Genomic DNA, 57,671 nt, shown 5'->3' with positions numbered 1-57,671 from the left:
CCACTTGGCTGGTTGATGAGCATTGCTGCCGCCCTTATTCTTTCACTTGGTGCGAATGCCTACTTTTTGTCACAGGAAGAAAGTACAGATACACCGGAAACACTGGCGATGGATGAAATTAAAGGAATGGGAAACTTTGAAAGCAACGAGTCGATCAAGGGATCAAGCATGGTATTTACACAAAACGATAAGTCGTATATGCTCGTTCAATTGAAAGATTTGCCTCCATTGAAAAAAGGAGAATTGTATCAATTATGGACCATCAAAGGTGAGACACCGACTGCGAACGGTATTATTGAAAAAGACGGCGAAGCAGCAGCGGTATTTCAACTCAAAGGTAATGGTGACGTCGATGCTGTAGCAATCACTGTCGAACCAGAGCCGAATTTAGCGAAACCTACGGGAGAAATCGTGGCCTCAGTTGCACTTTAACTTAAAAAATACGAACGGATTCGTCTACGACGAATTCGCAGATTGTAGACAAACCCTCATTTCATGATCGGAATGAGGGTTTGTTGTATGTACTCCCTATTAAAACGTAGTGAAGACATGGATTCCCGGGGGAATCCCAGGACCAATTCGCAAGCTTTTTGAGGTTCAAGGCAATGAAAGTAAGCATCGCTTGAAGCGTCGTTTTTTTCAGCCCTCGATAGCGGCTCCAACGCATGCCATGCTTCTCTTTGGTGTCTGCGAAGACACGCTCAATTGTTTCCTGACGCTTTCGATACAACGCACGATTCACAACTGTATGTCTGAGATGCTCCACCTCATCCATCGCATCTTGCCAAAGATGTCGATGGATGACTTTTCTATGGTCGCGACTCTGCGTACATTGAGAGAGAAGAGGACATGTCTCGCACACAAAAGGATTCGAGACATATTCACGGTATCCGTCTCGCGTCGTCGTTCGATAACGGAGAACTTGATTGTTTTCACATAAATAACAGTCATAATGTTCGTCATAGTAAAAGTCTTTTGTTTTTAACATTCCTTTCACCCCTCTGGGGCGTGTATAAGGAAAGACGGGTAAAATGCCTTGTTTGAGAAGATGATGGGCGATCGGAACAGTCTTATAGGCAGAGTCGGCGACGACTGCGAATGGTTGTCCAAAATGTTGCGTAACCGTTTGAAGAAGTGCAGGAAAGACGATACTATCGTGGACATTTCCGGGCGTTACAATCATCCCGAGGACAAAGCCATGCCGATCACAGGCGGTATGGCACGAATAGGCGAATTGCTTTTCACGCTCCCCCTTCACGTAATAGCCACTCTCCGGATCTGTCGTACTCTCCTTCGTCTCGTGTTCTTCAGCTTTCTTCATCTTGGGGGTGAAAGGCTTTTTTCCATGCAAAATCCGATCCTCGTTGACTTCTTGGTCTAGTTCTTCTTTGTACTGTTGTGCGGCGCGTCGAACGAACTTCTTCTTATACTTCCGCTTGTTCGCGTTTGCTTTGATGTGGGTGGAGTCAATGAAGAGGACCGATGGGTCCACGAATCCGGCTTCGACTCCTTGCGTGAGGACCCGATAAAAAATACTCTCAAAGACGTCTGTATCCTGAAAACGCCGGACGTAGTTTTTGCCGAACGTAGAGAAGTGCGGCACCTTCTCATCCAGACCAAGACCTAAAAACCAACGATATGCCACGTTGGTTTCAATCTCTTTGATGGTACGCCGCATAGAGGGAATACCAAATACATATTGAAGAAGCGCCATCTTGATTAACAGAACGGGATCGACACTTGGTCTTCCTGTGTTTTCGCTATACAAGTCTCTACGGCACTATAGATGAAGTCGACATCGATGACTGCATCTATTTTTCGGACGAGATGGTCCTGCGGGACCAATTGTTCCAATGTGATGGTGACATTCTCTGAGCGATGATGGTGATCTCTCTTACCCATCATAGGAAGTCCTCCTTCTTCTTTTCTACTTTTTTATACCCGGAAGAAGGATCAGAGAAGCGTTTTGTTCACTCGAAATCGCTTCTTAGGGAAAAACAAGCAAGAGCGACCCTGCAGCGAAGCGAAGCGGCGCGATGCTTGTCCCAGGAAAACGATTCGAGACGAACAAAAAAGCGCAATCCTTCTCGTTAGAGAAAAATTGCACTTTGTCTTCAGTCTGCGGATTCGTCTACGACGAATTCGTTTTTCTTGTGCGTTTTACATTAAGAAAAAAAGACTAAAAAATAGAAAATATCAATTAAATCGCATGAAATGCAAGTTTCGACTGAAAATATACTTCATAACCGTCGATACTAAGAAGAAAGTCAGTTCTATAAGGAGAGGCCACATACAATGAATGAATGGATTATTTTAACAAAGCACTATGGAGTGGGCTTAGTTGTACTGTCGGTACTCGTCGCGATCATTGGATCGTATGGATCGCTTGAATTAAATCGACGTTTGGCTAAGGCGACTTCTTTGAAAAAACGAGCGTTATTCTTATCTTCTTTGACGATGGGACTATCGATTTGGGGGATGCATTTCGTTGGTATGGGTGCTTTCGCTTTACCCGTCACGGTTCGTTATGACTGGATTTTAATGTTCTTATCCGTCATTCCAGCTATTTTAGCTGCCTTCATCGCCTTTTATCTACTCTACTCATCAGCGATTACACGAAACAAAGTCATTTTAGCAGGTTCTTTGATGGGCGTAGGTATTGCGATGATGCATTATCTTGGGATGATGGCAATGGATTTTGGTGGCGCGATTCGTTATGAAACAGGGTTGTTCGCTCTATCCATCCTAATTGCGATCACTGTAGCATATGGTGCCTTGTTACTCTTACATCGTCTACGACATGTTGATAAGAAAAGAATTCTTATTCCCATTGCGATTGTAATGGGCTTTGCTATCTCTTCCATGCATTATGTAGGTATGTTAGGAACATCTTTTTGTATCCCGATTGATCAAGCAGGACGTATTGGTGATGGTCCTATTACATCGAATATTTTAAACGATGTAGCCATTCCGGTATTTTTGATTTTGATCTTAATCGCTGGACTCTATATTCATTTAGAACGACGTGCCTTACAGATGATGGCATATACTGATCATTTGACCGGTTTGCATAACCGTAGATGGTTAGATCACCATATGATAAAAGTAGATGCGCATTACGGAAAGTCTAAAGACGAGATGGCGATGGCTATACTTGACCTGGACGGGTACAAATGGGTCAATGATACGTTTGGTTTTGATAAAGGAGATGCCGTCATTCGTGAGTTTGCAGATCGGATGCGTGCGTCCTTATCGGAAGATGAAGCATGTATTCGTTATAATGGAACGCAGTTTTTTCTTATCAAAAAAGTACCTACTGATGCATTACTTCGTACTTTCGAACAAATTTTAGAAGATATTCGACAACCGATTCACTTAGATGATCAACCAATCCATTTGACAGCAACGATGGGTGTCATCTTACCGGATATGGGAGAAACGTTAGAAATGCGAATTGGTCAAATGGAAAGTGCTCTCCGGGTCGGCAAAAACGAAGGAAGAGATCGATTCATCGTGTACGATGATTCCCTGCATTCCGACAAAAGAGAGCAATTGATCGTCGGTTCCTTACGCCGGGCGATGACGGATTTCAAGGAGTTCGCTCTCGTCTACCAACCGAAGATCGCACTCGCGACAGGCAAGGTGGATCAGGCGGAAGTTCTAATTCGCTGGAATCATCCGAAGTTCGGTTTCATCTCACCGGCGGAATTCATTCCACTTGCTGAAAAGTATAGTTTAATTCATCGTTTGACCGAGTGGGTGTTGAAGGAGACCGTTGCACAGATGGAGATTTGGAAGAAAGAAGATTATTTCATTCGCCAAGTCTCGGTGAACTTATCCGCGATGCATTTCCGATCGGAGTCGCATAATATGATGATTAAAGAAATCGTTCATCATTCCTTGAAGAACGGAAGTGAATTGCAACTACAACTCGAAATAACGGAAACGTCCGTTATGGAGAATCTGGACCGGGCGATGACGATGCTTGGTGAATTGAAACAGCTTAGTCTGACAATCGCTCTCGATGATTTTGGAACGGGTCTATCGTCGCTAACGCACTTGAAGCATTTGCCGATCGATATCTTAAAGATCGACAAGTCGTTCATCGATGAAGTCCCACATGACGAACGGGGAACAGCGATTACGGAAATGATCATCCAGCTTGCGAAGAGTCTTGGGATCGAAGTCGTCGCAGAAGGTGTCGAAACACTCGAACAGCATCTCTTCTTGAAACGCCTCGGTTGTGATTATGGACAAGGCTATTACTATAGTAGACCGATGCATGTGAAGGATTTAAATCAGCAAGCGATCGAAGAGACCGTTCTAAATGTCGGATAAGGCAATCCAAACATGACTTTCGTTCGTATACTAGATAAGCATGCGAGGATGATGCATGCGACGTCTGGGGGGACGCAAAGCGCTGGGATATTACCAGCTCGTGCACGACGCAGACAGACATCTAGTACATTCAATCATACTCAGACCATCTAGCTTTCGACGCAGCACCTGTCTGTTCGAACACAAACAAAGGCAACTTCCACGACGGAAGTTGCCTTTTTCATTTGCGCTTATGAGCGAACCGTCAGGACGCAGCCTGTTTGATCCGTCACGAGCACATTCGTATTGAAGTATTGGCCATCACTTTTTAAGATGAGCGCTTTTTTCTCCTCGTTGTAATCGAGTGTCATTTCTTGATCGAGGAAATGACTCGACCACCGCTTGACGAGAACAGGACCGACGTTTGAATCAATCGTCATGTCTTCCGGTGTCGCTTCATCGACGATGCGAATACTGAAAATACCAGAGTTTCCGCAACCACAACCCTCTGTATCGTAATAGAGATGCAGTTGACCGGATACTTCACCGCGTAATTGGCGGATTCGCTCCTGAGCAGACGGTGTAAATGTGATGTTCATGGTCATTCACTCCTTTCTTTTAGTATACGCCGTTTGAACGAGAAAGGAACGTCACTTGCTCACGCTGACTTGGCGGCGCATCCGAACGAGAAGGAAGATATAACCGGCTAATAATAAGACGACGCTACCGAGAACCGTCGTATCGACGAGACCATTATCGGACTCGAAGTTGATCGCGATATACGCCCAGACGAAGACAAGCGGATAAATCGGATCACGGTTCGCAAACATGAAGAGAAGAGCGATGATGACTCCGACGACGAGTATGATCATCGTCCAGCCCGCATCTCCAATTCCAAGCCAAGATGTTACACCTTCTGCATTGATCGTCAGGAAGATGTCGGCAATCGTCGCGACCGATACCCAGCCGAGGTAAAGCGAGAACGGTAGCTTAAAGCGTAATCCTTTCGTCTCACGGTCAATTTTTGAGTAGATGACGATCAAGGACAACAAGAGACCAACGATGACGACAACGGAGACAACGAACAGTTCAAACGTGAAGGAAACGATCCAGCCAGCATTAAACAGACAGCTGATCAAGAACCACGGTCCGATTTTCTTCGCCAGTTCGTGTTCCTTGAACTTCGGAATCGATTGTAAAATCAACCAGATGAGTAGAATCGTATAAATTAATCCCCAAATCGAGAACGCATACCCAGCCGGTTTGAACAATGTGATGATCGAATCAGAGATTCGTCCTGTCTTTCCACCATCAAGGGCGTTCACGGCAATCGTGAAGATGAAGCCGACCCAGTTGAGCCAAATCCATTTATTATTTTTCAAACAAAAAACCTCCTTTATTCTCTAAAGAAGGTTTACCCAAAAATCAAATTCATTAGTCATCACGGTCGGCGCGTCGGGTTCAAAAAGGACATCCCGATCGCTGGATTTCCTGTATGCGAACCGAGAACCGGTGTCAAGTCATCGATCCGGACACGCACATCGTATTGCGATTCGAGGCGTTGTTTCCACTCGAGTGCCAGGTCATACGCTGTCGCGTGGAATAGTGAAATATCCGTGACCTGTCCCCGTTCAATGATTGCGACAAGGTGATCAAAAATCTTCGAATGCGCTTTTTTGAACGTCCGGACGGTTTGATAAGGAACGATCTTTCCTTCCTCGAAGTGGAACAACGGACGAAGTTGCAACAAGTTACCGACGAATGCCTTCGTCGAAGAGATCCGTCCACCTGCTTGTAATTGATCGAGGTTTGCGACCGTGAATTCAATGTGATGATCGAAACGACGCTCGAGAATGATCTGTTCGACGGATTCGATCGAGTGTCCCGCTTCGACGAGTTCGATCGCTTCTGCTAGGAGTTGACCAGCCGGGTAAATGCCACAACGGGAATCAATCGCAATCAGACGAAAGCCAGCAATCTCTGCCCCTTGAACGGAGGCGTTGTACGTTCCGCTCAGTTCGCTCGATAAGTGAACAGCGAAGCCGACGTCGTAATCCTCTTTCAACCGTTCATAATGCTCGGTGAAGCTTCCGATCGAAGGTTGGCTCGTCGTTACCTTGTGTTTTGAGTCAATCCAGCTATAGACGGTCTCCGCATCAACGTCGACACCATCGACGAAACTTTCTCCATCCTTCATGACAAGTAAAGGGACGACCGAAAGATCATCGCGCTGAGCGATCGTATCCGGTAAAATCGTTGTACTATCAGTGATCCAAGCGATCCGCATAACAAGTTCCTCCTTAAATTAGTACCTGATATTAATTGTAGGTGTAAGCGTTCTCGCTGTCAAATGAACATTAAAAAATATCGAACGTTTTAGTTGATTAAATAATGAAATACGCTATAATCGGTACGTGATTAGTAAACTTTTAGTCATCTTATACTAAACTAAGCCGATGAGAGGAGGACGTCGATTGTACTCAATCGGTCAAAAAATCAAGAACCTCCGTCTTCAAAAGGGATTGACGCAAGAGGAACTAGGGGAAAGAACAGACCTGAGTAAAGGGTACATCTCGCAACTCGAACGGGAAATCAGTTCACCGTCGATCGAGACGCTGTTTCATCTCCTCGAAGTCCTTGGCATCTCACCGAAGGATTTCTTTGATGAGGATACACTCAATCAAAAAGTCGTCTATGGGGAAGAGGATGTCACGACATATGCCGATGAGGAACAGGGGTATCATGTCACGTGGCTCATTCCGGAATCGAATGAAAAAGAGATGGAACCGGTCCTGCTCACACTCGCGCCAGGGGGAGCATTCAAGACGTATGAACCATCAGGTGCCGAGACGTTCGTCTATGTGCTCGCAGGAAACGTCACGCTGACGCTCGGACGTCAGTCTTTTGTAGCGAAACAAGGAGAGACACTTTACTATAAGGCTTCAGAAATCCATCAACTACGCAATGAGTCAACACAAGAGACGAAGGTCCTCGTGACTGCGACTGACTCATACTTATAAAGGAGGAACTAGATTGGCAGATACTACGATCATTCAATTCAAGGACGTTACGAAACGATACGACGATCAGACCGTCCTCGACCAAGTCAGCTTCGAAATCGAACGCGGGAAGTTCTATACGTTACTCGGACCATCGGGTTGTGGGAAAACGACGATCTTACGACTGATTGCTGGCTTTTCGGAAGCAACAGAAGGGGACATCATCTTCAACGGAAAACGGATCAACGATGTACCGGCGAACAAACGTCAAGTCAATACGGTCTTCCAAGACTATGCACTCTTCCCGCACTTGAACGTCTTCGAGAATATCGCCTTCGGTCTTCGCATCAAGAAGGTGAAAGAAGCAGAAATCGCTAAACGTGTGACGGACGCGTTGAAGTTCGTCAACTTGTCCGGTTATGAGAAACGAGAAATCACCGAGATGTCAGGTGGACAGCGGCAACGTGTCGCGATTGCTCGGGCAATCGTCAATGAGCCGGAAGTCATCTTGCTCGATGAGCCACTGTCAGCGCTCGACTTGAAATTACGGACAGAGATGCAGTATGAGCTCCGCGACTTGCAACGTCGTCTTGGCATCACGTTCATCTTCGTCACGCACGACCAAGAAGAGGCACTGGCGATGTCAGATGAAATCTTCGTCCTCAATCACGGTGTCATTCAACAATCGGGCACACCGACGGATATCTATGATGAACCGATCAACCGCTTCGTCGCGGACTTCATCGGTGAGTCGAACATCATTCCAGGGCGCATGGTGGAAGACTATCGGGTCTGGTTCGCAGAAAAGGAATTCGAATGTGTCGACCGTGGTCTTGAATTGAACGAACCGGTCGAGATCGTCATCCGTCCGGAGGATCTCGAAATCACGAACGTGACCCAAGGGAAACTACAAGTCACCGTCGATTCGCAACTTTTCCGTGGCGTGCACTACGAGATCGCTTGTATGGATGAAGTCGGTAACGAATGGCTCGTCCACAGTACGAAAAAAGCGACGGTTGGTGAGCAGATCGGACTGACATTTGATCCGGAAGCGATTCACGTCATGCGACTGAACGAGACGGAAGAAGAATTCGATAAGCGCCTGGAATCCTACGACGGGGTGTTATGATGCAAAAATCACGTAACTGGTATCTCATCCCGTATCTATTCTGGATTGCCTTGTTCGTCATCGCACCGATCGTACTCGTCGTCTACTATTCATTCCTTGATTTGGACGGCAACTTCTCATTTGAGAACTACCAGAACTTCTTTACGTCGACCTATTTGACGATGACACTCAGCTCGTTCTGGTATGCGTTTTTGATTACAGTGTTTTCGCTCTTGATCGGTTATCCGACCGCTTACTTGTTGACGAAAACGAAGCATAAACAGCTGTGGCTACTTTTGATCATCTTACCGACGTGGATCAACTTGTTGTTGAAAGCTTATGCCTTCATCGGGTTGTTCAGTACGTATGGTCTTGCGAACCAAACGCTTGAAGCAATTGGGATTGGACGACAACAGATTCTCTTTACCGATTTCAGTTTCGTCTTCGTCTCGGTCTACATCTTCATTCCGTTCATGATCCTACCGATCTTCAACGCGATTGAAAAACTGAGTCCGTCACTCGTCTTTGCTGCACGTGATCTTGGGGCGTCGAACTTCACGACGTTCCGGCGTGTCGTCTTCCCGTTGACGCTCGACGGTGTGAAGTCAGGCTGTCAGCTCGTCTTCATTCCGGCATTATCGCTGTTCATGATTACGCGTCTGATTGCCGGAAACCGCGTCATCACGCTCGGTACAGCGATTGAACAGCAGTTCCTCGTGACACAAAACTGGGGCATGGGAGCGACGATCGCTGTCTTCCTCATCATCGCAATGGCGATCATCCTTGCCTTGACGAGTACGAAACGGAAGAAAGGAGCGACGACTTGATGAAACGTCTGAAACTAGCAAATCTTTATCTAATCGGAGTCTTCATCATTTTGTATGCTCCGATCTTCTACTTGGCATTCTATTCGTTCAACAGCGCTGACAATATGACGAACTTTGATTCGTTCACGTGGGATTGGTACAAGGAAGTCTTCCAAGATTCACGTTTGTTGATCATCGTCTTGAACACACTCGTCATCGCCTTGTTATCAGCCGCAATCTCGACGATCCTTGGCGTATTCGGAGCGATCGGGATTCAAGCCGTCCGTAAGAAACGGGTCGAGACGTCGTTGTTGACGCTCAACAGCATCTTGATCGTCAGTCCGGATGTCATCATTGGGGCATCGTTCTTGATCTTCTTCACGCTACTTGGCATCCAACTCGGCTTTACGTCAGTCCTACTGTCCCACATCGCGTTTTCGGTACCGATCGTCGTCATTCTCGTCCTGCCGAAGTTGCAGGAGATGAGTCCAACGCTCGTTGATGCAGCGCGCGACTTAGGCGCAAGCCGTTGGGATGTTTTGACGAAAGTCATCTTGCCGTATATCACACCCGGTATCTTCGCTGGCTTCTTTACGGCATTGACGTACTCACTGGATGATTTTGCGGTGACGTTCTTCGTGACAGGAAACGGCTTTACGACGTTGTCCGTTGAGATCTACTCACTTGCCCGTCAAGGGATTTCGATGAAGATCAACGCCTTGTCGACCGTCATCTTCTTGTTTACGTTCTTACTCGTCATCGGCTACTACTTCTTGAACCAACGAGCTGCTACGAAGCTTTCGCGACCGGAGGTGAAATGACCGTTGAAAAAATTGATTCAATTATTTGCCGCGATTTTCCTGATCTCGGGTGTCATTATATTCACCTTGAATCAGTTAAATGAGACACAAGGGTATTCAGGGAAAAATGTCCTGAACATCTACAACTGGGGCGATTACATCGACCCAGCACTGATCAAACAGTTTGAGAAGGAGAGCGGCATCAAAGTCGTCTATCAGACGTTCGATTCAAACGAAGCAATGCTGACGAAGATCGAACAGGGAGGAACGACGTACGATATCGCTGTTCCGTCCGACTATGCGATTGCGAAGATGATCGATGAGAAGCTCGTCGTTCCGATCGATCATCAAAAAATCCCGAATCTCAAAAACATCGATTCGCGCTTTTTAGATTTATCGTTCGATCCGAACAACAAGTACTCGATTCCGTATTTCTGGGGAACTGTCGGTATCGTCTACAATAAAGACTTGATTGATGGGAAGAAACCGACGAGCTGGAAGGATCTCTGGGATCCGAAGCTAAAGAATCAGATTCTACTCGCTGACGGTGCCCGTGAAGTGATGGGGATGAGCTTGAATAGTCTCGGTTATTCGTTAAATGAAACGGATGAGTCGAAACTACAGGAAGCAAAAGCGAACTTGATGCGCCTGACACCAAACGTCAAGGCAATCGTCGGAGACGAGATTAAGTTATTGCTCGCGAATGAAGAAGCGGGGCTCGGTGTCGTCTGGTCAGGTGATGCAAACGAGATCATGAGCGAGAATGAAAATCTTGACTACGTCATTCCAAAAGAAGGATCAAACGTCTGGTTCGATAATGTCGTCATTCCGAAGACCGCGAAAAACGTCGAGGGGGCACATGAGTTCATCAACTTCATGCTGCGTCCAGATGTTTCAGCGAAAAATGCGGATTACGTCGGTTATTCGACACCAAACAAAGAAGGCTTAAAACTGCTCGACAAATCGGTTCGGACCGATGAGCGATTCTATCCTGATAAACAAGTCACCGATACACTTGAAGTTTATGAGAACCTCGGGAAGAAGATGCTCGCACATTACAATGAGTTGTTCCTAGAGTTTAAGATGCATAAGAAATGAGGAAGAACCTAGTGTCCCGCCGACACTAGGTTCTTTTTGTTTGCATGTATAAAAAAATAAAAATAAACTTCCATAAAAAAACTATAAAAACTGAATAATTTTTTGAAATAGGGGAATCAGTTTATTATCAACGCTTTATATAGGCGCCGAGGAGGACATTAGCATGAAACAAGTCTTAGGAATCATCTTAACTGCCGCACTCACTGTCAGCATCGTGTCAGGCACTTCATATAATCAATCGGTCGAAGCAACAAAACAAACTGATGTAAAATGGCTTCAAGAAATTCAGACGCAAGCAAAACAAGCACATTCCCTCGATGGAAAAGTTGTTCTTGAAAAAACGACACTTGCGCAAGTACATAAAGCGTACAAAGGCGAAAAGAGCTCGAACTGGTGTCAAAGTGGAAATGGTCTTGCTTCAGCAGATCGTGCCCTTCACTACTGTTCAACGTATGGTGTGAAGGATGCAAAAGCGAAAGTCAGTGCCATCGTTTATGATCCGAAACAAGTCAAACGGACGGTTACAGTCAAGGAAGTCAAACAAGCCTATCCGACAGCAAAACTCGATAAAACGTTCAATGTCATGACCGTTTCCTCAAAACAGGTCAACATTTATCTAAATTTAAACTCTGACCGTACACAAGTCATGTCAATTCTAGTAAAATATAACTAATGAAAAGGATGACCGATTCGGCCATCCTTTTTATTTAATCGTTTTATAGAGTGGTACGAGATGCGAATAGGTATTTCGAATCACATCTAATAACTCCTCGCGTGTCAATTCGCTCACTTGTTGTGCTGAAATGTGACGACCGACGAGGAATTCTGCTTTTTTGACATCATGGAAGCGTTCTAACCCTGAATGGATGTCGGTCTCGTGTACGGGAACAGCATCTTTTTTCATATGATCATATGAAATGACGAAGTCTTCAGGGAGTGTGGTTAGTAAATCCGTATGATTTAGTAATTTTGAGGCATAGTGTTGTTTGTTCGGCAACTCATAGATATAGGCGAGCCAAATGAACAGATGGTCATCAAACAGTCCGACTTGGAAGTGAGGATGCTTTTTATAGCCGCGTTTATCTGGTGAAAAAGCCATCCATGTATCCTGTGGCGGATTTACTTTGCGTCTAGCATGTTGTGCGATATGGACGTGCATGTCCTCTTCGATCGCGACGGTCAAGTCGGGCGTGATTTCTTGTCCGATATCGCGAAAAATCGGTTGGATGCGCTCGCGAATGGCATGCATTCGTGAATCAAGACCATCAATGTGAAACGTGTCAAAAGCATATTGAGTAAACGTATTTGTCATGAAAGATCACCTCTTTAATGAGTGTATCAAATGAAACGATTCAAGTTCGACATTTTGCTCAAAAAATTGAATAATAGAATTAACAATTTATTACAATTTTAAAAAATAGATTAAACAGGAAGGGGAAGTTCGAGTGCGCCGTTTTCAACAATATCTCCTTCGAAGCTGGGTCGTATTTTTCTTAATCGTGATTGGCATCGATCTTTTTGCGAAGTCTAAGGATTATAGCCTCAGCGTCGACTTGTTCACGTTTTTATTGATTGCCGCATTATCCACTATTTTTGTCGTCGATCCGGTTCGCCGACGACATATGAGCTTCACGTTTCATTTTGGTTTTGTGTTGTTCACATTTTTAACGTATGGCATGCTTTCTGCTATTTGTGTAGGACAGGTCACCATGTTGATTTATCAATTACGTACGATTCATACACCAGTCGGAAGACGACGGATGCTACATAACTATCCGTTTAATGTGGCGCTAGAACTTTTCTTAATCGTACCAGCAGGTCTAGCTTATAATCTCTTAGGTGGGACGCATGGTGATGCCTTTCAATTAACTGACAACATCATCCCGTTGCTTGCGATGGTCGTTATTTTATGGATTGTCTTATTGCTGCAATACCAACTTTCACGATTTCTTTTGGGTGAAAATATTCCAAGTGATGTCATGTTTCAGCTGCTACGCTTCGAAGCAGTCGTCATCACGGCAGAACTACTCTATGGTATTTTCAGTACACTTGTCGTGCAAGGAAACGGGAATAGCGGGCTTGTAATGGCAGCGTTTGCACTTTTCATCATCAAGCGTTCTCTCGGTAGTTCGGTCCAAGCATCGGACCGAATTGAGCATTGGGAACAAATTGAACGTTTAAAAGAAGCGGCGTGGAAAGACGGTGACGCGCAATTTATCATCGAACGATACCTGCGACAGCTCAATCAATTCGTCAAACCGGATATTGCATGGATTAAATTCGATTTCGAAGAGGGACAACAAAGTGTCTATTATTCCTTAAAGGATGGGCGTAAATTAAAGGCGGACCATGTAGAAGGGAAGGTCATAGAGGAAATCATTGAAAAAGAGGAAGTTTTACTCTATGGTATGCAACAGGAGTGGGATATTCGATTGTATGATTGTTTACCAGAGGAAATTCAATCCGTCTTATTCATACAGCCTGAAGCAACGGAGACGATCAATTGCTCACTCTTACTTGCCTCTGAAGCCAGTGGAGAGTTTACGAAAGACTTTGGGTACGAGTTGTATCGCGCGTTGCGTGTCCTGTCATGGGCTGTAGAGCGCGCACATGAACGAGAGCGATTGCTGATTGATAGCCGGACGGATGCGATGACGAAATTACCCAATTATCGTGCGTTACAAGAGTGGGGGGATCGTCGAATCAAACAACGCGATCTGTATCCTTTCTCCGCATTGATGATCGATCTCGATCACTTTAAGCAAATCAATGATACGTACGGTCATGAAATCGGCGATGTCGTCCTATTTGAAGTAGCTAAGTTGCTGATGCAAGCGACGCGAATCACGGATCTCGTGGCTCGGTATGGTGGGGAAGAATTCGTCATCTTGCTTCCGAATACGGATCTAGAGTCCGCCCGCATCGTGGCAGAACGAATTCGTGAGACGTTGCATGCTAATCCGATAATAGTCGAGGGTCATACTCTTGAGATTACAGCGAGCATAGGGATAGATACGCTGAAGGAACTGGGCGATCTAGCCAGTTTGATCCGAAACGCGGACCGTGCGATGTATGTCGGTGCGAAGTTCCAAGGACGCGATCGTGTCGCAGCGTATCATGAATGGAAAGAGAAAGTCATTTGAATCACACCAAAAAAAGATGGCGGAAACGTCATCTTTTTTTTGGTGAAAAAAAGCCTTTCCGTCTCGAAGATCGGAAAGGACTGAAGAATGGATGAGTTCATTGAGCTTGTTGTTTATTGAGACGGATCTCATTTTCAATCGCATGAATCGCAGCCGACCAAGAGCCGTATCGGTGTAATAGAGCTTTCGTCGAGGGTTTATTGTTCCGTTTCGCCCATTCTCGATAGGCTTCAAATGAAAGAGAAAATCCGACTTCTTCGATGGCTTGACGAAGCGATGCAGCGAGCTCTGCTTTAGAATAGGTCACGCTGGCTTCAAGACCTGCTGCCGTACAGGCATCATGCCATGATCCGAACATCTTAACGATGTGATAGTGACTCGGCGCGTGGTGAACGGATTTTCGCCACATTTGATACTTTTTCAAGGTGATTGTCGATCCGACATCCTGCGCATAGCGATGAAACGATTTTAAAATCTCATCTTTTGTATACTTCGGCGCCCGCTCGAGTTCTTCGGGTTGCTGATCTACATTCCATTCGTAACCTGCTGCAGATAAAGCTTCAGGCCAAGACCCGAATTGACGAACTATATTCTCTGGCTGTGGCCAGTCATTGACGAGCGCATAACGACGGTAGACTGTACGCCTTGGACGATCCTGGATGAGTTCACCGACTGCGCGAATCGCTTCGATCATCTCGAGTTGTTCTTCCGTATAACTCTTTTGATTTGTAAGTACGCGTTGCTTCATGAGTGAGTCCTCCTTCCTAGTGAAGTAGAGTATTGAGGCAAAAGTCCTCTGTGGTAAATATATCGGTTCATTTCCATTAATTATGAATAATTTTAATGGATTATTGTAAATATAGTGAATCGGATTCTTTGATAGTATAAAACGAAGATATAAAAATGAAAACAGAATGACACGAAATTTTAATGCTATTCAGAAAAATAGGACAAATGACACAGGTGGAAAAAAAGACCAGACACGCTCGTCAGCGAATCTGGTCTTTTGGTGTAACTTATTTTCCTTCGATTGATGCCCATTTGTATGAAGTATCGGCACCTACTTTATGGTTGACGATTCCTTTGACATACGGCTTACGTAAGAAGGAAGCTCCGCGCTGATACATAACAGAGATCGCTTGATCGTCCTCAAGGAGAGTTTTCTCAGCGTCTTTCAGTGCCTGCCAACGTTTCTCAGCATCTACTTCTTTTTGAGCTGATTTGATGAGTGAATCATATTTATCGCTTGAGTACTTACCACGGTTGTATGGTCCACCTGTTACCCACATATCGAGGAACGTCATCGGATCCTGGTAGTCAGGTCCCCATCCTGCGAATGATAGTTCGAACTCACCTTTTGATTCTAGCTCAAGTTTGTTCTTGAACGGCTGTTGTTTGATCGTGACTTCAAGACCTGGAAGGTTTTTCTCCCACTCGCCTTTTAGGTATTCAGAGATTTTCTTCGAGTTATCATCATCGTATGAAAGAAGCTCGAGTTTGACTGATTTTTTACCGATATCTTTCAAACCTTTTTCGAACGATGCTTTTGCAGAAGAAGCATCGTATGAACCGAAGCCTTCGTTACCATCACGGAAGTCTTTACCGTCTGGACCTTTTGCGAATTCTTTCGGGACGTAGTAATAAGCTGGGATAGAACCGTTGTTTAAGAGAACTTTCGCCATTTGCTCTTTATCGTATCCAGAGTCGATTGCTTTACGGATGTCTTTATTTTTCAAGAGTTCATTCTTGAAGTTCATTTGGATATATAACATCGACGCATCAAGACGCGTATCAAAGTCTTCGTTATCTTTATACTGATCAACAAACTCACTTGTCAGACCAACTGAATCGATATCACCTTTTTCGTAAAGGTTAACTGCAGTCGATGTTTCCTTAACGACTTTGTAGTTGATCTCTTCGAGTTTAACGTTGTCTTTATCCCAGTACTGATCGTTTTTCTTGTAGCTCCAACCGACTTCTGTTTTCCAGTCTGATAGGACGAACGGTCCGTTGTAGAGGAATGTATCTGGTTTCGTCGCGAAGTTTTTCCCTTGTTTTTCGACGAACTCTTGTTTCAGTGGCATGAATGAACCGAAACCAGTTAATGATTTGAAGTATTCAGCCGGTTGCGTCAGCTTAACTTCGAGCGTTTTGTCGTCAACAGCTTTGACTGCAACATCGTCAGCTTTTCCTTTTCCTGTGTTATACGCTTCTGCGCCATCGATGATATACATGATATACGCATATTGCGAACCACTTTTCGGATCAAGAACACGTTTCCATGCATACTCGAAGTCTTTTGCTGTGACATCACTGCCATCCGACCATTTCGAATCACGAAGCTTGAACGTGTATGTAAGTCCATCTTCCGAAACATCAACACTTTCAGCAACACCAGGTGTAGCTTCTTGTTTGTCATCAAGACGGAATAGACCTTCTTGGACGTTGTTTAACACTGTGAAAGAAACAGAGTCTGTTGCGACGGTTGGGCTAAGTGCTGGAATATCTGAAGCACTCGTTAAATTTAAGATTTGTTTGTCTGAAGATTTCTCTCCAGATGTCGAACCGCTTTCTTTTTTACCTTCATCTGTCGTCGAACATGCCGCAAGACTTGATCCAGCGATTGTCAGTGCTCCAACGAGTGCAAGTGCCTTTTTCTTCTTCATAAAGTAAATCCCTCCCAAAAGAAATAGATATATCTGGTGAAACGATAAGAACCGATAGGATAGCGATCCGGTGTCCGACTAAAAATAAGAGGGGTCATCGCCTTTTATTCTTAAGCTGTGGAAAGCACCGGATCAACTTGTTATCAATAATAAATACAATATTCAGAAAAATCAATAGAATATTTTCAGATTATTTCAAAATCATTAAATTTGTGTGTAATACCAATGGTTTTTTTATTAAATTATTTTTGTTGAAGGATAAAATTAGGAGTTTTTAAAAGGGTTTAATACAAAAAGAACCAGTTGTATAAAACAACTGGTTCTTGAACTCATTTCTGCTCTTGGACGTACTGAAGTGCTTCTGCGACGTGATCTTTTACTTTCACACTGCGCCATTCCTTGACGATTTCACCAGACTCATCAATTAGGAAAGTTGAACGAACAATTCCAAAATATTCCTTACCGTAGTTCTTTTTCAGTTGCCAGACGCCATATTGCTCACACACTTCATGCTCGATATCTGATAACAATTGGAACGGTAATTCGTATTTTGCGATAAAGTTTTGATGCCGTTTCTGACTATCAGCAGAAACACCGAGAATGACGGTGTTATTTTCTTCGAACGCTTGCGTCGCATCACGGAAATCACATGCCTCGGTCGTACAACCAGGCGTTGAATCCTTCGGATAGAAATAGAGTACGACTTTTTTTCCACGATAATCCTCGAGGGAAATCGGTTCTCCTTGTGCGTTCGGAAGGGTGAATGTTGGTGCTTGCATGAAAATTCCTCCTTATCCTAATTCCATGTTTAATTGATCCGCATATTTCTCAAGCTTCTTTTGAAGACTCTCTTTTAATGGATCGAGGGCAATCAAGTACTTCTCATAATCCGTACCGGCTTTCGCCGTCTTCAAGAGGAGTGGCTGTTCTTCTTCATACCAGTCTGCGTAGTCTTGATAGTAATCAACGAGCGTTTCAGGATTTCCTTCGTTCTTGAGCGCCTCACCGTAAATCATCAGGATGTTACTGTTCATCTCAAGCGCCATATAATCGGTTTGCGCATTGACACGAGAGAAGACGGCATCCTGCTCTTTTTCATCGGTTTTTCCGATCTCATCAGCCGCCTTCGCATTGACACCATATTCATCAGCGTTAAATCCAGTGAACATATCGCCAAGCGTCGAGAAGACGGACGGATCGAATGTCGTCGGTGTCAGGACGATTTTCCACTCATCGTCTTTCTTCAATAACAGTTTCGATCCCCGGTTTGGGAGAATCGATCCTTTCGCATCCTTGAATTCGTGGATGATATAGGCGACGTCGCCCTTTTGGAACGACTTGACGACCTTACCGGGAACGACATTCAAGTTCTTCGCACCAACGGCAAGCGGTTCAAGTTGTTTTGCGTCAGCCGTATATTCAATTGATGCGAGATCCTTCGCATCTGCTCGTCCGGATTGACCGAGCGTTTTTTCGTATGTTTGATAGACGTCAAGAACGGCCTGTTCAGCCTTCTGTTGTTTCGTTTCCGTCGTCTTCGGGGATTTGGTATCTGTAGAAGACGGGGAATCGTTTCCGCAACCGACGAGTACGAGACTGGTCGCAAGCAGCACTACGAGCGATCGTTTCATTCGAATTCCTCCTAAGATGAATGTTTCATGGTGCTTTCATAGCTAATCTTGTCTCTACCATACAGGAAATTCGCTTTTTTGAGTAGGATATCGGTACACTAAACGAAAGGGGAGTGATAGATATGAAAATTCATATTACAGATGAGGCATTACAATACTTCAAAGATGAGATGGAAGCAAAATCAGGCGATACGATTCGCTTCTTCGCAAAATATGGTGGCTCAACGGATTTAACACAAGGTTTCTCGGTCGGTGTTCATATGGAAGAAGTCGAACGGGCAGCGGTCGAAGAGGTCGTCGACGGCATCCACTTCGTCGTTTCGGATCAAGATGACTGGTTATTCCAAGGGCAAGACGTCAAAGTTTCAATTGAACACGAAGAAATCGTCTTTTCACAAGCAAAGGAATAATCGAGAACTGAGGAGAGACCAAATCGGTCGCTCCTCTATTTTTTTGACTAGAATAATTGTAAGCGGACTCATGCTTCTGTACAATGGAGAATGTAAGCGATTTAAAGTAGAGATTAAAGGGGGAATAGAGATGATTCCGTACAAACACGAACCATTCACGGACTTCTCACAAGAAGCAAACAAGAAAGCGTTCGAAGAGGCACTTGCACTCGTCACGCAAGAACTCGGCAAAGATTATCCGCTCGTCATCGGTGGAAAACATGTGACGACGGAAGATAAAATCGTCTCCGTCAATCCGGCTAACAAAGAAGAGATCGTCGGACGTGTCTCGAAAGCGACACAGGAACATGCAGAAGAAGCGATGCAAGCAGCAGTCACAGCTTTCGAAACATGGAAATTCGTCAATCCGTCTGTACGTGCGGACGTCCTATTCAAAGCAGCGAACATCATCCGCAAGCGGAAGCATGAGTTCTCTGCCTACCTCGTTAAAGAAGCAGGGAAGCCTTGGAATGAAGCGGATGCTGATACAGCAGAAGCGATCGACTTCCTCGAATACTACGCACGTCAGATGCTCGTCTTAAAAGACGGTAAAAAAGTCGAGAGTCGTCCAGGCGAATACAACCGTTACGATTACATCCCACTCGGTGTTGGTGTCATCATCTCACCATGGAACTTCCCACTCGCGATCATGGCTGGAACAGCTGTCGCAGCAATCGTGGCAGGGAACCCGATCCTCTTGAAACCCGCATCGACGACACCGGTCGTCGCAGCGAAATTCGTCGAAGTAATGGAGCAGGCTGGTCTTCCGGCTGGTGTCTTGAACTTCGTACCAGGTTCAGGAGCAGAAGTTGGTGACTACCTCGTCGATCACCCGAAAACACGTTTCATCAGCTTCACGGGATCACGTGATGTTGGTCTTCGCATCAACGAGCGCGCATCGAAACTAAACGAAGGTCAAATCTGGCTCAAACGCGTCATCGCGGAAATGGGCGGAAAAGATACGATGGTCATCGATGAGTCGGCCGACCTCGATTACGCAGCGGACATGATCACGAAAGCGGCATTCGGATTCTCGGGTCAAAAATGTTCAGCTTGTTCACGTGTTGTCGCACTCGACTCTGTCTATGACGAGTTGCTCGAAAAAGTCGTCGCGAACACGAACAAACTTAGCATCGGTAACCCGACGGATGTCTCAAACAATGTCGGACCAGTCATCGACGCAGCAGCATTCAAGAAAATTACGTCGTACTTCGACGTCGCAAAAGAAGAAGGACGTATCGTCGCAGGTGGTACGGCGGATGATTCAACAGGATTCTTCGTCTCACCGACAGTCGTCGCGGACGTTCAACCAACGGATCGTTTGATGCAAGAAGAGATCTTTGGACCAGTCGTCGCCTTCACGAAAGCGAAAGATTTCAAAGAAGCAATCGACATCGCGAACAACACGGAATACGGATTGACAGGTGCTGTCATCACGCAAGACCGGACGAACCAAGAGTACGCGCGTGCGAACTTCCACGTCGGTAACCTCTACTTCAACCGTGGGTGCACAGGCGCAATCGTTGGCTACCAACCATTCGGTGGATTCAACATGTCTGGAACGGATTCGAAAGCGGGCGGACCAGATTACTTGACTTTACATCTTCAAGCAAAAACAACTTCAGAAATGTTCTGAAATGGTGTTTAATAGATGAAACGGGTGTGCGACCTGCATGCCCGTTTTTCTTATATCATGGAAAAAGGGGGAGCAAGGGTGAACGGAATGTGGTTTGCGATTTTGTTGTATCTCGGACTGATGGTCGCACTAGGCGTCATTGCGTATTATCGGACGAAGAACATGAATGACTACATGCTTGGGGGACGTACGATTGGTCCCGTCGTCACGGCGCTCTCTGCTGGAGCAAGTGACATGAGTGGCTGGTTGTTGATGGGATTACCGGGTGCGATGTATGCAACTGGTCTGTCCAGTGGGTGGATCGTCGTTGGATTGTTACTTGGCGCATACGCCAACTGGTTACTCGTCGCGCCGCGTCTGCGTGCGTATACGGCACATGCAGGGGATGCGATCACGATTCCCGATTACTTCGAAAAACGATTCCACGATAAAAGTGGTGTCTTGCGTACTGTTTCAGCTGGAGTTATCTTAATATTCTTTATAATGTACGCATCCAGTGGTTTTGTTGCTGGTGGTCGTTTGTTCGAAGCGGTTTTCGGACTGGATTATACGACAGGTCTTTGGATTTTAGCGGGCGTCGTCATCGCTTATGTCTTCCTCGGTGGTTTCCTTGCCGTCAGTTGGACGGACGTCGTCCAAGGGATGATCATGGTCATCGCGTTGCTGATCGTACCAGGCGTTGCCCTCGCTTTAAGCGATGGGATCAACGAGACGCTCGAAACGATTCGGTCGACGGACGGTTCAAAGCTCGAGTTATTCAAAGGTACGACGGTCATTGGAATCGTCTCGCTACTCGCATGGGGACTCGGCTACTTTGGTCAGCCGCATATCATCGTTCGTTTCATGGCGATTCGGAACTTACACGAGATGAAGTCAGCACGTCGCGTCGGGATGATCTGGATGACGTTCTCGATCGTTGGAGCGATGGTGACAGGTTTGATCGGATATGCCTACTTCACGCAACAAAATAGTCCTTTAGGAGAACCAGAGAATGTCTTCATTCAATTATCACGCGATCTCTTCCCTGGTTTCATTACGGGACTGTTGCTTGCAGCCTTACTTGCTGCCATCATGTCGACGATCTCGACACAGCTACTCGTCTCTTCGAGTGCGGCAACGAATGATTTCTATCAACGTTTCTTCAAGCGTGATGCTTCGGATCGTGAATTGATGGTCATGGGGCGCGTGATGGTCCTTGTCGTCGCTGCTCTAGCGATTCTCTTATCGTTCGGTGCACAGAAGTCGATCTTGACTCTCGTTGGTTATGCGTGGGCTGGTTTCGGTGCCGCGTTCGGACCAGTCGTTCTGTTCAGCTTGCTTTGGCGCCGGATGAACAAGACAGGAGCACTTGCTTCGATGATTACGGGATCTGTCGTCGTCATCGCCTGGATTCTCATCAAACAAAATGTCGAAGGGTTGCCATTCTACATTTCTGAGATGTACGAGATGATTCCAGCCTTCTTCGCTTCGACTGTTGCGCTCGTCGTCGGTAGTCTCGTGACGAAGGAACCGAGTCAAGCGATCTATGATGAATTCGATCAAGTGCAAGCGCAGCTAAAAGGTGCGGAGCCTGAGCGGAAGATCGTCTAATTAACAAAAAGAGGTGTTTCCTGATTACAGGAGACATCCCTTTTTAATTCACTTCATACGTTGTTATTTACCATAAACATATTTGTTGTTCTTGTGCAAAATGAGCGTATAATGAAAACAAAAAGTGAGGTGAACGAGATGGCGACACAGCCACTTACACAAGATTTACCAAGAAAACGGACATATCTCGGACCGGCGTTCGTTGCTGCCGTCGCGTATCTCGATCCGGGAAACTTCGCGACGAACATGACGGCAGGCGCCCAGTACGGATATTTGTTGCTCTGGGTCATCGTTGCCTCGAACTTGATGGCGGTCGTCATTCAGTTCCTGTCAGCCAAGCTTGGAATCGTCAGCAATCTCAGTTTAGCGGAAGTAATCCGGGAGGAGTTATCGCCGGTCACGCGCTTCTTCTACTGGGTACAAGCGGAGCTCGTCGCGATGGCAACCGATCTCGCAGAGTTCGTCGGGGCCGCACTCGGATTTCATTTACTGTTTGCAATCGATTTACGGATGGCAGCATTATTGACGGCAGTCTTGTCGTTCGTCATCCTCGGCTTCGAGCAGAAGGGACTCCGGCATTTCGAAGCTGTCATCGCCGTACTCGTCTTAATCATCGCCGCTGCTTTTGCGATTGAAGTATTTGAAGTTCATCCGGTCTTTCGTGATCTATCGGCAGGATTGTTACCGGGATTTGAAGGTACGTCGAGCATCGTCCTCGCTGCCGGGATGCTCGGAGCGACCGTCATGCCGCATGCGATCTATCTCCATTCCGATTTAACGAAACGCCGGATGGGACACGTTGCGAATAAATTGTCGATGTTACGGATTCAGCGTTTCGACATTTGGGGAGCGATGTTGATTGCTGGAGCGGTCAACGGAGCGATGCTCGTCATCGCCGCCAGTGTGTTTTACGGCACGACGTATCAAGCGGGTTCGCTTGAAGCGATCTACGAGGGACTTCATGTCACGCTCGGTGGTAGCGCACCGTATCTGTTTGCGATTGCTTTACTTGTCTCGGGTCTCGCTTCTTCAAGCGTCGGGACAATGTCAGGGGACGCGATCATGCGCGGCTTTCTTCATCTTCAACTGCCACTGTTCGTTCGCCGGACCGTGACGATGTTGCCGGCAATTTTGTTGCTGTTCTCCGGTTTTGATCCGACACGAGCACTTGTCCTTAGTCAGGTCGCCTTATCGTTCGGGATTCCGTTCGCCTTGATTCCCTTGATTCGGGCGACAGCGAGTGAACAGTACATGGGGGAACATCGGAACAGTCGGTTCATGAACACGTTGGCCTGGGTGATCGTCTCGATCGTCATCGTCTTCAATGTCTATCTGCTCTTCGATGTATTAGTATGAATATTCAGTATTTTTGTTTCGTCTGATTTAAAGCGGGTATTTCATAACTAGAAGCTTTCCGCCCGGAAGCTTTGCTACCCCTATAAGGACGATGGTGCGGACCTCCCCCCGATGCACCATCGTCTTTTTTGTCTGGACGAAAAGTGCTATGATTAGAAATAGTGTAAAATATATCGCAAAAGTTCCGGAGGTGGAATGACATGGCAAAGATTAATGAGGAGCAAGTCCGCCACGTGGCGCATTTGGCACGCCTTGCCGTGACAGATGAAGAAGTAGCACAATTCACAGGACAACTCGAGAAGATTCTTGGGTTCGCTGAACAATTAAATGAACTCGATACGACAGGCGTCGAACCGACGACTCATGTCCTCGATTTAAAGAACGTCCTACGTAAGGACGAAGTACGTCCATCACTTCCGCGTACGGAAGTAGAACGACTCGCACCCGATTGGGAAGACGGACAAGTCCGCGTCCCAGCGGTGTTCGAATAAGGAGGAAATGACCCGATGTCACTTTTTGAACATGGTGTCAAAACACTACACACACTCATTCAGGATGGCGAAGTCAAAGTTTCTGAACTCGTCCAAGAATCCTTTGATCAAATCGACCGCGTCGATGGAAAAATCGGTGCGTTTCTTTCATTGAACGAAGAAGCATTCGAGCAAGCAAAACGAATGGATGATGTCGCGAAACATGAAGCAAATCCATTGTTTGGTCTTCCAATCGGCGTCAAGGATAACATCGTCACGAAAGGGATGACGACGACATGTGGTTCGAAATTCCTCGAGAACTTCGTGCCAGCTCATGATGCGACGGTCGTCGAGCGTCTGCATGAAGCAGGGGCGATCACGATCGGGAAATTGAACATGGATGAGTTCGCGATGGGTTCTTCAAACGAGAACTCAGCGTACAAACCAGTCCGTAACCCATGGAATACGAAACACGTTCCAGGTGGTTCTTCGGGTGGTTCAGCAGCAGCTGTCGCAGCAGGTGAAGTCTTGTTCAGCCTTGGTTCGGATACAGGTGGTTCGATTCGTCAACCGGCTGCCTATTGTGGTGTCGTCGGGTTGAAACCGACATACGGTCTCGTCTCACGCTTCGGTCTCGTTGCGTTTGCGTCGTCTCTTGACCAAATCGGTCCGTTGACACGAACAGTCGAAGACAATGCGTATCTCTTGAGCGCGATCGCAGGACACTGTGAGATGGATTCGACGTCTGCGAACGTCGCAACAACGGATTACACACAAGCGTTGACAGGTGATATCAAAGGGTTGAAGATCGCTGTTCCGAAAGAATATTTCGGTGAGGGTGTCAGTGAAGGCGTCAAAGCCAACATCCGTGAAGCGATCCAAAAACTAGAAGCACTCGGTGCGACGGTCGATGAGGTGTCACTTCCGAACTCGAAATATGCGCTTGCGACGTACTACTTACTCGCTTCATCAGAAGCATCATCGAACCTCGCGCGCTTTGACGGCATTCGTTACGGAGTCCGTGCGGAAGCGGATGCACTTGAAGATGTCTTCAAGTATTCCCGTTCACAAGGATTCGGAGACGAAGTCAAACGCCGGATCATGCTCGGAACGTACGCGCTCAGCTCAGGTTACTACGATGCCTACTATAAAAAAGCACAACAAGCTCGGACGTTGATCAAAAAAGACTTCGACGATGTCCTCGCGAACTATGACGTCATCATCGGACCAACAGCACCGACACCAGCATTCGAACTCGGTGCACAGCTCGACGATCCGGTCACGATGTATGCGAATGACATCTTGACGATTCCGATCAACTTAGCAGGTGTTCCAGCGATTTCGGTTCCAGCTGGATTCGTCGACGGTCTTCCAGTCGGCTTACAAATCATTGGAAAACATTTCGATGAGGCGACGATCTACCGCGCTGCGCATGCGTTTGAGCTTGCGACAGGTGGATTCGCGCTTCCGAAGTTATAAGGAGCGAATGTATCATGAACTTTGAAACGATCATCGGGATCGAAGTCCACGCCGAGCTGAGCACGAACACGAAGATGTTCTGTGGTTGTGCGCGGGAATACGGCGCGGAGACGAACACGAAAACGTGCCCGATTTGTCTTGGACATCCGGGCGTCTTGCCGAAAATCAACGAAAAAGCCGTCGAGCTCGCTGTGCGTGCAGCCATGGCACTCAACTGCCAAGTGGCCGATCAAACGAAATTCGACCGGAAGAACTATTTCTATCCAGATACGCCAAAAGCGTATCAAATCTCACAGTTCGATCAACCGATCGGCTTCGATGGCTACATTGATGCGGAAGTCGATGGCGAAACGAAACGTTTCCGAATCGAACGTGTCCATCTGGAAGAAGATGCTGGTAAGATGAACCACACGGGTGCGAATCACTCAGTCGTCGACTTCAACCGGACAGGTGCACCGCTCATCGAAATCGTCAGTGAAGCGGACATGCGTTCACCGAAAGATGCAGTCGCCTACCTCGAACGTCTCAAGGAAGTCTTGCAATATGCAGGCGTCTCAGACGTCAAGATGGAAGAAGGATCACTTCGTTGTGACTGTAACATCTCCGTCCGCCCATACGGACAAGAAAAGTTCGGTACGAAAACAGAACTTAAAAACTTGAACTCATTCGGAAACGTCTTAAAAGGTCTTGAGTTCGAAGAAGATCGTCACCGCAAACTATTGCTTGCGGGTGGTGTAATGCGCCAAGAAACACTCCGTTTCGATGAGACAAAAAAACAAACCGTCCTCATGCGTGTCAAAGAAGGGGCGTCGGATTACCGTTACTTCCCAGAGCCTGATCTCGTCAAGCTCGTGCTGGATCACGATTGGAAAGAAACGATCCGTGCCGGTATTCCGGAACTTCCGGACGCACGTCGCGTGCGTTACCAAGAAGAACTTGGTCTTTCAGCGTATGATGCGAAACAACTAACGGTCACACGTGAGATGGCAGAGTACTTCGAAGCGACTCTCGCAGCAGGCGCAGAACCAAAAGCAGCAGCCAACTGGACGATCGGTGAGATCCAAGGTCATTTGAATAAATCGACGGAAACGTTTGAAACAGTCAAGATGACACCAGCTCGTCTGGCAGAGATGATCGACTTGATCGCAAGCGGCACGATTTCTTCGAAAATCGCCAAACAAGTCTTCACGGCCGTTATCGAAGAAGGTGTCGAGCCACGTGCATACGTCGAAGCAAACGGTCTTGCACAAATTTCAGACGAAGGATTGCTACGTGGTCTCATCGTCGAGATGTTCGAAGCGAACCCAGCCGTCGTCGAGGAATTACTCGGTGGACGTGACCGGAAGAAAGGCTTCGTCATCGGTCAAATCATGAAGAAAACAAAAGGAATGGCGAACCCTGCCCTCCTTGATCAACTCTTCTATGAAGAGCTTGAAAAATTAAAATAAGTACCTGATCGAACAGCGTCCGTTCCTCCTTTACTTCTGCGAGGAAACGGACGCTGTCTTTTTTGGCTTTGTAATGTCTCGAGAGTTCATGTAAAATAAAACAGTTATGTATCAAATGAACGGTTGAGTCAAAAAGGAGAAAATCTTATGAGACCTAGAGCGCGCGTGATTTATAACCCGACTTCCGGGAAAGAGATGGTTAAACGAAATTTACCGTATATCCTCGACCGACTCGAAGCAGCGGGTTATGAGACATCTGTCTACTCGACGAAAGCGGTCGGCGATGCGACGTATGAAGCAGCACGAGCATGCGAAGCAGACTTCGATCTCGTCGTCGCAGCAGGCGGCGATGGTACGTTGAACGAAGTGATCAGCGGAATGGCTGCCTACAACAAACGTCCGAAGCTTGGTGTATTACCTGTTGGAACGACGAATGACTTTGGTCGGGCGATGCGTATTCCATTGACGATCGAAGGGGCGATGGATGTCATTTGCACAGGACATACGATGCCGGTCGATATCGGTAAGATCGAAGGATCGGCAGGCGTCCATTACTTCATCAACATCGCTGGTGGTGGCATCATGACAGAACTGTCGTACGAAGTGCCTTCGAAGCTGAAGACGGCACTCGGACAGCTCGCGTACTACGTCAAAGGGATGGAGAAACTTCCGCAAATCCGACCGACATATGTCGAACTGGAGCATGAAAAGGGTATATTCAAAGGAGAAGTCATGCTGTTCTTGACATCCAATACGAACTCCGTCGGCGGATTCGAGAAATTGTCACCGAACGCGTCACTCAATGACGGTCGGTTCGATCTCTTCATTCTCAAGAAATGTAACCTCGTCGAACTGATTCGTGTCATGCGTCTTGCCTTAAAAGGGGATCATTTCTCGGACCCTTGCATCGAGCATGTCACGACCTCATTCGTCCGCATGAAGAATACATCAGAGATGAGCTTGAACATCGATGGTGAGTTTGGCGGCATTTGCGAAGGCGAGATGACGAATCTTCGCTCTCATTTCGAAGTCATGACACCAAAGTTCCGGATCGAAGAGATGGAACAAATCAATACACAACTACAAGAAGCAGAAACGAACCTCGCGTGAAGCGAGGTTTTTAAGGAGGATATTCATGATTCCAGTACAAAAGAACGATGAACACGTCGTCGAGATCGTCGACCTGACGCATGAAGGATCAGGGGTCGCGCGCATCGATGGATATACGGTCTTCATCCCGGGCGCATTGCCGACGGAGCAGGTCAAGATCAAAATCACGAAAACGACGAAGTCTTACGGATTCGGTCGTATCATCCGTCAAAAGACGAAGAGTGTCGATCGTGTCGAGCCGCCTTGTCCGGTTTACAACCAGTGTGGCGGTTGCCAATTGCAACACTTGTCATACGATGCAGAACTCAAGTTCAAGCACAACCGTGTCCGTGACGCTTTCGCGCGCCTAGCAGGTCTTGAAATTCCAGTCCACGAGACAATTGGTATGGAAGATCCGTGGGGTTACCGCAACAAAGCGCAAGTACCGGTTGCCTTCCAATCGAACAAATTGATGGCTGGTTTCTACCAAAAACGGAGTCACCGGATCATCGATATGGACTACTGCTTGATTCAAAACAAAGAAAACGACGAAGCTGTTCAAGCGGTTCGTAAAGTCCTTGCTGACTTAAAAGTACCAGCGTACGACGAGAAGAAAAAAGCAGGTGTCATCCGTCATATCATGGCACGTCATGGTTACCATACGAACGAATTGATGGTCGTGCTCGTCACGAAAGTCAAACAACTTCGTGGTATCGATAAAATCGTCGAAGGGATCTTAAAGGCGTTACCAAACGTCACGTCGATCCAGCACAACATCAACCCGGATGATACGAACGTCATTCTTGGGAAAAAGAACGTCGTCTTGTACGGACCGTCCGTCATCCGCGATCAAATCGCTGGATTGACGTATGAGATCTCACCGCATTCGTTCTTCCAAGTCAATCCGCTGCAAACAGAGAAACTCTACGCGAAAGCGCTCGAGTACGCTCAGTTGACAGGCGATGAGACAGTCGTCGATGCTTACTGTGGGATCGGTTCGATTTCCTTATCACTCGCTAAACAAGCGAAGCACGTCTACGGCATCGAAATCGTACCGCAAGCGATCGATGATGCACGTCGGAACGCACAAGCGAACGGGATCGAGAACGTGACGTTCGAGTATGGTGCAGCTGAGAAGGTCATGCCAGATCTTGTTAAAGCCGGTATTCAACCAGACGTCATCATCGTCGACCCACCCCGTAAAGGCTGTGACGAAGAGTTCTTACGTGCTGCTGCAGATGTCGCACCGAAGCGGATCGTCTACGTCTCATGTAATGCGTCGACACAAGCGCGTGACGCGAAGCTATTGACAGAGCTCGGGTATACACTCGTCGAAGTGACGCCTGTTGATATGTTCCCGCATACGACACACGTCGAGAGCGTTGCCTTGTTCGTCCGTAACTAAATTAAAAGTGCCTCTTTCCAGTTAAGGAAGGAGGCACTTTTTGATTTATCATTCCGTTTCTGTTGATTCGTCCTCGACCGTCGATTGTGCTGTACTTGGGAACAATTCAGCAAGAACGCGTTCACTCGCCGTACCATCATCTAAGCTACAGAACCGTTCGAGGAAGCGATCGTATTTTTCTTGGTAAGCGACGGACTTCGTATCGATTTGTTCGATATAATCGATGACTTGATCTGTTTCCTTCAGAAGTGGTCCAGGGACGACTTCTTCGAAATCGAAGTAGAATCCGCGCAACGTTGAAGCATACTTCTCTAGATCGTACGTAAAGAAGATCATTGGACGTTGCAAGTGTGCATAGTCGAAGAACACAGATGAGTAGTCCGTGATCAGGATGTCACTAATCAGATAGAGTTCTGCGATATCACCGTATGAAGAGACATCGTAAGCGAATCCTTCGTGTCCACTGATATCCATGTTTTGAGCAATCAAGTAGTGCATCCGTAAAAGGACGACGTACTCGTCACCGAGGCGTGCTTGCATCTCATTTAAATTCAATTGCAAGTCGAATCGGTATTTTCCTCGCGCGATGAACTCATCATCTCGCCATGTCGGTGCATAAAGGACGATCTTTTTATCAGCCGGAATATTTAAGCGTGTTTTGATTTCACTGATGAGACCCGCTTGATTATCGGCATATAAGAGATCGTTACGAGGATAGCCCGTTTCAAGCATCGTATTTTGGAACCCGAATGCGCTCTTGAAGATTTCGCTCGAGTACGCGTTTGGCGAAATCAGATAGTTCCATTCTTGCGCTTGGTTATAGAAATTCTTTTTATAGCGAATCGCATTCGTTCCAGCCATATGCACATCTTCCATATCAAGACCGAGTCGTTTTAATGGCGTACCGTGCCATGTTTGAAGATAAATAGTTTCTTCGCGTTTTTTCAAGCTGAGCGGCTGACGCGTGTTGAAAATCCAGTATTTCGCACGAGCCATGTATTGATAGTACGTAAAGCTGTTTCGAAGTACCCAATTCGGACATGCTTCCTTCACTTCATCAGAAGGTTCTTGAGCGAAAATCCAAACAAGTTCTAGTTCCGGATGTTTTTCTTTTAGGTGAAGGTAAAGTGCCTTCGGATTGTCAGAGTAACTCCGCCCTAAGAAACTTTCAAATAAGACGAGATTGTCTTTGATCGGCATCTTCTGGAATAGTCGATATAGCATAAGACCATTTTTAATTTTTTTACGACGCGCCGTACGTAAGGAACGTTTTGTTTTGACAGCAGTAATGTACAGCTTGAACATCGCGTACGATCCCGTTGACCAAGCTTGTAGATATTTACTCTTTGATGGCATCCGCTTTAAGTCGTAAGCGACATGGTTGTAGACTTCTGCTTGTTGAGTATTAGATGAACTCCGTTCGAGTAATGTACGTCCACGTTTTGAAATGAACCGTTTATACCACGTATTTAAGAATTTTTGGACTTCTTCATCTTTTGTCTCTGCTGATAATATGCCATAAATTCGAGAGATATCTGAGAGTGTCGTAATGTCACGTAGTTGGAAGAGCGATTGACCATCCAGTGGTGTACTTCTTGAATTCCGTCCGTACACGATGTAGTTGACGGAAGTAATGTTCGTTAACTGCGAAATGACAGTATGGGCGATGAGCGTATCCGCAAACCATGTCGTTTCGAAGCTAGGCAATGTCTGAAGCAATTCTTTTTTGATCATCCATCCATGGATTGTCGTCAAGTGACGCGAATTAAACTTCGTGCGCGAGTAAAAGAAGTAACGATCGTCATCGATTGGCATCAGCCATTTCTTCTTATTATAGACAGGGGAGATCTTACCGATGATGACTTCCCCACGAGACTTCTCGTATGCCTTGATATATGTGTAAAGCGCACGGGGAGCAAGAATATCATCACTATCTAAAAAGATGACATAGTCTCCTGAAGCAGCTTGAACTCCATTACGTCGAGCCGCATACACACCTTGATGTGATTGTTCGATGATGGTACACGTTGGATATAGTGCACGAATATCATCGACATAAGAACTTGGTCCATCAAAGACAACGACGATTTCTACAGGAATCGAAACGTGTTGGTCGAGAACGGATTGAATCGCAGCTTTTGCTTGAGATTCGGTTTGATAGACTGGAATGATCACACTAATTGAATTCATGTTGACTCTCCTTTTGATGAAAGAATCGAAAAAGATTCGATTCGGCAAAATTGTATTCTGTTGAATAGGATATCACAAATCTGAAAAAGGTAGCAGTGTTCCTAAAAATCTGTCTTTTGTCTGTAATGAGTAGGCGTCTCGCCCGTGATTTGTTTAAAGGCCTGACTGAAATGACTTTGACTTGAAAAGTGCAGTCGGTTTGAAATCGTCAATAGCGAGTCGTCAGATGAACGTAGCAATCTTTTCGCTTCGCGAATCCGTTCACGAATGACGTAACGAGCCAGCGGTAAACCCGTTTCATCTTTAAATAAAACGGATAAATAGTTGGAGGATACGTGAATCGCCTGACTGATGGACGAGACCGATAAAGGATCATAGAGATGCTGCTGAATGTATCGAATGGCAGCTAAGACGTGTGGCGAATGACGCAACGCCTGTATTTCTTTGACGGCTTCCGCAAAAGATACCGTGATCCGAACGTGACGATTTCGCAATTCTGCAATACTCGTCGCAGCTTCGATCGTCTCAATCATCCGATCACTAAGCGAAAAGGCTTCGTCTGGTTCGAGTCCCCCACGAATAGCGGCACGTGCGCTTAGAAGAACCGTTCCTAGAAGTAGATTCTTTTCTGCTCGGAGTGGTTGGTGACGTGCGAGTGTTCCGAACTCACCGTATGCGGGAAGAGAATAGGTCGTCGCCAACCGTTCGCTCTGTCCGGATGAGATCCAGTCGATGATTTGTTGCTCGCGTTGCCAAGCTTTTCGATAGGCGGTCACACCTGTGTGCGAAGGGGCTTCAGACACTAAAGGAATTTCCTCTTCCTGTATATCTGAAACATGATCGATGTCACGAGAGGACAATCCTTCACCATGTAGAAGGCGATAGAGCAAATGGGCACAGTCGATCAGACGATTTTCCGTCGTTCGGGGTAGAACTTTATAAAATTGATGATAGGTCTCATCTTGAATATGAGCCCGAAAAAGTGCTGACTGTAAGAGAACGGGACCGATCCGGTACATGCCTTGGTCAGGAACGTCTACGAACAGATAAGCCGTTCCGTCTTTTAAGGTATGAAGTAGAGGGCGATGATTTTTTAAAGTAGGCCACGTATCTTCAATCAATAGATTAGCTGGATGCTTGGGTGCGGAAGGACGTAACTCGATTGAGACGTGCTCTTGATTTTGATAGGAAATAAAAAAACCAGTCATCCCAAACAAATGTTCCGCGATTTGTGTCAAGTCTGAGGGGCTTAAGGGATTCATGAAGCGACTCCTTTCGAATGATGCATCGATTGTATCTAGTGTATGTGCTCGGCAATCGATAGTCGAGTAGGGAATGAAAAAATCCGAAGTCTTTCTTCAAGACTCCGGATCGATAGGCTTATGGATTCGTAGGAGACGGAGAGGACTCAGGTGTTGGATCCTCCTCGTGCCCCGTCTCGACTTCAAGATCATTCGTTTCGATATCGTGCTCCGTCAATTCTGTGCTTGCGACTTCCGCGTAGGCATCGTCAGCAGAATGGCTTGTGTCGGGTTCTGATGAAAGGACGTCTTCTTGTTCTTCGATCAAATGTTTTTCAGATACGGTTTCGTCTAACTGGAATTCCAATGTGAGCGCATGGAGATCACCTGCGATGTGAGCGAGGTGAGCCGCTGCCGTCGTCACGGATTCAAGTGTTGCGTTTGTTTCTTGAATACTTGCAGCACTTGTCTCAAGACCTGCTGCATTCTCTTCCGTTAAAGCAAGAATGGTTCCCATGGCATCGGATACTTCTTCCGTAGCAAGCGTCAGCGCCTCGATGTCACCAGTCAATACTTCTGTTCGATTCGAGACATGATGTACGGATCCTGCGATGCGCTCGAAGTCATCGCCTGTCGTTTTGACAGACTCAAGAGACAGCTTCAAATCACTCATGACATGGTGCATCGCACTCATGGCAGTATGTGTTTCTTGTTGAATATTATCGAGGAGCTGTTTGATTTGTTTAGCGGATTCGTCGCTCTCCTCGGCCAGTTTTCTTACCTCACTCGCGACGACAGCAAATCCACGTCCTTGTTCACCAACACGTGCGGCTTCGATTGCTGCGTTGAGGGCGAGTAAATTCGTCTGACTCGAGATGGCTTGCAGCGTTCCAAGAATCTTTCCGATCTCATCAGAACGTTTGCCTAAGAAATCAGAAGTGTTCTCGATTTCTTTTTCCAATGAGTCCGAATGGCTCAATAGATCAGAAATCGTCTGTTTCGTCACGTCACTTCCTCGTGTAGCAGCGGAAGCGACGGAAGCGACTTCAGAAAGTGTCGTGGATGCGACCTGTTGCATTGCTGTAGAACGTTCCTTGACACCGTATACAGCATGGGAAGAACGTTCGGCTTGTTTCGTTTGAGTTTCACCAGCAGCAGCGATTTCTTCCATTGTCTGTCCGATATGACGTGAAGCCTTTTGTACATGAGTCGCATTGTTTGAGAGCTCTTCTGACGCATCGCGAACGGTCGTAGCGGATGTAGTCATCGCTAGAATCGTTTGTCGCAGGCGCGCGCGCATCGCGTCGAAGTTTGCACTGAGGTCTGTTAATTCATCCCGGATGAATCGTTTAGGACGATGCTGTGTTCGCAAATCACCTGATGCGATTGCTAATGCTTCACGACGGAGCATCGACAGCGGGCGATTGATCGAACGCCCGATCAACCAAGCGAACAATGTCGCGAGGGCGATCGCAACGACGAAATTGATCAATGACTGATTGAGCATGGCTTCTTTAGGCGCATACAAGGAAGCGTAATCCAGTACGACGGCTAGTTTGAATCCTGTTTTCGAAGAAGTTTGCCAAATGACGACCGATTTTTTTCCGGCGACGTCCATGATCTTCGTACCGGATTCTTGCTCTAACATGGACTTTGGAGCAGAGAAATATGCTTTTCCGTCTTCACGTAGTTGATTGATTTTTTTGAAGAAATAATTTCGGTTCGGGTGCGTGACGACCTTACCGTCTTGTGTGTAGCTGAAAACAAATCCTTTTTGTCCGATTTCAATCCGTTTCATATCTTCAGCAAGACGATTGATGCTTTTATAAACAGACAATACACCTTTGATGTTCGCTTGAGCATCTAGTGTCGCCTTAGAGAAACCGATGATGGATAATTTCGTCGCGCTATCATAGTAAGGCTCGCTCATGGCGACAGTGCTTGAATTCTCCAGCGCTTGTTTATACCAAATCTCTTTTCGAGGATCGTATCCAGGTGCGACGTCTTGTTTTGGCCAGTTAAGATAGCCGCCTTTCGTATCAGCGTATTGGATAAATGAATTTTCGATTTTTGAGGAGCCATATTTCTCAAGGACATTATAGATATCTGTTGCTTTTTGAGAAGGAGCCTCCGAAGCATCGGGTTGTTTGGTTGTATCTATGTAGTTCGGTAGAGTACCGTCTTCACGGTTGGAAGGGAGTCCGGCAAGGAGTGTTGTATCTTTTTTAGTATCATCGATGATGCGGGAAAACGATTGTTCGAGTTGCTTTAAAGCAGTTTGGGATGTCGAGTCGACCAGTTGATCGACAGTTCGGCTTGTTTGGTCATACGAAAACCAAGTGGAAACACCGAGAGTAAGAGCAGGCAACAAAATAAGCCCGATGAACAAACGACGGGTGATCGGGAGGCGCATGATGAATTCTCCTATCCTAAATAGTCTTTAAAATCTGTCTATTCTGACTATCGGAAGGGTACGGATAAATATGAAGGAATTATGTAGAGATTTTCATCATTTGAGAAATGAATCCAGTGAGGCTTCGTGATAAAATGAAGAAGGTGTCACAGAGTGGCTAGGGAGGAACAGAAATGAACATTGCTTTTTTCTTACTACCAAAAGATGAGGTGAAATATTTAGATCCTGAATCGACGGTCAGACAGGCATTAGAAAAGATGAAACATCATCGATTTACGTCCGTTCCGCTCGTCGATAATAAAGGTAAATATGCAGGGACATTAACGGAAGGGGATGTCTTGTGGGCGCTCGAGGCTAATCTAGAGCATGCAGACTACGATCACGTCTTGCAAACACGATTAACGGATATTAAACAACGTGTTCGTTATAAACCAGTCTCGATTACTGCGCAAATGGAAGAGATGATTGAGGTCATTACGGACCAAAACTTCGTTCCTGTCATCGATGATGGAAAGCACTTTATTGGAATCATTCGTCGTCGGGATATCATTGATTATTTCGCGAAAAAAGTAGCGCGCGAGAATGTCAGTTACTAAAAAATATAAAACTAGTAAAGAAAGCACTTATTTTCACGAAATGTGAGAAGAAGTGCTTTTTATTGACTTAAATCGACTTCAACATCCAGCAAAAAGAGACGATATAGAAGCATAATGACATTTTAGGGAGGACGATGTGTTGCGACGTTTATCACCAGTCTTCATCGAAGAAGCTTTTCGAAGACGATCCTACTATAAAACGTTCTCGTGGATGATTGCAGTCATCGGTCTACTTGCGATTATCGTTGCGTTACACCAATTGAACAAAACACTCGAAGAAGGAAAACGCTTCGAAGAGGCGGCAAAAGCGATTGACATCGTGATCCCAGCAAATCATGCGACTCAAGATTTAACGTCTTATTATCTTGCTTCCTTAGAGAAACAGGTTGAGGAACCACAAGTAACAAAACAAGCAGAAACCTCTCTCTCCCACTTATATGAACAGCTGAAGGAAGAGCAAGCGACTGGCCCAGCACGTAAAGAGTTGTTGGAAGAACTCACGAAATTAGAGCGTCAAGGATACGAGTCCAATCATCGCTTTTTCACAGCCTCTACGAATTTTAAAAGTGAAGTGATTTTTAATCAACTCGTCTTAAGTAAAGAGACTGGTTCATATTACGATGTGTTCTCGCATCTTATCATGATGGAAGAGCAACTTGGGAAATCGGCACAGATTCTACGAGAAGCACGTCGGGACAACGAAATTAGTTCGATTGATCGATTACGCATCCAACAAATGCGGATCGACTTGCCCATTCGACAACAATCGCTCATGAATGCCTTGTATGAGGTAGTTTCGTTACAAGACGATACAGGGCGCCAAGAGATTGCAAACATGAGAAGTCAAATGCGAAATTACACAGAAACGCTAGATGAACTGTTGAGTACATCAAACGATCAAAACTATGCGAAACTAGCTAATCAGTCTAAACAATATGAAACAAGCATGTACCAGATATATGATCAAAAGTTAAAACAGGTACAACAAGAAATGCAGCACCGAGGATCGCAAATCATTCAAAATGCTTGGTTGTTATTTGCAACAATCATTCTTGTCATTGCGGCATTATTAATATTGAATTGGTTATTATTACGTGCTTTTCGAAAAGATATTTCCTTACTACAAAACGAAGCGAATACGTTTGCTGAGGATCGACGGCAATCTGGGTATCATGTACACGAAAGAAATGACTTCAAGCCGGTCGTTCAAGCTTTCAGGACGATGACAGCAATCATAGCTGGATTACTCGATCATAGTGATGCGAATACAAAAGAGATTAAGCAGAAGAAAGCCGAAATCGAATCTCTCTTTTCTCAAAATACAGATCCAATTCTTGCTTTATCGTCGGACTATACGATTTTAAATGGAAACGATCGTTTTCGACAGTTAACGCATGCCACTTCGGGTTGGACGATTGAAGAATTGGTGCATCCAGCTGATTTGAATCGAATGCGACGAGCACTTCAACAAGCCATCGAAGGGAACAGTCAGACGATTCGCTGTAAAATGTTATTTGACGAAGATATTTTAAATATGTTCGTCAACATCATTCACGTTCCGAACAAAGAGGATGAAACAGGTGTTGCCTTATATCTCTCTTGTCATGATGAGACAGATCAGTTTCGGCGAGAAGAACGCATTACACAACTTGCGCTTTTTGATATGTTGACGGGGTTACTGAATCGAAATGGATTTGAACAAAAGATACAGGATGCACTGAGAGCACCACAAACAGGCGAGCTCGTCACTATCAGCATTCGTCAATTCCGCCGAATCAATGATATTTACGGTCATGGGGCAGGAGATCAGATTTTAAAGGATCTCGCGAATCGACTGAAGCATCATTTCATCGGAACCGGGCAAGCAGCACGTATTGGTGGAGATGAATTCGCTGTATTAGTCGCGCAACAGGATATCGTTGATTACGAGAAATTAAAGCAAGTCATCGAACATGTTTATGAAATTAACGGAGAATTCGTGAACGTCAGCATCAGTATGAGTATGGTCCGCTATCCGGACGATGCAGTAGCTGTCACTTCGTTATTATCCTCTGTCGATATCGCGATGCAGCATGCGAAACAACAGACAGAAGGTGGACCGGTCTGGTTCGAACCTTGGATGAGCGCGGAATATCTGGAATCGGTCGTATTGGAAGGGGAGTTACGGGATGCGATTGAAAAGAACGAGTTACAATTGTTCTACCAACCGCAAATCAACCTTGCGACACGGCAGGTGGATGGTTGTGAGGCGCTCTTGCGCTGGTTCCATCCAGAACGTGGCATGATCAGTCCGGCAGTCTTCATTCCGATTGCCGAGCGATCGATGCTCATCGAAGAGATTGGGATGTGGGTCGTCGCTGAAACGGTTCGCCAAGTAGAGGCGTGGAAAGAAACGGAGCTCGGATCGCTTCGCGTCTCAGCAAACTTATCCGTAAAAGAGCTCGTCTCTGGTCGGATTGTGGATTACCTGACGGGCGTCCGAGAAATTCATCCTGGAATTGAAGACCGGATGGAACTCGAAATCACGGAATCTTTCGGTGTCTTTTCGGACGGACGTGTCTTTGAGGCGCTTCAGACGTTACACCAAATGGGTTATCGTCTGGCAATCGATGACTTTGGTACTGGTTATTCGTCTTTATCCTACTTGAGTCGATTGCCTATTCAGCGACTGAAAATCGATCGCTCATTCATCAGTGGTCCGGATGCCTGTTCGAACGCACCGCTCATCGAGACGATCATTAAACTGGCGCATACATTGAAATATGATGTTGTCGCCGAAGGCATCGAGGAACTGGAGCAGGCGAATCATCTGCAACAGCTGGATTGCGAGTATGCACAAGGTTTTTATTATTCAAGACCAATCCCGGCAGACGAGTTCCGCGTCTGGTACGGAAATTATCATGAAACGCTTTTATCTGAATGAATCACTAGTTACAGTCTAAAGATTGAGGTCTCTTAAAATAGAAAAGGTGAGTTTCCGGACGGAAACTCACCTTTTTCAATGGATAAATTGAGGAAATCGAATAATTAAACGCGATCGAGCACGAGGTCGTCCGCTTGTTCGAGATACGCTTTGACCGGTGCGACCGCTGCCTCGACCGTACCTGGTGCGAACGGAGACTTCAATCCAGCACGTTCGACGAGCGTGAGGAAGCTTTCCGATCCGCCGGCACGACAGAGATCGAGATAAGACTTCCAAGCCGCTTCTCGGTCTTGTTCCATCCAAGCGTAGAACTGGAAGGCACAGACTTGAGCGAGCGTGTAATCGATATAGTAGAACGGACTACCGAAGACGTGTCCTTGTTGATGCCACCATGCACCTGAATCGAGATAATCGTTCGCTTCGTAATCACGATGCGGCAGGTATTTCTTCTCAATCGTCCGCCATGCGTCGCGACGCTCAGCTGGTGTCAATTCCGGTTGGTTGTAGATGACGTGTTGGAACTCGTCAATCGCAACGCCGTACGGAAGGAATGTGACGCTTCCTGCGAGGTGATTGAATTTGTATTTTGCTGTCTCTTCACCGAAGAACTCTTCCATCCACGGATAAGCGAAGAATTCCATCGACATCGAGTGGATCTCACACGCTTCATACGTCGGGAAAGCACTCTCTGGAGCTGTCAGGTGACGGCTCTCATAGACTTGGAAGGCGTGTCCGACTTCGTGCGTCAGGACATCGATGTCGCCTGCCGTTCCATTGAAGTTCGAGAAGATGAATGGGAGTTTTTCGTCTGCGATGTAGGTACAATACCCACCGCCGGCTTTCCCAGGCTTCGCCGTCAAATCGAGCGCTTCCCGGTCGAGCATGTAGTTGAAGAACTCGTTCGTCTCCGGTGACATCTCCGCATACATCTTTTTGCCGCCTTCGATGATGAACGACTCTTCGCCTTTAGGTGTCGCATTACCAGACTTGAAGGCAAATCCTTCATCGTAGTAGTACAAGTGATCGACACCAATGCGTCGTTGCTGGCGTTCTTTAAGTTGTGTCGCGAGCGGAACGATCGTCTCACGGATTTGTTCGTGGTACTGTTCGACCATCGATTGATTGTAATCGACGCGAAGCATCCGAGCGTATCCGAGTTCGACGAACGACGGGAAACCGAGTGTCTTCGCGATGTCTGTCCGGATGCGGACGAGTTTGTCGTAAATCGTATCGATGGCTTCACCATGCTCACTTAGGTAACCGTAGCGTGCTTCAGAAGCCGCTTTACGGACATCGCGGTCTGGCGATTGAAGGTACGGTCCGAACTGCGATAAGTTGAGCGTCTTGCCGTCGAACTCGATTTGAGCGGAAGACATCAGTTTCGTATATTCACTTGAGAGTCGGTTTTCTTCTTGAAGCTTCGGAATGATCTCTTCCGAGAATGTCTTCAAGCTCGCTTCAGCAATCAAGAATAACTGTTTGCCATGCGTCTGTTCGAGGTCACTACGAAGGGGGTGTGTCGTCAACGCTTGATAATAACTCGAGACATATCCTTGATAAATCGCGCTCGCTTCATCAAAGAATCCTTGCTCCGTTTCGTAAAAGGTATCACGTGTATCAATCGTGTGACGGATCTCGACGAGCTGGCTTGCCGTTTCAAATTGATTTCTGAGGGTATTAATCTCAGTGATAGCTGCGTTTGCTTCATCTACCTGTGTGGCTTCCGTCAGTCGAGCGATCGCTTGATTCATGGATGTTTCAAGCAAGGCAAGGTCAGGACGGACATATGTAATTTCTGAAAATGGTAACATGTAAGCGCCTCCTTATGATTTCTAACTATTATCACACAAAAATACTTGCAAAACCAGAGGGACAAACGTATGCTTTTTGTGAGAACGTGAGCGAGCTGTCTGACAGCTTACTCCTATAAAAAATCGAAACTTCCATTCGGAAGAAAAACGATCGAGAAAGTAGAGGGATAGTATCATGGGATTTTTAAAAAAATTGTTTGGTGGTAACGACGCAGGAAACGCAAAAATCGCTTCTGCACTTACAGGTAAAATCGTCAACATCGAGAACGTACCCGATCAAGTTTTCTCTCAAAAAATGATGGGCGACGGTGTCGCGATCGAACCAACTGAAGGTAAAGTCGTCTCGCCGATCAACGCAACGGTTGAAACGATCTTCCCAACAAAACACGCAATCGGTCTAAAAGGTGAGGATGGTCTTGAACTGTTGATCCACGTTGGTCTTGATACAGTTAACCTTAAAGGTGAAGGCTTCACGGCTCACGTCCAGTCAGGTGACAAAGTCAAAGCAGGAGACGTCCTCGTCGAGTTCGACCTTGACTACATCCGTGCGAACGCACCATCGACGATCACACCGATCATCGTGACGAACCACGATCAATTCACGCTTTCAGCTGTACCAGCTGAAGGAACTTCTGTTGTCGCAGGCGACACAGAGCTCTTCAAAGCAACACATAAATAAGATACGACACGCCTCCATTCCTTGCGGATGGGGGCTTTTTTGTCGTCTCCTCCCGTGTCTTACCGTTTTGTAAGAGAAGTGAAAGCAAAGCCCATTTTGAGAAAAGCAGGGAAGGGCTAGACTAAGTGTAACGAATCAAACACAGGAGGCAATACAGATGAAAGCAATCTTACAAGCAGAACAGATTTCAAAAACGTATCAAACGAAAACAGCGCGCCACGAAGCACTGCGTCCGACGACGCTCAGCGTCCATGAAGGAGAGTTCGTCAGCATCATGGGACCATCCGGTGCCGGGAAATCGACGTTGCTTAACTTACTGTCGACGATCGATCAGCCGACGGATGGCTCGATTTTAATCAATGGAGCAGACGTGACGGCGATGAAGGAAAAACAATTAGCACGTTTCCGCCGGGAACAACTCGGCTTCATCTTCCAGGACTTCAATCTCCTCGATACGATGACGGTTCGGGAAAATATCGCCTTACCGCTCTCACTCGCGAACGTCGATAAAAAAATAATTTTAGAACGTGTCGATCGTGTGGCACGTCAACTTGGTATCCACGACTTACTCGATAAACGTCCGGTCGAACTATCAGGTGGACAAAAACAACGGACGGCTGCCGCTCGCGCCATCATTCATGATCCGTCACTCATCTTAGCCGACGAACCGACCGGTGCGCTCGATTCGAAGTCCGCGACCGGATTGCTCGAAGCGATGCAATCACTGAACGACGAAGGCGCGACGATCTTGATGGTGACACATGATCCGATGACGGCGTCTTACGCGGAACGAATTCTGTTCGTCAAGGACGGAGAGCTGTTCAAGGAAGTCCATCGCTTCGGTTCGCAGAAGGAGTTCTTCGAACAGATCATGGAAGTCCAGCGTGAACTCGGAGGTGCCGTCCGTGAGCTTGTCTAAACTGGCGTTTCAAAATTTGAAGAACATTCGTCAAAACGTGATGTACCTCGGTGCCGTTACGTTCGCGATTCTGATTTACTATACGTTCCTCGCGATTCGATCGAATGAAGCGATGCTTCAGGCGAACGAATTGTACGGGAAACTGGGAACGGTCTTTACGGGAGCAAGTGTCATTCTAGCGCTTTTTTCTGCCATCTTCATCTGGTATTCAAGTGACTTCTTTTTACGCCGCCGTAAGAAGGAAATCGGGCTCTACGCGTTGCTCGGTCTAGAGCGAGGGCAGATCGCCCGACTGATCTTCCTTGAGACGATGGGGTATGGGGTGATTGGTCTGATTCTCGGAATTGCGATTGGTACCGTCGCTTCGAAATACTTCGTGCAGTTGCTTGCTTCTGTCATGGCGATGCAAGTCGATGCGACGTTTACGATCAGCGGAGCTTCGGTCATGCAGACGATCGGTGTCTTCCTGTTGATTTTCCTGATCATCGCCTTACGTTCGGCTCGGACGATCTATCGTTTTACATTAATTGAACTGTTCAAGGCAGAACAACAAGCGGAATCGCTTCCGAAAGTCCATCCGATCTTAGCCGTTCTTTCGGTCGTCTTGATCGGTGTCGGTTACTATTTAACGGGACAACCATTGATGGATCACTTTACGATCTTCGCACCGCTTTTGATGCTCTGCGTCATTCTCGGGACGTTCGGAACGATGAGTTATTTCACGATCTTCTTATTGCGCGTCTTAAGTAATCAAGCGCGGCACTTTAAAGGGACGAACTTAATTCTGCACGGGCAATTGTTGTCACGGATCAAATCGAATGTCGTCATGCTGTCGACGATTACGGTCATCACTGCCGTAACATTGACGACGGTCGGTACAGCGACATCGATTTATTACTTCATCGACCAGACCGTTGAGGAGCAAGTTCCGTACAGTCTATCGATTGCGAGTAAACAAGCAGAAGCGGAACAGCTGATTGCGAAGTCCGACCAAAAGATCGACAGCCGGACGATGGTCAACGTCAAGAACGTCGACCATGAGATGACCGATCTGCCGAACCCTTTGACGTTTACACGCTACTATGCGACGTACGCATATGAAGACCAGCCGGGACAATTCAGCTACGTCAACTATTCGGACTACGTCAAGCTCGCGAAAGCGAACGGGAAAACGGTCATCAAAGAACCGAAACAAGGCGAAGCGATCGTCCTTGAGACGTTCAAAGGAAACGATTTGTTGAAGATGAAAGTCAAATCGCCGGTCGGTGTTAAAATCAAGGACGTTCATGATTCCTTTCGTATCACCGCTGCGACGAATCTACCAATCGCTCAACTTTATGAGAAACAGCGACTTGCCTTGGTCGTAAACGATGATGCGTTCGCGAAGATCCCGGAAAAAGGCTTCACGCTGACGAATTATCAGTTCTCAGATGAACGTCATGACGATGGATTGATGAAACAGTTGACACAACTATATGGAAAACAAGCGGACACGGAGATGGCGGCTTATTATCCTGTCTACGCGATGACGACGGCAACGACCGGCTTACTCGCGTTTGCTGCTGGCTTCCTTGGACTCGTTTTCTTACTTGCTACGGGTTCGATCATCTACTTCAAGATGCTCGCGGAAGCAGAAGAATCGAAACAACGGTTTGCCATCATCCAGAAGATTGGTGTCGATGAGAAAAAACAGACAGGCATCATCCGTCACCTTGTTGGATTCGTCTTCTCTTTACCGTACGTGCTCGGACTCGTTCATAGTTTAGTGGCGATGCAGGTCTTGCAGAAACTGTTGAACTACAACATCGTTCGTCCGACATTATTTGCGATTGTTTGTTATACGATCGTCTATCTGATCTACTATATCGTCACGGTCCGTGCTTATCGCCGCATCGTCACGTGATGAACTAAATAGGAGGACACAGAACTGGAAACGGAATAATCGTTTCCAGTCCTTTTTGAGTTCGTTATGATAAAGGGAGAAGGAGTTGACAGAAACGATGCATACGATTTTATTAGTCGAAGATGATATGAAGATTGCTACACTATTGAAAGAACTACTCGAACGCTATGATTTTAGAGTCGTCGTTGAAGATGGGCGAGGGGATGTTGTCGCGGTCTATGAAGAGACGAATCCGGACGTTATTCTATTAGATGTCAATTTACCGAAGTTTGACGGTTTCTATTGGTGCCGGCAGTTACGGATGAAGACACGGGCACCGATCCTGTTCATCTCGGCACGGGTCGGGGAGATGGATCAAGTCATGGCGCTCGAATACGGAGCGGATGATTACATCGTTAAACCGTTCCAAGGAGCGGTCGTCATCGCGAAGATTAAAAGTCAGATTCGCCGGGCCTATGGCACGCTGTCGAACGAGACGGATGAGCGAACGGTGACGAAAGAAGGTGTCACGTTGTACTTAGATCGTTATATCGTCGAGTACGGGGAACAGTCAATCGAACTGTCAAAAAAAGAGGGGTTGATCCTTGAGATGCTGCTGACGGCAAGTCCACGGATCGTCAGTCGGGGCGATCTGCTCGAACGGATTTGGGATGACGAAGCGTTCGTCGATGAGAATACGTTGAACGTCAATATCACGCGTGTCCGCAAACGACTTGCCGAGATCGGTGTCGCCGGACTTGAGACGGTGCGAGGTGTCGGTTATAAACTGGTTCTTGAACCATGAAGCTCTTTTTACGGCACGCGATACCAGGCATCATCTTCTTTACCGGACAAATGCTGATTTTATATGCCGTCTTATGGCTCTATGATTTGTATCGCCCAGCAGCCTTCTTTTATATCGTACTTTTGAACAGTATCGGTCTTCTGATCTATCTCAGTTATCGTTTCTTCAGCATGCTTCCGTTGCTACGACGGATGCAACAGCCGGTTCAATCGGTCGCAGAACCGATTCGCAGTGATAGTGAAGAACCGATTTCCGTTGCCGTCGAACAATTTTTAGAGCGGCAACAGACATTGTTTCGAAACAGTCTGTTTGCTGAGCGACGAAAAGAAAAGGAACGGCATCGGTATGTCGATCAATGGATTCACCAGATGAAGACACCGTTATCCGTCATCGAGTTGATCCTTGAACACCCAGGAGAACACTATCAAGCGGATTTACGTCAAGAGGTCGATCGATTGCGCAGTGGACTCGACCAGATGCTCTATTCGTCACGTTTAGAAGCGATCGAGACAGATTTGAAGGCGGAACGATTGGCACTGAAGCCGCTCGTCACGAGTATCATTAATCAAGAGAAACGATTATTCGTTAAAAATCAGGTCTTTCCGAAACTCGATATCGCTGACGACGTGTACGTCTACACGGATGCGAAGTGGTTTCGTTTCCTCGTCCTACAGCTCGTGACGAACGCCATCAAGTACACGACGGGACATGGTCGAGAAGTCGTTCTGACGGCAGAAGTGACAAACGGGCAAGTCGTCCTTTCGGTTCAAGACGACGGTGTAGGGATTCCAAAACGAGACGTCCCACGTGTCTTTAATGCGTTCTTCACGGGCGAAAACGGACGACGTTACGGAGAATCGACCGGGATGGGGTTGTATTTCGTCCAGCAGGTCTGCTTGAAGCTCGGGCACGAGATTGAACTCGAGAGTGAAGAAGGGGTCGGTACGACATGCCGGATTCGATTAGTAGGAGGTCGCGCACATGATTGAGGTTAAACAATTAGGGAAGGTCTATCCCGGAAAGGTGACGGAACAACCGTTGACGGATATCAATTTCCGAGTCGAAGAAGGTGAGATGGTCGCAGTCATGGGACCATCCGGTAGCGGCAAATCAACACTAATCAACTTGCTTGCAACACTCGACGAACCGAGTTGGGGGTCAATCCTGATCGATGGCGTCGATACAGCGACGTTCAAGCGAAAAGAGATGACACGTTTCCGGCGTGAGACGCTCGGGATCATCTTTCAGGAATTCAATTTACTCGACTCTTTGACGCTCGGTGAGAACATGCTCGTCCCGTTGATGCTGTCGGGGAAAAAGACGAAGCTCGCGCGGGAAGAGATGGAGGAGTTGGCACGTCGTCTACAAATTGATGATCTGCTAGATAAACAGGTCGATGAGGTCAGTGGTGGACAACGACAACGGACCGCGATCGGTCGTGCCTTGATTCATACACCACGTCTGATGCTTGCGGACGAACCGACGGGAGCACTCGATTTCCAAGCAACGAAACACGTCATGGATGTCCTAGCCGAGTTGAACGCGACGGGGATGACGATGGTCATCGTGACACACGATCCACAAGTCGCGTCGTATTGTAATCATGTTTTGTTCCTAAAAGACGGTAGTATTCAAACGGAGTTGTTCCGCGATGAACCGCGCCGTATCTTTTTCCAACGGGTCATCGAATCACTATCGCTGCTAGGAGGGGATGAGCATCAATTATCTGCAATACGCCCTACGTAACATCCGGCGTTATCAGCGGTTGTATTATGGCTATGCCTTGACGATCATCATCGCGATGACGATCGTGACGAGTTATTGGAACTTGTTGACGAATGGATCGTTCCAAAACGTCGCTAAAATCCTCAGTCAATTGAATCAAGTCATCGAGATGACGATTTTCTTCGTCTTCATCGCGGAGCTGATCATCCTATTCTTCAGTGTCCTGTTCATCTATTCGACGACCTATACGATGCTTGAGCACCGTAAGAATGATTTGCGGACGATGCGGACGCTTGGCAGTGGATTGTCACACTTCTTAAAGTATTTCTTAATTGAAGTCTTGATCGTTGGTGGTCTAGCCATCACTGCGGGGATGATTCTAGGTAATGTCTTGACGAAGATGCTGTTGCTGTCCGTTGTCAAGGTCATGTTCTTACCAGCAATCGAATTCGAATTATCCTTTTATGCGATTCTTGCTTTGATCGGTGGCGCTTTCCTTGTTTTGCTGACGGCAACGGTCCTTGCGATCTACCGCTTTCGTCCCGATCGACCGACTCGTTCCCGTTCGCTATTTCGAAAACGAGTCTGGATTCTGACGCAAATCGGAGCGTTACTCCTGTTGATCTATGGTTATGCCTTAGCATTTGTTCGGACGGAAGGATTTTATATATTTTTCCCACTTGTCATCTTCATCGGATCGTTTTTTATTTGTCGATATGTCTTACCATGGTTGACCAAGTTATATCGACCATGTCGCTTGTCGCTGCGGAAGCTGATCGTCTCGGAAATCGCCAATCAATTGCGAACGAATAGTACGCTCATTGCCCTCGGAACGATTCTGACATCGTGTGCGCTAACGGCAGTCGGACTGGTCTTCTTGTTTCAATTGATTGGACTCGACTTATCATCCCAAAATCAATTCGGTCTCGTCTATTACGAAGAATCCGCTCAACCGACGAAACGATTGAAGGATATCAAGCAGACGATGACGGAGGCATTCCCGGATCGCTATCAGCAGGATATCCAAGTGAAGGCAGAAGGAACGCGCGTCCTCCTACCGATCTCGTCGTACAACAAGATGATGCGGCAACTGCATCTTAAGGAGCGGACAGCGACGGGACGCCAAAGTTTCTTTGTACCTGCACGTCCGGTACAACTCGAAGAGAACACACCGACGATGAAAAAAGCGAAACAGGCGATGGAGAAAGCCGACTTTGAATTACTTCCCGCTGCTTCTCACGATTTAGTATTTGGTTACAATTATCAAATCGAGACGATCTTCGTCGTCAGTGATGCCGTCTTTCAAACACTCAAGCAACCCGTCCGCCAAATCGTCGTCTTCGATACGCCAGCCTATCATGATTATGGAACGAAGGACTGGAAACAGTGGATGAAAATCGTCCGCAACATCCAGTCGGCAGCAAAGCTAGATGATAAGCAACCGGTTCCCTATCAGTTAATCAACGAGACGGAAGATGAGATCGACGGGATCCGAATCGTACGACTCGTCACGTTCGTCGTCGTTCTCCTGACGATCTGGTTGTTCGTCATCAATGCGAGTTTTCTGCATGTGTGGATGCAAATGACGGCGGAACAGGAACAAAAGCGGATGAAGACGTTGTTTGCACTAGGGTTCGGTTCGGGGAACATCCGCTGCTACTTGTTAATGAAGTATGGCGCTGTTTTGCTGATACCATATCTGATTTCTGTCTTTCATGCCTTTTTATTGTTCCAAGTCGTCGTCACACAAGCCGGACTACAGACGGGATCATTTCTTAACATAGCTGTATTTTGGATCAGTATCGTCACGGTCGGGTACTTCTTAAGTGTCCTACCGATTTGGTTGCGTTACCCACGGCATCTGTTCCGGAATTCATCCGAAAGTTCGATGTATCCGACACCGGATTCAAGGTTATGATGATACCATAGGAATAAGGGAGGGAATCGTATGCTAGACCATTCACCATATCGGGGTTACGGTGACCGGATTCGTATTTTACGGGAGCGTGCCGGGATTACGATCGAACAGTTGGCTGAACGACTCGGCGTCGCACCGTACTTCATCCGCCGGACGGAGCTCAGCGAAGTCTATCCAACCAAACCCTACATCGAAGCATTGGCGGACGTCTTGAACATCGACGCTAGTTATTTGGCACGGCATATCTGGACGGGGGAGTCGTTGAAATTCATCATGCAACAGAACACACCGCTCGAAGAGATGAAGCTTGCTTATGAACAGACGCTCGGACAAGATGGAACGTGGGTCGAGGAACAGCTCGAAGAGCGAATGCGCCTGTTTGATTTAATGTATGATGAGGACGTCAAACGGATCGAGCAGACGATGAGTGCGACCGAGCAACGGATCTTCCATGAGCTCGTCGAAGCCGTGATGGAAGCAGGGGAATTGCAACGCGATCAAGCGGAAGAGACGTATGAGTTGTTTGAGGATAAACTTCCATCGATGATGCAACTCGATGAATATCTCGATCGCATGACGGATGGTGTTTCTTTATCCAGTTCGACCTATTATGCGGATTACAGCGACCGGAAAAGTCGTTCCCGCTACCATCGTAAATAAAAAAAGTCGCTGTCTTCTGATTGACGTTCAGAAGACAGCGACTTTTTATTAACGTTGTGGCATCGGGCGTGGACGACGCGTCTTTTGACGGATCCGACCGATGATGAAACCAATGATCGCATTTGCAATGACAAGTACCCAACCGACATAGCCGAAATTGAGAGTTAAGCTACCGAGCATCGCTTGCCATTTGAAAATCATCATCACATCACCACGCAAGACGAATCGCGCGATACAGACGAGTAAGACAGTCAGTCCAGCGATGAAGACACCGACCCAGCTTCCGTATAAACGAGAAGAGTGGCGGCGCACCGCAACGAAGGACCAGCAAAAGAGGCTAGAGATGAACGCCATGCCTCCATAGGCAAGGACGAGTTCCCATGTCGCACTCGCTTGCGGGAATTTCGTGAACATGACAAGTGACGAGACCATGGCAGCAGCTGTGAAAAGGATCGCTGCCCAAAAACGAGACCGCATAACGTAGTTCCTCCTAAAGGCTTTTTCTCACCTAACGATAGCGGAAACGATTCGTCTTGTAAACTGTTACCGGCGACCGCTTAAGATCCGGCGCAACTGTTTGAGTGGATTCGATCCATAGAACAGAACACCACCCCGATAGAATTTTGTTCCGACGAATAAGGCAAGCGAGATGCTGATCAGCATCAAGATGAGCGAAATTGACACTTGCCATAGCGATACATCGGTCAACATGACGCGCAGGAACATGACCATCGGTGTGAAGAACGGCACGAATGACAGGACGACGACAGCTTGGTTCGTCGGTGCATTCAGACTAAACATCGAAATCATGAAGGCAGCAACGATCAACAAGATGACCGGTAACGTCACTTGCTGCGCATCCTCGACCCGACTGACGAGCGAACCGAGTGCCGCGAGGAGCGTCGCGTACAGGAAGTATCCGAGCAGGAAGAAGACGAACAGATAAATGATCGTCCGAGCACTCAAGGAATCGAGTGATAACTGATCGAATAAACTACTACTTTGAGCACTGTAGTAGCCGACACCAACGAGAATCGACAATTGTACGAGACTGACCGTAGCGATCGAGAAAATCTTCGCCAGCATATGTTGAATTGGACTCGCTGCTGAAATCAGCAACTCCATGACACGGGATGACTTTTCGTTCGCGATTTCCGTGACGATCATCCCGCCGTAAATTGCAATCGTGAAGTACATCAAGAACAACAAGACATAGACGAGCGCCGAGGCAGCAAAGAGTTCATCCTCACTTTTCCCACCCGTCGACGTCAACTCCTGTTTGACAGGAACAGGTTCAGCGAGCGAAGCAAGGACGTTCGGATCGATTTCAGCATCCGTGATGACGGCTTGATCGCGGACTTGTTTGACGACTGTTGCGACCTGTGTCTGTAATTCAGACTCAGGACTAGCACTGACGAGTGTCACGTCATACGAATCCTGAACGATTGCCACGGCATCGAATGTACCGCGGTCGACTGCCTTTCGTGCTTGTGCGACCGTATATTCCTTCGTCGTGATGTCTGAAGTGACACCAGCCTTCTTCAAGGCCGGACGAAGATCGGTCGACAATTCACTGACGAGAGCAACTTTTGGATCGTCACCCGAAAACCAGTCGAGAATCCGTTCGATATTGCCAAAGCCAACAAGGAACAGGACCATCAGGACCGTCGAAATCAAAAAGCTTTTAGCACGTAATTTTTGAAGTAGATTGAAGCGATATAAAGTCAGGAATTTACGGTTCATAACGTTTGCCGACCTCCTCGATGAAGATATCCTGCAGGGATAACTGATCCCAGACGAAACGATCGACATGGTGTCCATGGCTGACGATATGTTGAAGAAGTTGATCAGCCGTTTCTTTTGAAGAGACTTGGACGATATGTCCATTATTGTCTGACTCGACTTGTAGAACACCTGGCAAGCTATCCCACAGGAGTGGCGGGGCATCTGTCGTCAAGAGGACACGTGTTTTTCCGTATCCCGCTTTGATGTCAGGAAGATAGCCAGCAACGACGGGTTTTCCGTGATCGAGGATCGCGACGTGTTCGCAGAGTTCTTCGACATGATCCATCCGGTGACTTGAGAAGACGATCGTCGTTCCGTCGACGGTTAACTTTTTGACGGCACGTTTTAATTGTTCAGCGTTGACCGGGTCGAGTCCGCTGAACGGTTCATCTAAAATCAGCAGTTCAGGTTTATGTAGGACGGCAGAGATCAACTGAATCTTTTGTTGATTTCCTTTTGAGAGTTGTTCGACACGCATTTTTTCATACTGGGGAATTTGGAAATAGTCGAGCCATTCCGTCAAGGCTCGTTTCGCATCCTTCCGTTTCATGTCACGGAGTTCTGCGAGGAACAAGAGTTGTTCGTCGACGCGGACTTTTGGATACAGACCTCGTTCTTCCGGAAGGTATCCGATTTTTGAAGTCGGAATACGCTCTCCATTCCAGGTGATCGATCCTTCAGTCGGTTGCAGTAGACCGAGCAGCATCCGGAACGTCGTCGTCTTTCCAGCACCGTTCGCACCAAGCAAACCAAAGATTTGCCCGCGTGGCACCTCGATCGTCAAAGCATCTACGGCCGTAAAATCGCCGAAACGCTTCGTGATGTGTTTGATTTCTAACATAAGAACCTCCCTTAAAGACGTCTGTTGCACGACAAGTGTATCATTGTTACTTAGTGTCCTACGGTCAAAAATGGGTAAAGGTTCCAGAAAGCAGTAATGAAAAGGCTTATCGGTTTACTTTTTGTACATTAGTTACTATTATTGTGTTAATAGATACGACTGAAGGAGGAACGCATCATATGAAAACGCAAGGCATTCATCATATCTCAGCGATGGTCGGCGATCCACAAGAAAATCTCGATTTTTACGGAACCATTCTCGGACTACGATTCGTCAAAAAAACGGTCAACTTCGATGATCCAGGAACGTACCACTTCTATTTTGGGAACGAATCCGGAGCACCGGGAACGATCATCACGTTCTTTCCGTTTAAAGGCATGGCAAAAGGACAGGTCGGTGCCGGACAAGTCGGAACGACAGCTTACGCGATTCCGGTCGGTGCAGCAGATTTTTGGAAAGCGCGACTGACAGAAAAAAACGTCTCGTTTGAAGAGACGGTTCGTTTCGGAGAGCAACAGATCGCCTTCGAAGATCCACATGGTCTCCAGATTGAACTCGTCGAACGCAAGGGACCGAACAGTCGCTATGAAATCGACGGCATCACACGTGAGGTCGCGATTAAAGGATTCGCGGGAGCGACGTTACTGTCACGGGATCCATCAGACACAGCAAAATTACTGACAGACACATTCGGCCTGACACTCAGCAAACGGACGGAAACCGTTGACCGGTACATCGCAGAAGGCGAGTTCGGGAATGTCGTTGACGTCGTTCATGGTCAAATGCCAGTCGGTCGTCCGGGAACGGGAACGGTTCACCATATCGCGTGGCGGGCGACGGATCAAAAGGAACAACTCGACTGGATGAACGCCATCAACGCGTTCGGTTTGCTGACCACTGAAGTGAAGGACCGCAATTACTTCACATCGATCTATTTCCATGACCGCGGTCGGATCCTCCATGAAATTGCGACCGACAATCCAGGATTCGCAATCGATGAAGAGTTCGAGATGCTCGGAGAAGATTTGAAGTTGCCGGAACAATTCGAAGCACATCGTACGGCGATCACAAATCATGTAACACCTATTACTGTACCGAAGGGGAGACTCGTATGATTCATTTATACCAAGCACCAAAAACAGCAGACGCACCCATCTTTTTATTTTTACATGGCACAGGCGGAACGGAACAAGATCTCGTCGGACTCGTCTCGTTGCTCGATTCGGAAGCAGGCTACTTGTCCGTCCGCGGGGAAGTCTCGGAAAACGGGATGCCACGATTCTTCAAACGACTCGCAGAAGGCGTCTTCGATGAAGAAGACCTCGCTTTACGGACAGCACGTTTAATTCAGTTTTTACGTGACCAGGCAGCGGAGCGTGGTTTTGATCTCGATCGTCTGATTCCAGTCGGATATTCGAACGGTGCGAACATCGCGGCGAATATGTTGTTCGAAGAAGCCTTGTTCAAACAAGCGATTCTGTTTCATCCGATGGTACCACGTCGTGGTGTGACGTTACCTGACTTATCAGACGTGCGCGTCTTCATCGGCGCCGGAAGCAATGACCCAATCTGTCCGGCTCAGGAAACGGAAGAATTATCAGCACTCTTGAAGCAAGCCGGTGCATCAGTCGACGTCACGTGGTCGAATCATGGTCACCAACTGGTCATGCCAACGATTGAAGCGGCAACGGATTGGCTGAAACATTAAAAAAAGGGCTGTCCCATCTCCTTCTTTCATAGAAGATGATGGGGCAGTCCTCTTTTCGTTTCAAGCAGGATGATCACTTTTTGGTCGAGAATAGACGATGAGCACACCACGCTCGACGAGCTGGAGGGCGAGCGTCTGTTTCACTTCTTCCGATGCTTTCGTCTGCGCAAGCTGCCGGTAGAGCAGGCGAAGTTCACGGCGCATCGTCTTACGGATCAGCCACATGCTATCAATCGTGGTACACCAACCGGTCACGGTTTCGTGTCCGATGTAATACTGGGTCTGACGTTCAAGATAACGAATCCACCACTCGTCACGCGCCATTTTTAGTACGACACCTGTGAGGGCAAGTACAAGGATGGCGAGGGGAATGCTTTCATATAAAGGAAGACGACTAATAATAGTACCAACATTCGTGACGAGGGCGAGCATCCCCCATCCTATGCATCCGATGACAAGCCAATATCCAAAGTTGAGAGTACTTCGATGTCGTAACGTCACTTTCGGCGTAAGCAATGAAGTGGCCATCAGAAACACCTCCTTGTTAAATAATCGAATTTTCCGACAATTTGTAGTTGTCCTTCTACTATAGTTACTTTTTCCCGAATCGTCTAGTCATTAGACATGGAAAATGTGTTTCTTTCTTGACGAAATTCGTGTACGCTAAATGTAGAAGTGAGCGGTTACATAAAGGGGGATATAAAGAAATGATGGATCAAGTGATTTGGATTGCTGTCGGTATCGTTGCCGTTGCAGTTTTCTCAGCATCGAGCGTCGCAGCGTACATGGGTGTCAAAAACCAAGAAGACTAATAATCGAAAGCGGCTCATCCCGGAAATCGGGATGAGCCGCTTTTTCGTTTAGTTATTTGCTGTCAAATCGGTTTTCAGCGCATAGGGTTTCAGCGCATCACTCCAGCGCAGGTAACCGCCACCGACGAGATGGAGTCCATCGTACGTCATCCGATTTTGCAGGTATCCCTGTTTATTCGTCAAGACAGGTCGCAAATCAACGAATGGAACATCCACCGATTGAGCAAGGTTTTGTAAATTTCGGTTCAACGCTTCGACGTCCCGATTGATTCGGACGGAATCCGAATACTTCGGTGCGACAGGAACGGTTGACTGAATGACGACGTCGATGTTATTTTTTCGAAGTGTCGTCACAATCGTCGTCATGTTCTCAGTGATTTGCGGAATCGGTGTATAGTGACGAATATCATTGATACCACCCATCAGGAAGACGCGTTTTGGTTTCATCTCGATGATCAAGTCGAGGCGAGTCAAAAAGCCTTCTGTCGTATCGCCAGGAATCCCGAAATTAATGATTGTCGGATCCTCCATCAAGATGCGCCAATCGGCAAAATTCGTCATCGAGTCACCTAACATGACAGCGTTCGCTGATTTTGGGTATCGATAAGTATGGAATAAACTATTCAAACGGACATAGTTCGGGTTCTTATCGTATTGGAATGTCGTGACTGGAGTCGTACTCGTTGCAGGTAAGACGCTTTCGAATAGTTCGAGAGGTTTACGTCCCAGTAACAATGCAAGGAGAACGACGTTCAAGACGACAGATAGAATCAGGAGTGTCTTTTTCATAAACATTCGTTCCTTTCGAGGGAGTATAAGGGGTAGTGTAACATGAATCGGAATCCGTGGTTTGATAATATTAAAGGTTTTCTTGTCATTTTCGTCGTCATCGGTCACATGCTGACAGATTTACGGTTTGATTATGATGGAAAATTACTCGAAACGGTCTATCTATTGATTTATTCGTTTCATATGCCATTATTCATTATTTTAAGCGGTTATTTCTTCCGCGAAAACAAGTATTTACGTGTCATCCAGCTTTTCGCGGTGTATTGTGTCTGGCAGATCTTGATCGGATCTTGGGCGACACTCGGGGAAGGAAACCCGATTTTCTCAGGAGAAAACATTGGAACGCATCTATTACGGCCATACTGGGCACTTTGGTATTTATTCGTCATGGTCGTCTGGTATATCGTGACGCCTTATGTCGTCCATTTACGCGGCTACGTCTGGTTCGGTCTCGCGTTCGCTCTATTATATGGTTTTGAGCTTGAGAATACAGGCTTCTTAGCACTTCGTAAGTTGATCATGTTCTATCCGTACTTCTTACTCGGAAACTATTTATCAGAACACGAATTCATCCGGATCTTTGAAATGCCGAAAAACTTTAAGCGACGGATGAACGTCCGCTTAATCGGTGGGATCACATTTGTGGTCGTCATGGGCTTTTTGTTATTTGAAGCGTGGCGTGACACACCACAAGAGATCGTTGATTTCGCGAATGCCTTCAAGCATCGTTTCCCTTATGTTGATCAATACGATAGCGATGCCTGGTTAGGTGTCATCAAACATAGTGTCATTTATTTCTTGTCAATTGCGGCTTCCCTTGGTTTCATGATGTTGATTCCGATGCGTCGCCTTCCGCTCATCACACGGGCGGGGGAACTCAGCCTCTATGTCTATTTGCTTCACGTCTTTTTCGTCATGGCGTGGCGCCAGTATGTGACGGAAGCATTCGTACCGCAACCGTGGCTAGCGTTACTGATCATGATTGGCGTTGCCTTGCTGATCGTCGGTATCATCATACACCCGCTCGTCGTTCGTGTCCTCCGTCCTTTGATTGAGATTGATATTCGTCCAATCGTCGAGAAACGGGAAGACCTTTCAAAATAAGACGGAATGCTTTACACTTTAAGATAGATGGATTACAAGACGAAGGGCGTGGAAGGAATGTCATATAATTTAAATAACGCAGACGGTGTCGTGAACGTCTCGCAACAAGTCATCGAGGTCATCGCAGGCGTAGCCGTTCAAGAAACGGAAGGGATCGCCTTCACAGCAGATGATTCAAAACTGCAAGAGAAACAGATGGTTAAACTCGTGAAGGTCGAGGATGTCGGCGGCGAGATTACGATCAGTTTGTCTGTTCATATCAAGTACGGAATGTCGATCATCAAGACGGCGGGGAAAGTGCAGGAACGGATTTCGCAAGACATGGAGAACATGCTCGCGTTCCAACCGAAAGCAATCAACGTCCGAGTGATTGGTCTCTTAAAAGGATAACAGGACGAAAAACACTTTGCTGAAATCGCAAGGTGTTTTTCTTTTTAAGTAAAACATTTGATAACGCTTGCAAAGAGATGAGAGAATTAGTAAAATTGTTTGTGAGGCAAGTGCAATCGTTTGCACAACGTGTCATTCGATTTCTTGCCTTTCATGGACGATGTATGAAAGGATGGATGTCGGATGGCACCAACGATCGAAGCGGTCATTTTTGATTTAGACGGCGTAATCACGGATACAGCAGAGTATCACTACTTAGCGTGGAAACAATTAGGAGAGGATTTGGATATCCCGTTCGACCGGGAATTCAATGAGACATTAAAAGGTGTCAGCCGGATGGATTCACTCGAGCGTATCCTTGCGCTTGGTGGAAAACAGGATGCTTTTTCGGAAGACGAGAAGCTAGCACTCGCTGCGAAGAAGAACGAACACTATGTCACATTGATCCAGCACATCTCTGAACAGGATCTTCTTCCTGGAATCACTGCATTCCTTGATGAAATCCGAAACGCTGGGCTGAAAATCGGGATGGCGTCCGCTTCTAAAAATGCGCTGATGGTCGTCGAGGCATTAAAGGTTCGACATTACTTCGATGACATCGTAGATGCTGCAACTGTTGCACAATCGAAACCACACCCTGAAGTGTTTCTCCGTGCTGCGGAAGCGCTCGACGTCGAACCAAGCCGTTGCATCGGTGTAGAAGATGCGACAGCGGGCATCACTGCCATCCACGCTGCCGGTATGTATGCCGTCGGCGTAGGACCGGAGTCGGCGCTCCATGAGGCAGACTATCGTGTCGATTCGACAGATTTGCTTTCCCTTGAGCAAATCCTGGCTAGTCGCTAACTGAGATTCATTCATTCCCTGATGATTGAATCGCAATCAACCTCTCTTTTCTTTTATGTGTCAGAAAAAGAAGTGATTTCCCTGAATCTCTTCTTTTTCAAAAAAATAACGCTCAGCCGTATGATGAACTGCTCCCTGTCAAGT

Annotated in this window: 50 protein-coding genes and 1 pseudogene (1 of these 51 running past the window's edge); 33 read left to right on the top strand and 18 right to left on the bottom strand. The window is 46.8% G+C overall.

All coding sequences use genetic code 11. The features are described from left to right. A protein-coding gene (locus B4C70_RS04040) for an anti-sigma factor (protein ID WP_290777119.1) crosses the window boundary here: on the top strand, nucleotides 1-432 show its 3' portion. 306 nt of this gene lie to the left of the window's left edge; 432 of the gene's 738 nt are visible here — the last part of the coding sequence; the start codon falls outside the window, past its left edge; it ends in the stop codon at nucleotides 430-432. Nucleotides 433-493: 61 nt separating this feature from the next. Here B4C70_RS04040 and B4C70_RS04035 read toward each other — a convergent pair. Further along, nucleotides 494-1,905 (bottom strand): annotated as a pseudogene (locus B4C70_RS04035) (IS1182 family transposase). 390 nt (nucleotides 1,906-2,295) lie between these two features. Between B4C70_RS04035 and B4C70_RS04030 the strand changes: the two are divergent. Then, nucleotides 2,296-4,338: a putative bifunctional diguanylate cyclase/phosphodiesterase gene (locus B4C70_RS04030; protein WP_290777116.1), complete on the top strand. Its 2,043-nt coding sequence runs from the start codon at nucleotides 2,296-2,298 to the stop codon at nucleotides 4,336-4,338. Nucleotides 4,339-4,568: 230 nt separating this feature from the next. Here the strand turns inward: B4C70_RS04030 and B4C70_RS04025 are convergent, their stop codons facing one another. The 3 genes from B4C70_RS04025 to B4C70_RS04015 are packed head-to-tail and all read right to left on the bottom strand — an operon-like array spanning nucleotide 4,569 to nucleotide 6,604. Further along, nucleotides 4,569-4,916 (bottom strand): iron-sulfur cluster biosynthesis family protein, encoded by a 348-nt coding sequence (locus B4C70_RS04025; protein WP_055969076.1) that lies wholly within the window; start codon nucleotides 4,914-4,916, stop codon nucleotides 4,569-4,571. Between the two features lie 51 nt (nucleotides 4,917-4,967). After that, nucleotides 4,968-5,699, bottom strand: coding sequence for a tryptophan-rich sensory protein (locus B4C70_RS04020; protein ID WP_023469354.1), 732 nt, complete (start codon nucleotides 5,697-5,699; stop codon nucleotides 4,968-4,970). A gap of 59 nt (nucleotides 5,700-5,758) precedes the next feature. Continuing rightward, the gene (locus tag B4C70_RS04015; RefSeq protein ID WP_023469353.1) at nucleotides 5,759-6,604 is read right to left on the bottom strand and encodes a DegV family protein; all 846 of its coding nucleotides are present in this window, start codon (nucleotides 6,602-6,604) and stop codon (nucleotides 5,759-5,761) included. Nucleotides 6,605-6,791: 187 nt separating this feature from the next. On the opposite strand from B4C70_RS04015, the gene B4C70_RS04010 reads away from it, so the two are divergent. The 6 genes from B4C70_RS04010 to B4C70_RS03985 all read left to right on the top strand — a co-directional run bounded on the left by B4C70_RS04010 (nucleotide 6,792) and on the right by B4C70_RS03985 (nucleotide 11,801). Beyond that, the gene (locus B4C70_RS04010) at nucleotides 6,792-7,337 is read left to right on the top strand and encodes a helix-turn-helix domain-containing protein (protein ID WP_023469352.1); all 546 of its coding nucleotides are present in this window, start codon (nucleotides 6,792-6,794) and stop codon (nucleotides 7,335-7,337) included. A 13-nt stretch (nucleotides 7,338-7,350) separates the two neighbouring features. Then, entirely contained in the window at nucleotides 7,351-8,445 is a 1,095-nt protein-coding gene (locus B4C70_RS04005) for an ABC transporter ATP-binding protein (protein ID WP_023469351.1), read from the top strand. After that, nucleotides 8,442-9,251 carry an ABC transporter permease gene (locus tag B4C70_RS04000; protein WP_029342588.1) on the top strand — a complete coding sequence of 270 codons (810 nt, stop codon included), beginning with the start codon at nucleotides 8,442-8,444 and terminating at the stop codon, nucleotides 9,249-9,251. Before B4C70_RS04005 ends, B4C70_RS04000 begins: the two co-directional genes overlap by 4 nt. Next, nucleotides 9,251-10,051 (top strand): ABC transporter permease, encoded by an 801-nt coding sequence (locus tag B4C70_RS03995; RefSeq protein ID WP_029342587.1) that lies wholly within the window; start codon nucleotides 9,251-9,253, stop codon nucleotides 10,049-10,051. The genes B4C70_RS04000 and B4C70_RS03995 overlap by 1 nt, the downstream gene beginning before the upstream one ends. 3 nt (nucleotides 10,052-10,054) lie before the next feature. Continuing rightward, nucleotides 10,055-11,128 carry an ABC transporter substrate-binding protein gene (locus B4C70_RS03990; RefSeq protein ID WP_290777111.1) on the top strand — a complete coding sequence of 358 codons (1,074 nt, stop codon included), beginning with the start codon at nucleotides 10,055-10,057 and terminating at the stop codon, nucleotides 11,126-11,128. 163 nt (nucleotides 11,129-11,291) lie between these two features. Next, the gene (locus B4C70_RS03985) at nucleotides 11,292-11,801 is read left to right on the top strand and encodes a hypothetical protein (protein WP_023469347.1); all 510 of its coding nucleotides are present in this window, start codon (nucleotides 11,292-11,294) and stop codon (nucleotides 11,799-11,801) included. A 30-nt stretch (nucleotides 11,802-11,831) separates the two neighbouring features. Here the strand turns inward: B4C70_RS03985 and B4C70_RS03980 are convergent, their stop codons facing one another. After that, nucleotides 11,832-12,440, bottom strand: coding sequence for a YktB family protein (locus B4C70_RS03980; protein ID WP_058714075.1), 609 nt, complete (start codon nucleotides 12,438-12,440; stop codon nucleotides 11,832-11,834). A 133-nt stretch (nucleotides 12,441-12,573) separates the two neighbouring features. On the opposite strand from B4C70_RS03980, the gene B4C70_RS03975 reads away from it, so the two are divergent. Next, nucleotides 12,574-14,271 (top strand): GGDEF domain-containing protein, encoded by a 1,698-nt coding sequence (locus tag B4C70_RS03975; RefSeq protein WP_290777107.1) that lies wholly within the window; start codon nucleotides 12,574-12,576, stop codon nucleotides 14,269-14,271. 97 nt (nucleotides 14,272-14,368) lie between these two features. On the opposite strand, the gene B4C70_RS03970 is transcribed toward B4C70_RS03975, so the two are convergent. The 4 genes from B4C70_RS03970 to B4C70_RS03955 all read right to left on the bottom strand — a co-directional run bounded on the left by B4C70_RS03970 (nucleotide 14,369) and on the right by B4C70_RS03955 (nucleotide 18,568). Next, a complete protein-coding gene (locus B4C70_RS03970) occupies nucleotides 14,369-15,019 on the bottom strand; it encodes a homing endonuclease associated repeat-containing protein (protein ID WP_023469344.1) in 651 nt (216 codons plus the stop codon). Between the two features lie 268 nt (nucleotides 15,020-15,287). Further along, entirely contained in the window at nucleotides 15,288-16,937 is a 1,650-nt protein-coding gene (locus tag B4C70_RS03965) for a peptide ABC transporter substrate-binding protein (RefSeq protein ID WP_290777104.1), read from the bottom strand. A 329-nt stretch (nucleotides 16,938-17,266) separates the two neighbouring features. Further along, nucleotides 17,267-17,716, bottom strand: a complete 450-nt coding sequence (gene bcp, locus B4C70_RS03960; RefSeq protein WP_023469342.1) for a thioredoxin-dependent thiol peroxidase — start codon at nucleotides 17,714-17,716, stop codon at nucleotides 17,267-17,269. A 12-nt stretch (nucleotides 17,717-17,728) separates the two neighbouring features. Further along, complete coding sequence (locus tag B4C70_RS03955; protein WP_290777101.1) at nucleotides 17,729-18,568, bottom strand: hypothetical protein; 840 nt, start codon at nucleotides 18,566-18,568, stop codon at nucleotides 17,729-17,731. 122 nt (nucleotides 18,569-18,690) lie between these two features. Here B4C70_RS03955 and B4C70_RS03950 point away from each other — a divergent pair, with 122 nt between their 5' ends. From B4C70_RS03950 to rlmD, 9 genes are all read left to right on the top strand, one after another. Then, a complete protein-coding gene (locus B4C70_RS03950; protein ID WP_023469340.1) occupies nucleotides 18,691-18,978 on the top strand; it encodes a HesB/YadR/YfhF family protein in 288 nt (95 codons plus the stop codon). 130 nt (nucleotides 18,979-19,108) lie between these two features. Then, the gene (gene pruA / locus B4C70_RS03945; RefSeq protein WP_029342578.1) at nucleotides 19,109-20,653 is read left to right on the top strand and encodes an L-glutamate gamma-semialdehyde dehydrogenase; all 1,545 of its coding nucleotides are present in this window, start codon (nucleotides 19,109-19,111) and stop codon (nucleotides 20,651-20,653) included. Nucleotides 20,654-20,740: 87 nt separating this feature from the next. Further along, nucleotides 20,741-22,243, top strand: a complete 1,503-nt coding sequence (putP, locus tag B4C70_RS03940) for a sodium/proline symporter PutP (protein ID WP_290777125.1) — start codon at nucleotides 20,741-20,743, stop codon at nucleotides 22,241-22,243. Between the two features lie 111 nt (nucleotides 22,244-22,354). Then, the gene (locus tag B4C70_RS03935; protein ID WP_290777099.1) at nucleotides 22,355-23,599 is read left to right on the top strand and encodes an Nramp family divalent metal transporter; all 1,245 of its coding nucleotides are present in this window, start codon (nucleotides 22,355-22,357) and stop codon (nucleotides 23,597-23,599) included. 200 nt (nucleotides 23,600-23,799) lie between these two features. Continuing rightward, nucleotides 23,800-24,090 carry an Asp-tRNA(Asn)/Glu-tRNA(Gln) amidotransferase subunit GatC gene (gatC, locus tag B4C70_RS03930; RefSeq protein WP_023469336.1) on the top strand — a complete coding sequence of 97 codons (291 nt, stop codon included), beginning with the start codon at nucleotides 23,800-23,802 and terminating at the stop codon, nucleotides 24,088-24,090. Between the two features lie 15 nt (nucleotides 24,091-24,105). Next, nucleotides 24,106-25,548, top strand: coding sequence for an Asp-tRNA(Asn)/Glu-tRNA(Gln) amidotransferase subunit GatA (gatA, locus tag B4C70_RS03925; protein ID WP_149427816.1), 1,443 nt, complete (start codon nucleotides 24,106-24,108; stop codon nucleotides 25,546-25,548). A 14-nt stretch (nucleotides 25,549-25,562) separates the two neighbouring features. Continuing rightward, nucleotides 25,563-26,996, top strand: a complete 1,434-nt coding sequence (gene gatB / locus B4C70_RS03920) for an Asp-tRNA(Asn)/Glu-tRNA(Gln) amidotransferase subunit GatB (protein WP_290777096.1) — start codon at nucleotides 25,563-25,565, stop codon at nucleotides 26,994-26,996. A gap of 147 nt (nucleotides 26,997-27,143) precedes the next feature. Further along, nucleotides 27,144-28,106 carry a diacylglycerol kinase gene (locus B4C70_RS03915; RefSeq protein ID WP_023469333.1) on the top strand — a complete coding sequence of 321 codons (963 nt, stop codon included), beginning with the start codon at nucleotides 27,144-27,146 and terminating at the stop codon, nucleotides 28,104-28,106. Nucleotides 28,107-28,131: 25 nt separating this feature from the next. Beyond that, nucleotides 28,132-29,490: a 23S rRNA (uracil(1939)-C(5))-methyltransferase RlmD gene (rlmD, locus tag B4C70_RS03910; protein ID WP_290777094.1), complete on the top strand. Its 1,359-nt coding sequence runs from the start codon at nucleotides 28,132-28,134 to the stop codon at nucleotides 29,488-29,490. Nucleotides 29,491-29,538: 48 nt separating this feature from the next. On the opposite strand, the gene B4C70_RS03905 is transcribed toward rlmD, so the two are convergent. From B4C70_RS03905 to B4C70_RS03895, 3 genes are all read right to left on the bottom strand, one after another. Beyond that, the gene (locus tag B4C70_RS03905; RefSeq protein WP_290777092.1) at nucleotides 29,539-31,680 is read right to left on the bottom strand and encodes a bifunctional glycosyltransferase/CDP-glycerol:glycerophosphate glycerophosphotransferase; all 2,142 of its coding nucleotides are present in this window, start codon (nucleotides 31,678-31,680) and stop codon (nucleotides 29,539-29,541) included. 101 nt (nucleotides 31,681-31,781) lie between these two features. After that, nucleotides 31,782-32,942 carry a helix-turn-helix domain-containing protein gene (locus tag B4C70_RS03900; RefSeq protein WP_290777090.1) on the bottom strand — a complete coding sequence of 387 codons (1,161 nt, stop codon included), beginning with the start codon at nucleotides 32,940-32,942 and terminating at the stop codon, nucleotides 31,782-31,784. 118 nt (nucleotides 32,943-33,060) lie between these two features. Continuing rightward, nucleotides 33,061-35,334 carry a methyl-accepting chemotaxis protein gene (locus B4C70_RS03895; protein WP_290777088.1) on the bottom strand — a complete coding sequence of 758 codons (2,274 nt, stop codon included), beginning with the start codon at nucleotides 35,332-35,334 and terminating at the stop codon, nucleotides 33,061-33,063. Nucleotides 35,335-35,507: 173 nt separating this feature from the next. Between B4C70_RS03895 and B4C70_RS03890 the strand changes: the two genes are divergently transcribed. Next, nucleotides 35,508-35,930: a CBS domain-containing protein gene (locus B4C70_RS03890; RefSeq protein WP_023469329.1), complete on the top strand. Its 423-nt coding sequence runs from the start codon at nucleotides 35,508-35,510 to the stop codon at nucleotides 35,928-35,930. Nucleotides 35,931-36,066: 136 nt separating this feature from the next. Continuing rightward, nucleotides 36,067-38,853, top strand: coding sequence for a putative bifunctional diguanylate cyclase/phosphodiesterase (locus B4C70_RS03885; protein ID WP_290777087.1), 2,787 nt, complete (start codon nucleotides 36,067-36,069; stop codon nucleotides 38,851-38,853). A gap of 104 nt (nucleotides 38,854-38,957) precedes the next feature. Here B4C70_RS03885 and B4C70_RS03880 read toward each other — a convergent pair whose 3' ends face one another. Then, nucleotides 38,958-40,664, bottom strand: coding sequence for a M3 family oligoendopeptidase (locus B4C70_RS03880; RefSeq protein WP_290777085.1), 1,707 nt, complete (start codon nucleotides 40,662-40,664; stop codon nucleotides 38,958-38,960). A gap of 175 nt (nucleotides 40,665-40,839) precedes the next feature. Between B4C70_RS03880 and B4C70_RS03875 the strand changes: the two genes are divergently transcribed. From B4C70_RS03875 to B4C70_RS03840, 8 genes are all read left to right on the top strand, one after another. Then, nucleotides 40,840-41,343 (top strand): PTS sugar transporter subunit IIA, encoded by a 504-nt coding sequence (locus B4C70_RS03875; RefSeq protein WP_035396161.1) that lies wholly within the window; start codon nucleotides 40,840-40,842, stop codon nucleotides 41,341-41,343. Between the two features lie 157 nt (nucleotides 41,344-41,500). Beyond that, complete coding sequence (locus B4C70_RS03870; RefSeq protein ID WP_290777083.1) at nucleotides 41,501-42,262, top strand: ABC transporter ATP-binding protein; 762 nt, start codon at nucleotides 41,501-41,503, stop codon at nucleotides 42,260-42,262. Beyond that, the gene (locus tag B4C70_RS03865) at nucleotides 42,249-44,165 is read left to right on the top strand and encodes an ABC transporter permease (RefSeq protein WP_290777081.1); all 1,917 of its coding nucleotides are present in this window, start codon (nucleotides 42,249-42,251) and stop codon (nucleotides 44,163-44,165) included. Before B4C70_RS03870 ends, B4C70_RS03865 begins: the two co-directional genes overlap by 14 nt. A gap of 97 nt (nucleotides 44,166-44,262) precedes the next feature. Continuing rightward, a complete protein-coding gene (locus B4C70_RS03860; protein WP_047393119.1) occupies nucleotides 44,263-44,949 on the top strand; it encodes a response regulator transcription factor in 687 nt (228 codons plus the stop codon). Further along, complete coding sequence (locus B4C70_RS03855) at nucleotides 44,946-45,938, top strand: sensor histidine kinase (protein ID WP_214727670.1); 993 nt, start codon at nucleotides 44,946-44,948, stop codon at nucleotides 45,936-45,938. Before B4C70_RS03860 ends, B4C70_RS03855 begins: the two co-directional genes overlap by 4 nt. After that, complete coding sequence (locus tag B4C70_RS03850) at nucleotides 45,931-46,695, top strand: ABC transporter ATP-binding protein (RefSeq protein ID WP_029342560.1); 765 nt, start codon at nucleotides 45,931-45,933, stop codon at nucleotides 46,693-46,695. Before B4C70_RS03855 ends, B4C70_RS03850 begins: the two co-directional genes overlap by 8 nt. Next, nucleotides 46,661-48,592, top strand: coding sequence for an ABC transporter permease (locus B4C70_RS03845; RefSeq protein ID WP_290777078.1), 1,932 nt, complete (start codon nucleotides 46,661-46,663; stop codon nucleotides 48,590-48,592). The genes B4C70_RS03850 and B4C70_RS03845 overlap by 35 nt, the downstream gene beginning before the upstream one ends. A gap of 30 nt (nucleotides 48,593-48,622) precedes the next feature. After that, entirely contained in the window at nucleotides 48,623-49,252 is a 630-nt protein-coding gene (locus B4C70_RS03840) for a helix-turn-helix domain-containing protein (protein WP_029342558.1), read from the top strand. A gap of 48 nt (nucleotides 49,253-49,300) precedes the next feature. Here B4C70_RS03840 and B4C70_RS03835 read toward each other — a convergent pair whose 3' ends face one another. The 3 genes from B4C70_RS03835 to B4C70_RS03825 all read right to left on the bottom strand — a co-directional run bounded on the left by B4C70_RS03835 (nucleotide 49,301) and on the right by B4C70_RS03825 (nucleotide 51,878). Next, nucleotides 49,301-49,729, bottom strand: a complete 429-nt coding sequence (locus B4C70_RS03835) for a hypothetical protein (protein ID WP_149427807.1) — start codon at nucleotides 49,727-49,729, stop codon at nucleotides 49,301-49,303. Nucleotides 49,730-49,795: 66 nt separating this feature from the next. Continuing rightward, nucleotides 49,796-50,995 (bottom strand): ABC transporter permease, encoded by a 1,200-nt coding sequence (locus tag B4C70_RS03830; protein ID WP_290777076.1) that lies wholly within the window; start codon nucleotides 50,993-50,995, stop codon nucleotides 49,796-49,798. Further along, nucleotides 50,985-51,878 (bottom strand): ABC transporter ATP-binding protein, encoded by an 894-nt coding sequence (locus B4C70_RS03825; protein WP_290777074.1) that lies wholly within the window; start codon nucleotides 51,876-51,878, stop codon nucleotides 50,985-50,987. The genes B4C70_RS03830 and B4C70_RS03825 overlap by 11 nt, the downstream gene beginning before the upstream one ends. Before the next feature lie 179 nt (nucleotides 51,879-52,057). Here B4C70_RS03825 and B4C70_RS03820 point away from each other — a divergent pair, with 179 nt between their 5' ends. After that, nucleotides 52,058-52,993: a VOC family protein gene (locus B4C70_RS03820; protein ID WP_215083641.1), complete on the top strand. Its 936-nt coding sequence runs from the start codon at nucleotides 52,058-52,060 to the stop codon at nucleotides 52,991-52,993. Further along, nucleotides 52,990-53,586 (top strand): alpha/beta hydrolase, encoded by a 597-nt coding sequence (locus tag B4C70_RS03815; RefSeq protein WP_290777069.1) that lies wholly within the window; start codon nucleotides 52,990-52,992, stop codon nucleotides 53,584-53,586. The genes B4C70_RS03820 and B4C70_RS03815 overlap by 4 nt, the downstream gene beginning before the upstream one ends. Before the next feature lie 60 nt (nucleotides 53,587-53,646). Here B4C70_RS03815 and B4C70_RS03810 read toward each other — a convergent pair whose 3' ends face one another. Both B4C70_RS03810 and B4C70_RS03805 read right to left on the bottom strand, forming a co-directional pair. Beyond that, nucleotides 53,647-54,114 carry a hypothetical protein gene (locus B4C70_RS03810; protein WP_290721232.1) on the bottom strand — a complete coding sequence of 156 codons (468 nt, stop codon included), beginning with the start codon at nucleotides 54,112-54,114 and terminating at the stop codon, nucleotides 53,647-53,649. 332 nt (nucleotides 54,115-54,446) lie between these two features. Continuing rightward, the gene (locus tag B4C70_RS03805; protein ID WP_290777067.1) at nucleotides 54,447-55,187 is read right to left on the bottom strand and encodes an SGNH/GDSL hydrolase family protein; all 741 of its coding nucleotides are present in this window, start codon (nucleotides 55,185-55,187) and stop codon (nucleotides 54,447-54,449) included. A gap of 42 nt (nucleotides 55,188-55,229) precedes the next feature. Between B4C70_RS03805 and B4C70_RS03800 the strand changes: the two genes are divergently transcribed. From B4C70_RS03800 to pgmB, 3 genes are all read left to right on the top strand, one after another. Then, nucleotides 55,230-56,291: an acyltransferase family protein gene (locus B4C70_RS03800; protein ID WP_290777065.1), complete on the top strand. Its 1,062-nt coding sequence runs from the start codon at nucleotides 55,230-55,232 to the stop codon at nucleotides 56,289-56,291. 57 nt (nucleotides 56,292-56,348) lie between these two features. Further along, nucleotides 56,349-56,681 carry an Asp23/Gls24 family envelope stress response protein gene (locus tag B4C70_RS03795; RefSeq protein ID WP_290777063.1) on the top strand — a complete coding sequence of 111 codons (333 nt, stop codon included), beginning with the start codon at nucleotides 56,349-56,351 and terminating at the stop codon, nucleotides 56,679-56,681. A 183-nt stretch (nucleotides 56,682-56,864) separates the two neighbouring features. Beyond that, nucleotides 56,865-57,527, top strand: a complete 663-nt coding sequence (pgmB, locus tag B4C70_RS03790) for a beta-phosphoglucomutase (RefSeq protein ID WP_023469308.1) — start codon at nucleotides 56,865-56,867, stop codon at nucleotides 57,525-57,527. The last annotated feature ends 144 nt before the right edge of the window (nucleotides 57,528-57,671 follow it).

The organism is Exiguobacterium sp. UBA5002 (genome assembly GCF_002396765.1).
Classification (GTDB): Bacteria; Bacillota; Bacilli; order Exiguobacteriales; family Exiguobacteriaceae; genus Exiguobacterium_A.
The sequence above is the reverse complement of the archived record's forward strand: the minus strand, read 5'-3'. Positions and strand labels throughout refer to the sequence as shown.

Excerpts from the sequence above, each read along its gene's own strand:
- B4C70_RS04030 (WP_290777116.1), top strand. The coding sequence starts at position 2,296 with ATGAATGAATGGATTATTTTAACAAAGCACTATGGAGTGGGCTTAGTT.
- B4C70_RS04025 (WP_055969076.1), bottom strand. The coding sequence starts at position 4,916 with ATGAACATCACATTTACACCGTCTGCTCAGGAGCGAATCCGCCAATTA.
- B4C70_RS04015 (WP_023469353.1), bottom strand. The coding sequence starts at position 6,604 with ATGCGGATCGCTTGGATCACTGATAGTACAACGATTTTACCGGATACG.
- B4C70_RS04000 (WP_029342588.1), top strand. The coding sequence starts at position 8,442 with ATGATGCAAAAATCACGTAACTGGTATCTCATCCCGTATCTATTCTGG.
- B4C70_RS03995 (WP_029342587.1), top strand. The coding sequence starts at position 9,251 with ATGAAACGTCTGAAACTAGCAAATCTTTATCTAATCGGAGTCTTCATC.
- B4C70_RS03985 (WP_023469347.1), top strand. The coding sequence starts at position 11,292 with ATGAAACAAGTCTTAGGAATCATCTTAACTGCCGCACTCACTGTCAGC.
- B4C70_RS03980 (WP_058714075.1), bottom strand. The coding sequence starts at position 12,440 with ATGACAAATACGTTTACTCAATATGCTTTTGACACGTTTCACATTGAT.
- B4C70_RS03970 (WP_023469344.1), bottom strand. The coding sequence starts at position 15,019 with ATGAAGCAACGCGTACTTACAAATCAAAAGAGTTATACGGAAGAACAA.
- B4C70_RS03965 (WP_290777104.1), bottom strand. The coding sequence starts at position 16,937 with ATGAAGAAGAAAAAGGCACTTGCACTCGTTGGAGCACTGACAATCGCT.
- bcp (WP_023469342.1), bottom strand. The coding sequence starts at position 17,716 with ATGCAAGCACCAACATTCACCCTTCCGAACGCACAAGGAGAACCGATT.
- B4C70_RS03955 (WP_290777101.1), bottom strand. The coding sequence starts at position 18,568 with ATGAAACGATCGCTCGTAGTGCTGCTTGCGACCAGTCTCGTACTCGTC.
- B4C70_RS03950 (WP_023469340.1), top strand. The coding sequence starts at position 18,691 with ATGAAAATTCATATTACAGATGAGGCATTACAATACTTCAAAGATGAG.
- pruA (WP_029342578.1), top strand. The coding sequence starts at position 19,109 with ATGATTCCGTACAAACACGAACCATTCACGGACTTCTCACAAGAAGCA.
- putP (WP_290777125.1), top strand. The coding sequence starts at position 20,741 with ATGTGGTTTGCGATTTTGTTGTATCTCGGACTGATGGTCGCACTAGGC.
- B4C70_RS03935 (WP_290777099.1), top strand. The coding sequence starts at position 22,355 with ATGAAAACAAAAAGTGAGGTGAACGAGATGGCGACACAGCCACTTACA.
- gatC (WP_023469336.1), top strand. The coding sequence starts at position 23,800 with ATGGCAAAGATTAATGAGGAGCAAGTCCGCCACGTGGCGCATTTGGCA.
- gatA (WP_149427816.1), top strand. The coding sequence starts at position 24,106 with ATGTCACTTTTTGAACATGGTGTCAAAACACTACACACACTCATTCAG.
- gatB (WP_290777096.1), top strand. The coding sequence starts at position 25,563 with ATGAACTTTGAAACGATCATCGGGATCGAAGTCCACGCCGAGCTGAGC.
- B4C70_RS03915 (WP_023469333.1), top strand. The coding sequence starts at position 27,144 with ATGAGACCTAGAGCGCGCGTGATTTATAACCCGACTTCCGGGAAAGAG.
- rlmD (WP_290777094.1), top strand. The coding sequence starts at position 28,132 with ATGATTCCAGTACAAAAGAACGATGAACACGTCGTCGAGATCGTCGAC.
- B4C70_RS03905 (WP_290777092.1), bottom strand. The coding sequence starts at position 31,680 with ATGAATTCAATTAGTGTGATCATTCCAGTCTATCAAACCGAATCTCAA.
- B4C70_RS03900 (WP_290777090.1), bottom strand. The coding sequence starts at position 32,942 with ATGAATCCCTTAAGCCCCTCAGACTTGACACAAATCGCGGAACATTTG.
- B4C70_RS03895 (WP_290777088.1), bottom strand. The coding sequence starts at position 35,334 with ATGCGCCTCCCGATCACCCGTCGTTTGTTCATCGGGCTTATTTTGTTG.
- B4C70_RS03890 (WP_023469329.1), top strand. The coding sequence starts at position 35,508 with ATGAACATTGCTTTTTTCTTACTACCAAAAGATGAGGTGAAATATTTA.
- B4C70_RS03880 (WP_290777085.1), bottom strand. The coding sequence starts at position 40,664 with ATGTTACCATTTTCAGAAATTACATATGTCCGTCCTGACCTTGCCTTG.
- B4C70_RS03875 (WP_035396161.1), top strand. The coding sequence starts at position 40,840 with ATGGGATTTTTAAAAAAATTGTTTGGTGGTAACGACGCAGGAAACGCA.
- B4C70_RS03870 (WP_290777083.1), top strand. The coding sequence starts at position 41,501 with ATGAAAGCAATCTTACAAGCAGAACAGATTTCAAAAACGTATCAAACG.
- B4C70_RS03860 (WP_047393119.1), top strand. The coding sequence starts at position 44,263 with ATGCATACGATTTTATTAGTCGAAGATGATATGAAGATTGCTACACTA.
- B4C70_RS03855 (WP_214727670.1), top strand. The coding sequence starts at position 44,946 with ATGAAGCTCTTTTTACGGCACGCGATACCAGGCATCATCTTCTTTACC.
- B4C70_RS03850 (WP_029342560.1), top strand. The coding sequence starts at position 45,931 with ATGATTGAGGTTAAACAATTAGGGAAGGTCTATCCCGGAAAGGTGACG.
- B4C70_RS03845 (WP_290777078.1), top strand. The coding sequence starts at position 46,661 with ATGAGCATCAATTATCTGCAATACGCCCTACGTAACATCCGGCGTTAT.
- B4C70_RS03840 (WP_029342558.1), top strand. The coding sequence starts at position 48,623 with ATGCTAGACCATTCACCATATCGGGGTTACGGTGACCGGATTCGTATT.
- B4C70_RS03835 (WP_149427807.1), bottom strand. The coding sequence starts at position 49,729 with ATGCGGTCTCGTTTTTGGGCAGCGATCCTTTTCACAGCTGCTGCCATG.
- B4C70_RS03830 (WP_290777076.1), bottom strand. The coding sequence starts at position 50,995 with ATGAACCGTAAATTCCTGACTTTATATCGCTTCAATCTACTTCAAAAA.
- B4C70_RS03825 (WP_290777074.1), bottom strand. The coding sequence starts at position 51,878 with ATGTTAGAAATCAAACACATCACGAAGCGTTTCGGCGATTTTACGGCC.
- B4C70_RS03820 (WP_215083641.1), top strand. The coding sequence starts at position 52,058 with ATGAAAACGCAAGGCATTCATCATATCTCAGCGATGGTCGGCGATCCA.
- B4C70_RS03815 (WP_290777069.1), top strand. The coding sequence starts at position 52,990 with ATGATTCATTTATACCAAGCACCAAAAACAGCAGACGCACCCATCTTT.
- B4C70_RS03810 (WP_290721232.1), bottom strand. The coding sequence starts at position 54,114 with ATGGCCACTTCATTGCTTACGCCGAAAGTGACGTTACGACATCGAAGT.
- B4C70_RS03805 (WP_290777067.1), bottom strand. The coding sequence starts at position 55,187 with ATGAAAAAGACACTCCTGATTCTATCTGTCGTCTTGAACGTCGTTCTC.
- B4C70_RS03800 (WP_290777065.1), top strand. The coding sequence starts at position 55,230 with ATGAATCGGAATCCGTGGTTTGATAATATTAAAGGTTTTCTTGTCATT.
- B4C70_RS03795 (WP_290777063.1), top strand. The coding sequence starts at position 56,349 with ATGTCATATAATTTAAATAACGCAGACGGTGTCGTGAACGTCTCGCAA.
- pgmB (WP_023469308.1), top strand. The coding sequence starts at position 56,865 with ATGGCACCAACGATCGAAGCGGTCATTTTTGATTTAGACGGCGTAATC.